The organism is Catellatospora bangladeshensis (assembly GCF_016862575.1).
GTDB classification, from domain to species: domain Bacteria; phylum Actinomycetota; class Actinomycetes; order Mycobacteriales; family Micromonosporaceae; genus Catellatospora; species Catellatospora bangladeshensis.
Genome location: NZ_BONF01000007.1, coordinates 54,899 through 100,518, shown reverse-complemented (window position 1 = coordinate 100,518; position 45,620 = coordinate 54,899). Strand labels below are relative to the sequence as shown.

At 72.8% G+C, this 45,620-nt stretch carries 38 protein-coding genes and 1 pseudogene (1 of these 39 cut by a window edge); 9 read left to right on the top strand and 30 right to left on the bottom strand.

All coding sequences use genetic code 11. The features are described from left to right. Positions 1-286: 286 nt before the first annotated feature. Positions 287-655, top strand: coding sequence for a VOC family protein (locus tag Cba03nite_RS05165; protein ID WP_203742459.1), 369 nt, complete (start codon positions 287-289; stop codon positions 653-655). A gap of 83 nt (positions 656-738) precedes the next feature. Here the strand turns inward: Cba03nite_RS05165 and Cba03nite_RS05160 are convergent, their stop codons facing one another. The 4 genes from Cba03nite_RS05160 to Cba03nite_RS05145 all read right to left on the bottom strand — a co-directional run bounded on the left by Cba03nite_RS05160 (position 739) and on the right by Cba03nite_RS05145 (position 4,583). Beyond that, positions 739-987, bottom strand: coding sequence for an SCO4848 family membrane protein (locus Cba03nite_RS05160; RefSeq protein ID WP_203742457.1), 249 nt, complete (start codon positions 985-987; stop codon positions 739-741). A 76-nt stretch (positions 988-1,063) separates the two neighbouring features. Further along, positions 1,064-1,681 carry a TetR/AcrR family transcriptional regulator gene (locus Cba03nite_RS05155; protein WP_203742455.1) on the bottom strand — a complete coding sequence of 206 codons (618 nt, stop codon included), beginning with the start codon at positions 1,679-1,681 and terminating at the stop codon, positions 1,064-1,066. A gap of 104 nt (positions 1,682-1,785) precedes the next feature. Beyond that, a complete protein-coding gene (locus Cba03nite_RS05150; protein WP_239125482.1) occupies positions 1,786-3,933 on the bottom strand; it encodes a YhgE/Pip domain-containing protein in 2,148 nt (715 codons plus the stop codon). Next, a complete protein-coding gene (locus Cba03nite_RS05145; RefSeq protein WP_203742453.1) occupies positions 3,930-4,583 on the bottom strand; it encodes an ATP-binding cassette domain-containing protein in 654 nt (217 codons plus the stop codon). Before Cba03nite_RS05145 ends, Cba03nite_RS05150 begins: the two co-directional genes overlap by 4 nt. A gap of 126 nt (positions 4,584-4,709) precedes the next feature. Here Cba03nite_RS05145 and Cba03nite_RS05140 point away from each other — a divergent pair, with 126 nt between their 5' ends. Beyond that, the gene (locus Cba03nite_RS05140) at positions 4,710-5,147 is read left to right on the top strand and encodes a GNAT family N-acetyltransferase (protein WP_203742480.1); all 438 of its coding nucleotides are present in this window, start codon (positions 4,710-4,712) and stop codon (positions 5,145-5,147) included. A 24-nt stretch (positions 5,148-5,171) separates the two neighbouring features. On the opposite strand, the gene Cba03nite_RS05135 is transcribed toward Cba03nite_RS05140, so the two are convergent. The 10 genes from Cba03nite_RS05135 to hemE all read right to left on the bottom strand — a co-directional run bounded on the left by Cba03nite_RS05135 (position 5,172) and on the right by hemE (position 20,095). Next, a complete protein-coding gene (locus Cba03nite_RS05135; RefSeq protein WP_203742451.1) occupies positions 5,172-6,167 on the bottom strand; it encodes a LacI family DNA-binding transcriptional regulator in 996 nt (331 codons plus the stop codon). Between the two features lie 192 nt (positions 6,168-6,359). Next, the gene (locus Cba03nite_RS05130; protein ID WP_203742449.1) at positions 6,360-9,806 is read right to left on the bottom strand and encodes a galactose-binding domain-containing protein; all 3,447 of its coding nucleotides are present in this window, start codon (positions 9,804-9,806) and stop codon (positions 6,360-6,362) included. Positions 9,807-9,949: 143 nt separating this feature from the next. After that, a complete protein-coding gene (locus Cba03nite_RS05125; protein WP_239125481.1) occupies positions 9,950-11,599 on the bottom strand; it encodes a glycoside hydrolase family 13 protein in 1,650 nt (549 codons plus the stop codon). Between the two features lie 73 nt (positions 11,600-11,672). Continuing rightward, positions 11,673-12,560: a carbohydrate ABC transporter permease gene (locus Cba03nite_RS05120; protein ID WP_203742447.1), complete on the bottom strand. Its 888-nt coding sequence runs from the start codon at positions 12,558-12,560 to the stop codon at positions 11,673-11,675. Positions 12,561-12,570: 10 nt separating this feature from the next. Then, positions 12,571-13,527 carry a carbohydrate ABC transporter permease gene (locus Cba03nite_RS05115; RefSeq protein ID WP_203742445.1) on the bottom strand — a complete coding sequence of 319 codons (957 nt, stop codon included), beginning with the start codon at positions 13,525-13,527 and terminating at the stop codon, positions 12,571-12,573. An 83-nt stretch (positions 13,528-13,610) separates the two neighbouring features. After that, entirely contained in the window at positions 13,611-14,990 is a 1,380-nt protein-coding gene (locus tag Cba03nite_RS05110; protein WP_203742443.1) for an ABC transporter substrate-binding protein, read from the bottom strand. A gap of 820 nt (positions 14,991-15,810) precedes the next feature. Then, positions 15,811-16,830, bottom strand: coding sequence for a LacI family DNA-binding transcriptional regulator (locus Cba03nite_RS05105; RefSeq protein WP_203742436.1), 1,020 nt, complete (start codon positions 16,828-16,830; stop codon positions 15,811-15,813). A 96-nt stretch (positions 16,831-16,926) separates the two neighbouring features. Next, positions 16,927-17,634, bottom strand: coding sequence for a hydrogen peroxide-dependent heme synthase (hemQ, locus tag Cba03nite_RS05100; protein ID WP_203742434.1), 708 nt, complete (start codon positions 17,632-17,634; stop codon positions 16,927-16,929). After that, positions 17,631-19,028, bottom strand: a complete 1,398-nt coding sequence (hemG, locus tag Cba03nite_RS05095; RefSeq protein WP_203742432.1) for a protoporphyrinogen oxidase — start codon at positions 19,026-19,028, stop codon at positions 17,631-17,633. The genes hemQ and hemG overlap by 4 nt, the downstream gene beginning before the upstream one ends. Continuing rightward, on the bottom strand, positions 19,025-20,095 hold the full coding sequence (hemE, locus tag Cba03nite_RS05090; protein ID WP_203742424.1) for a uroporphyrinogen decarboxylase: 1,071 nt from the start codon (positions 20,093-20,095) through the stop codon (positions 19,025-19,027). Before hemE ends, hemG begins: the two co-directional genes overlap by 4 nt. A gap of 102 nt (positions 20,096-20,197) precedes the next feature. On the opposite strand from hemE, the gene Cba03nite_RS05085 reads away from it, so the two are divergent. Further along, entirely contained in the window at positions 20,198-20,770 is a 573-nt protein-coding gene (locus Cba03nite_RS05085; RefSeq protein ID WP_203742422.1) for a DUF3000 domain-containing protein, read from the top strand. Positions 20,771-20,843: 73 nt separating this feature from the next. Here Cba03nite_RS05085 and Cba03nite_RS05080 read toward each other — a convergent pair whose 3' ends face one another. Together Cba03nite_RS05080 and Cba03nite_RS05075 are read right to left on the bottom strand one after the other, a co-directional pair. Beyond that, the gene (locus Cba03nite_RS05080; RefSeq protein ID WP_203742420.1) at positions 20,844-21,620 is read right to left on the bottom strand and encodes a hypothetical protein; all 777 of its coding nucleotides are present in this window, start codon (positions 21,618-21,620) and stop codon (positions 20,844-20,846) included. Between the two features lie 59 nt (positions 21,621-21,679). Then, positions 21,680-22,831, bottom strand: coding sequence for a S1C family serine protease (locus tag Cba03nite_RS05075; RefSeq protein WP_239125479.1), 1,152 nt, complete (start codon positions 22,829-22,831; stop codon positions 21,680-21,682). A 165-nt stretch (positions 22,832-22,996) separates the two neighbouring features. Here Cba03nite_RS05075 and Cba03nite_RS05070 point away from each other — a divergent pair, with 165 nt between their 5' ends. The 3 genes from Cba03nite_RS05070 (at position 22,997) to Cba03nite_RS05060 (ending at position 27,816) form a co-directional block, all read left to right on the top strand. Beyond that, positions 22,997-24,337 (top strand): ribonuclease D, encoded by a 1,341-nt coding sequence (locus tag Cba03nite_RS05070; RefSeq protein ID WP_203742416.1) that lies wholly within the window; start codon positions 22,997-22,999, stop codon positions 24,335-24,337. 258 nt (positions 24,338-24,595) lie between these two features. Next, positions 24,596-25,792: a thiolase family protein gene (locus tag Cba03nite_RS05065; RefSeq protein WP_203742414.1), complete on the top strand. Its 1,197-nt coding sequence runs from the start codon at positions 24,596-24,598 to the stop codon at positions 25,790-25,792. After that, complete coding sequence (locus Cba03nite_RS05060) at positions 25,789-27,816, top strand: 3-hydroxyacyl-CoA dehydrogenase NAD-binding domain-containing protein (RefSeq protein WP_203742410.1); 2,028 nt, start codon at positions 25,789-25,791, stop codon at positions 27,814-27,816. The genes Cba03nite_RS05065 and Cba03nite_RS05060 overlap by 4 nt, the downstream gene beginning before the upstream one ends. A 102-nt stretch (positions 27,817-27,918) precedes the next feature. On the opposite strand, the gene Cba03nite_RS05055 is transcribed toward Cba03nite_RS05060, so the two are convergent. From Cba03nite_RS05055 to Cba03nite_RS05035, 5 genes are all read right to left on the bottom strand, one after another. Continuing rightward, the gene (locus tag Cba03nite_RS05055; protein WP_203742407.1) at positions 27,919-28,350 is read right to left on the bottom strand and encodes a PIN domain-containing protein; all 432 of its coding nucleotides are present in this window, start codon (positions 28,348-28,350) and stop codon (positions 27,919-27,921) included. Between the two features lie 3 nt (positions 28,351-28,353). After that, the gene (locus tag Cba03nite_RS05050) at positions 28,354-28,554 is read right to left on the bottom strand and encodes a type II toxin-antitoxin system VapB family antitoxin (RefSeq protein WP_203742399.1); all 201 of its coding nucleotides are present in this window, start codon (positions 28,552-28,554) and stop codon (positions 28,354-28,356) included. A gap of 105 nt (positions 28,555-28,659) precedes the next feature. Continuing rightward, the gene (locus Cba03nite_RS05045) at positions 28,660-29,049 is read right to left on the bottom strand and encodes a VOC family protein (protein WP_203742392.1); all 390 of its coding nucleotides are present in this window, start codon (positions 29,047-29,049) and stop codon (positions 28,660-28,662) included. Further along, entirely contained in the window at positions 29,046-30,188 is a 1,143-nt protein-coding gene (locus tag Cba03nite_RS05040) for a sensor histidine kinase (RefSeq protein ID WP_203742476.1), read from the bottom strand. The genes Cba03nite_RS05045 and Cba03nite_RS05040 overlap by 4 nt, the downstream gene beginning before the upstream one ends. A gap of 17 nt (positions 30,189-30,205) precedes the next feature. Continuing rightward, complete coding sequence (locus Cba03nite_RS05035) at positions 30,206-30,883, bottom strand: response regulator transcription factor (RefSeq protein WP_203742390.1); 678 nt, start codon at positions 30,881-30,883, stop codon at positions 30,206-30,208. A 119-nt stretch (positions 30,884-31,002) separates the two neighbouring features. Between Cba03nite_RS05035 and Cba03nite_RS05030 the strand changes: the two genes are divergently transcribed. Continuing rightward, positions 31,003-32,277, top strand: a complete 1,275-nt coding sequence (locus Cba03nite_RS05030) for a C39 family peptidase (protein ID WP_203742388.1) — start codon at positions 31,003-31,005, stop codon at positions 32,275-32,277. A 10-nt stretch (positions 32,278-32,287) separates the two neighbouring features. Here the strand turns inward: Cba03nite_RS05030 and Cba03nite_RS05025 are convergent, their stop codons facing one another. From Cba03nite_RS05025 to Cba03nite_RS05000, 6 genes are all read right to left on the bottom strand, one after another. Continuing rightward, complete coding sequence (locus tag Cba03nite_RS05025; RefSeq protein ID WP_203742386.1) at positions 32,288-33,586, bottom strand: outer membrane protein assembly factor BamB family protein; 1,299 nt, start codon at positions 33,584-33,586, stop codon at positions 32,288-32,290. Positions 33,587-33,800: 214 nt separating this feature from the next. Further along, the gene (locus Cba03nite_RS05020; RefSeq protein WP_203742384.1) at positions 33,801-35,075 is read right to left on the bottom strand and encodes an outer membrane protein assembly factor BamB family protein; all 1,275 of its coding nucleotides are present in this window, start codon (positions 35,073-35,075) and stop codon (positions 33,801-33,803) included. Next, positions 35,072-36,388, bottom strand: a complete 1,317-nt coding sequence (locus tag Cba03nite_RS05015) for a hypothetical protein (RefSeq protein WP_203742382.1) — start codon at positions 36,386-36,388, stop codon at positions 35,072-35,074. The genes Cba03nite_RS05020 and Cba03nite_RS05015 overlap by 4 nt, the downstream gene beginning before the upstream one ends. A gap of 175 nt (positions 36,389-36,563) precedes the next feature. Beyond that, positions 36,564-38,501 (bottom strand): 1-deoxy-D-xylulose-5-phosphate synthase, encoded by a 1,938-nt coding sequence (dxs, locus tag Cba03nite_RS05010; RefSeq protein WP_203742380.1) that lies wholly within the window; start codon positions 38,499-38,501, stop codon positions 36,564-36,566. A gap of 187 nt (positions 38,502-38,688) precedes the next feature. Next, positions 38,689-39,894 carry a class I SAM-dependent RNA methyltransferase gene (locus Cba03nite_RS05005; protein WP_203742378.1) on the bottom strand — a complete coding sequence of 402 codons (1,206 nt, stop codon included), beginning with the start codon at positions 39,892-39,894 and terminating at the stop codon, positions 38,689-38,691. Next, positions 39,895-41,901 carry an APC family permease gene (locus Cba03nite_RS05000; RefSeq protein WP_203742376.1) on the bottom strand — a complete coding sequence of 669 codons (2,007 nt, stop codon included), beginning with the start codon at positions 41,899-41,901 and terminating at the stop codon, positions 39,895-39,897. A 176-nt stretch (positions 41,902-42,077) separates the two neighbouring features. Here Cba03nite_RS05000 and Cba03nite_RS04995 point away from each other — a divergent pair, with 176 nt between their 5' ends. Continuing rightward, the gene (locus Cba03nite_RS04995; protein WP_203742374.1) at positions 42,078-42,740 is read left to right on the top strand and encodes a potassium channel family protein; all 663 of its coding nucleotides are present in this window, start codon (positions 42,078-42,080) and stop codon (positions 42,738-42,740) included. A gap of 16 nt (positions 42,741-42,756) precedes the next feature. After that, positions 42,757-43,449 carry a potassium channel family protein gene (locus tag Cba03nite_RS04990; protein WP_346112925.1) on the top strand — a complete coding sequence of 231 codons (693 nt, stop codon included), beginning with the start codon at positions 42,757-42,759 and terminating at the stop codon, positions 43,447-43,449. 11 nt (positions 43,450-43,460) lie between these two features. Here Cba03nite_RS04990 and Cba03nite_RS04985 read toward each other — a convergent pair whose 3' ends face one another. The 3 genes and pseudogenes from Cba03nite_RS04985 to Cba03nite_RS04975 all read right to left on the bottom strand — a co-directional run. After that, positions 43,461-44,156, bottom strand: a complete 696-nt coding sequence (locus Cba03nite_RS04985; RefSeq protein ID WP_203742372.1) for a DUF3159 domain-containing protein — start codon at positions 44,154-44,156, stop codon at positions 43,461-43,463. Positions 44,157-44,220: 64 nt separating this feature from the next. Next, positions 44,221-44,610, bottom strand: coding sequence for an OB-fold nucleic acid binding domain-containing protein (locus Cba03nite_RS04980; protein ID WP_203742370.1), 390 nt, complete (start codon positions 44,608-44,610; stop codon positions 44,221-44,223). Between the two features lie 415 nt (positions 44,611-45,025). Beyond that, positions 45,026-45,620 (bottom strand): annotated as a pseudogene (locus tag Cba03nite_RS04975) (DUF3710 domain-containing protein) (its annotated part continues 170 nt past the right edge of the window); the annotation flags it as partial.

Genomic DNA, 45,620 nt, shown 5'->3' with positions numbered 1-45,620 from the left:
TCGCCGGCGTCGTGCCTGGCGGGTGGCGGGGTGTTGATCGCCGGTTCGTGTCAGAAGGTGCGGTCTGACACAAGGTTTCGACACGAGATAGCGATCATCGCTTCCAGAGCAGTCCGGCGGGTCCGCTGCCGGAGCAGCCCGGCCGGTCCGCCACCGAAGCAGCCCGGCCGGTCCGCCGCCAAAGCAGCCCGGCGGATCCGCCACCGGACCAACCCGGCCGGTCCGCTGCCGGAGCAGCCCGGCGGGTCCGCGTTCGGCGCAGCCGGGCGGGTCTAGGGTGACGGGCATGCTCGATCACCTGTCGATCCAGGTCGCCGACGTCGCGGCCGCCGCGTACTTCTACGACACCGTGCTCGCCCCGCTCGGCGGGCGGCGTCTGCTGGAGTTCGGCGACGTCATCGGATACGGCACGGACCGGCCGGTGTTCTGGCTCGGTCCGGTCACGACGGAGGGCTTCGCGCGCGAGGCGCACATCGCGTTCGCCGCGCCGGACCGGGCGGCCGTGCAGGCGTTCTTCGACGCCGCCGTGGCCGCCGACGCGGAGGTGCTGCACGCGCCCCGCCTGTGGCCGGAGTATCACGCCGACTACTTCGGCGCCTTCGTCCGCGACCGCGACGGCAACAACGTCGAAGCCGTCTGCCACCTGCCTGGGTAGGCCGCCCGACGAGCCAGGCCGCCCTCCGGACAGGTCCACGGAAGCGGGCCGCCTCCGCAGCGGACGCCGGCGGTGCGGGCGATCTAGCGTGCCGCCCGGCTCGCCCGCCAGCCCTTGATCCCCAGCACGCCGACCGTGGTCCCGAGCGCCAGCGACGCCGCGATGAGCAGCGCGTGCACCCACAGGAAGCTCGTCGGTGCGCCCTCGCCCACGACACCGGCCGACCACGCCCGCGGGTCGTTCCAGATCGCTACGGCGAAGCGGGGCCAGATCACCCAGGTCCACACCCCGACCAGCATCAGGAACACCGACCAGCCCCGCGACAGCACCATGATCGGTGAGTATGCCAGCCACCCGGCTCCGTCACCTGCGAGAGGTTAAGAAGGGCACCTTCTACTACGAATAGCGTTAAGAAGGTGCCCTTCCTTGCGTTGCGGCGCGGCTGCGGACGATGGCCAGGACCGCCGCCTCGACCTGTTCGATGGGGCGTTCGGGGGTGAAGACGAGCCAGTCCAGGGCGACGACGAGGCAGACGCCGAAGAGAGCGGACGCGGACAGGCGTACGTCGAGGTCGGCGGCGAAGTCCCCGCTGTCCACGCCCTGCTGCAGCGTGCCCGCGATCACCGAGATCGCCTCCTCGCGCAGCAGGAGCAGCGTCTGCTGCCAGTCGCGGTGGGTGCGCCACATCTCCGACAGCAGCAGCTGCGCGAACGACCGGTAGCGCTGGATGAAGCCCAGCTCGGCGCGCACCAGCGCGGCGATCGCGTCGGCGGGCGCCCGGTCCGCCACCGCCGCCTGGAAGTCGGCGGTGAGCAGCCCCACCCCATACCGCAGCAGCTCCTCGAACAGCACGGTCTTGGACGCGAAGTTGTAGTACACCGTCCCCTTGGCGACCCCGGCCCGCTCGGCGATCTGATCCACCGTCGTGTCCGAGAACCCCTGCTCGGCGATGAGCGCCATGGTCGCCTCGAACAGCTTCTGCCTGGTCGCGTCCCGCCGCGCCGTCCGCCCATCCACCCGCCCCATCCTGCCCCACCCCCGCCCGATCCCAAATCGATCATGAAGTTGTGCCGCCGACACGCCGCCGAACCGTGCCATAAGTTCATGATCGACGCAGAAAGACGGCCGGGTTACAGGGGGAGCGCGGGGTGGAGTTTGTCGGGGGTGAGGCGGCGGGTGCGGGCGGCGGTGAGGGTGGTGAGGGTGAGGGCCAGCGCCGTGACCCCGAGCAGGACGAGGACGCCGGTCAGGACCGTGTCGGACGAGCCGCCGAGGATGAGGTGGCGCAGGCCGTCGACGACGTAGGTCATCGGCAGGTACGGGTGGATCGCCTGGAAGAAGGCGGGGCTGGTGGCGACGGGGTAGGTGCCGCCGGAGCCGGTGAGCTGGAGCATCAGCAGGATCAGCGCGGCGACCCGGCCGGAGGGGCCCAGCGCCGCGCCGAGCAGTTGCAGCACCGCCGTGAACGCCAGCACGGTGGCGAGCAGGTAGAGGTACATGCCCCACGGGTGCACCGGCGCCAGCCCGAGGGCCAGGCGCAGTACGCCGTACAGCGCCGTGGCCTGGGCGACGCCGACGGCGACGGCGGGCCGCCAGCCGGCCAGCGCCACGCGCCAGGCGGGCGCGCCGGTCATCTGGTGCCGCCGGGTGATCGGCCGCAGCAGCATGAAGGTGAGCATCGCGCCCACCCACAGCGCCAGGGCCAGGAAGTACGGCGCGAACCCGGTGCCGTAGGCGGCGGCCGCGTGGCGTACGTCGCGGTCCAGCGTCACCGGCGCGGCCAGCACCCCGGCACGCTCCGCGCGGCTGTCGGCGTCGTACCCCGGCACCTCGGCCGCGCCGTCGCTCAGGCCGGAGGCCAGCTCGCGGGCGCCGTCGTCGAGCTTGGCCAGGCCCGCGGCCAGCTTGCCCGCGCCGCCGGACAGCGCGGTCAGCCCCCCGTCGAGCTGCCGCGCGCCGGTGGACAGCCGGTAGAGCCCACCGTGCAGCGACTTCGCCCCGGTGGACGCCTCCGCGATGCCGCCGTGCAGCCGGTCGGCGCCGGTGGACAGCGCGGCCAGCCCCGTGGCCAGCTCGTCGACGCTGCGCCGGGCGGCCGCGACGTCGTCGGCCAGGTGCGGTGCGGCCTTCGCCACCTCACGCGCGGTCGCGGCGACGGCCAGCAGCTTCGCCCGCACCTCGGGCAGCCCGGCCTCGTCCAGCCGCCGGTCCAGGTCGCGGGCGGTGTCCGCGGCGGCCTGCGCGGCCCGGCGGGCCGCGGTGAAGGCCGGGTCGTCGCGCAGCTCCGGGTGCGCCGCGGCCAGCGCGTCCAGGGACGAGACGACCTCGCCGGTACGCCGCACCGCCTGCTCGGCCAGCCCCGGCAGCAGGTCGAGGTGCTCGGCGAGCGCCTGCGCGGCGTCGGCGACGGCGGTCGCGCCCCGCTCGATGGTGCCCGCATGCTCACGCAGCACGGGCTCCACCCGGTCGGCCGCGCGGTCCACGGTGGACGCGAGCTGCTGCCCGCCCGCCGCCGCACGGGCCGCCCCGTCGGCGAGCTGCGCCGATCCGGCCTCCAGCGTGGCCAGCCCGGCGGCCAGCGTCCGCGAGCCGGACTCGGCCTGCGCCAGCCCGTCGGCCAGCGTGCCCGCACCGGCCGCAGCGTCGCCCGCCCCGTCGGCCAGCGCTCCCGCACCGTCCCTGGCCTTCCCTGCCCCGTCCGACAGCGCGTCCGCCCCGTCGGCGGCCTCGCCCAGCGCGGACTTGAGGTCGGTGAACCCGATCAGCATGCCGTCGAAGTACTTCCCCGCCGCTGACTCGGCCGCCGCCGCCCGGATCTCGGTGAACGCGCTGCGGGCCAGCATGCCGGAGATGTAGTTGACCGCGTCGTCGCTGACCACGGTGAGCTGCCCGGCCCGCGCGTCCGCCGCCGGGTCGGGCCCGGTGACCAGCGCCGCCGAGAAGTCCGCCGGGATGCGCAGAGCGAGCTGGTACGTGCCGTCGCGCAGCCCGGCCTCGGCGGCGGCCGCGTCGACCCGGTGCCAGCCGAACACCTGCCGCTGCTCCAGCTCCTCGGCCAGATCACGTCCGGCGTGCACGGCCGCGCCGTCCGGGTCGGTCGCCTCCCGGTCCTGCAGCACCAGCGCCACCGGGATGCGGTGCATGTTGCCGTACGGATCCCAGAACGCCCACAGGTACAGCGCCCCGTACAGCAGCGGCACCAGCGTGAGCACGACGAGCGCGGCCCGCGTCATCCGGTGCCGCCGGAACCGCCGCAGCTCCAGCCTCCCGAGGCTCACCGCCCCACCCCCACCAGAGAAAGGAAGGGCACCTTGTTATCGGATTCCGTAGTAGAAGGTGCCCTTCCTAACCGCGTAGCGGTGAGGGTTTCGGGGCCGCGGCAGGTGAAGACGGCGGCGCGGCCGGTGGCGTCGAGTTCGCTGAGGAGGGTCCGCGTCTCGGCGGGGGTCAGGGACACGTCGAGGTCGTCGAGGAGCAGCACGTCGGGGTCCTCCAGCAGGGCGAGCCTGATCATCAGTCGGTGCCGGTCGAGCGGGGCGAGGTCGCGGGCGAGGGTGCCGGGTGCGATGCCCGGGGGCAGGTCGGCCAGCAGCGGGCCGGCGGTGAGGCGGCGCAGGCGGTGCCAGGGGCGGGCGCGGCCGAGCAGGCGCAGCCGTTCGCCGAGGTGCTCGGCGACGGTGAGCGCCGGTTCGGGCTCGTTGACGCCGGGGACCAGGCCGAATGCCGTGCGCCCCGGGCCGGTGACCCGGCCGTGCGTGAAGCGGAAGCGGCCGCCGAGCGCGAGCAGGGCGCTGGTACGGCCGCCGCCCGCGGGCCCGGTGAGCGCGACCAGCTCCCCCGCGCCGACGCGCAGGTCCAGGTCGCGGAAGACCCAGCCCTGGCGGGTACGCACTCCGAGCCCCTCTGCCTCCAGCAGTGCCGCCTCCACGCGTACCCTCCGAAAAGTTTTTGAACTGACCGGTCGGTCTAAATACTGGATCACGAAGGGTCGCGGCCGAAAGTGAGGGTGAGCCGTTTCACCGCATACGATTCAACGGTGATCCCGGCAACGACCATGATCTTCCGCACCGCGAGCTTCCACGACCTGGACGCCGCCACCCTGTACGCCCTGCTCAAGCTGCGCGTGGACGTGTTCGTCGTGGAGCAGGACTGCCCCTACCCCGACCTGGACGGACGCGACACCGAGCCCGGCACCCGGCACCTGTGGTACGAGGTCGACCGCAAGCCGGTCGCCTACCTGCGCCTGCTCACCGACGACACGCCGGACGGCATGGTGTACCGCATCGGCCGTGTGGTGACCGCCCCCGAGGCGCGCGGCGACGGCCTGGCCGGGCAGCTGCTCACCGTGGCGCTCGCCGTGGTCGGCGACGCCCCGGCCGTGCTGGACGCGCAGGCGCACCTGCAGCGGTTCTACGCCAAATACGGCTTCGCGCCCAGCGGCCCGGAGTTCCTCGAGGACGGCATCCCGCACGTCCCCATGCGGCGCGGCTGACCGCCCTTCGGCCAGGCGCGGGGATCAGGAGGGGCGGACGACCGCGGTCGAGGCGCGGACCACCAGCTCGGGGTCGAACAGGTACTCGTCCGGCGCGACCTCGCCGCCGTCGACCTGGGACACCAGCATGGCCACCGCGGCCTGGCCCATCGCACCGATGGGCTGGCGCACCGTGGTCAGCGGCGGGTCGGTGCAGGCCATGAACAGCGAGTCGTCGTAGCCGACCACCGAGATGTCCTCCGGCACGCGCAGCCCCATCCGGCGCACCGCGCGCACCGCGCCGAGGGCGAACACGTCGGAGGCGCAGATCAGGCCGGTCACCCCGTCCTTGATCAGCCGGACCGCGGCGGCCTGCGCGGCCTCCATCGAGTAGATGGTGCGCGCCACCGGCGGCTTGGCCTGCCCGGTGCGCTGCTTGAACGCGGCCAGCTTGCGGGCCGAGGGCACGTGGTCGGCCGGGCCCAGCAGCAGGCCGATCTTGGTGTGGCCGAGCGAGGACAGGTGGCCGTACGCCTGGTCCACCGCGACCGTGTCGTCGGCCGCCACGATCGGGAAGCCCAGGCCGTCGATCGCCGCGTTGACCAGCACCACGGGCAGGCCGCGCTGGCGCAGCCGGTGGTAGTGCTCATGCTCGGCGTCGGCCTGCGCGTACAGGCCGCCCGCGAAGATCACGCCGGAGACCTGCTGCTCCATCATGATGTCGACGTACGCCGACTCGGCCACGCCCTCCTCGGTGCGGGTGCACAGCACCGGGGTGAAGCCGCGCTGCGCCAGCGCCCCCGCCACGATCTCGGCGAACGCCGGGAAGATCGGGTTCTGCAGCTCGGGCAGCACGAGGCCGACCAGGCGCGCCCGCTCCCCGCGCAGCTTGGTGGGCCGCTCGTAGCCGAGCACGTCCAGGGCGGTCAGCACGGCGGTGCGAGTCGATTCGGAGATGCCGGGCTTGCCGTTGAGGACACGGCTCACCGTCGCCTCGCTCACCCCCACGTACTTCGCCACTTCGGCGAGTCTGCGCGTCACGCCGGTTACTGTAACCGGCCGCCGTCGGTGCGTACGCCCGGCGAACCGGTGGACCGGATCACGCAACGGGCCGGGAGCCGTGGGCTGAACCGTTAAGAAGGGCACCTTCCTCTACGCATAGCGTTAAGAAGGTGCCCTTCCTTTCGTAAAGCCGGTGGGGAGGGCCGCTCACCCTCCCCACCGGGGTTCGGGTTACGAGGCGTAGACCTCGTACTCGGAGAGCTGGCCGGCGGGCCAGCCCGTGTTGCCGGTGAAGCTCAGGCGCAGGTAGCGCTGGCTGGTCGCGGCGAAGGTGATGGTGACGGTGTTGGCCGAGGACGGGTTGAAGACGTAGCCCGCGGAGGCCTTGACCGTGGTGTAGGAGGAGTTGTTGGTGCTGCCCAGGACCGAGAGGGTCTGGGTACGGGTGGCCCAGGCGGTCGCGGGCGGGAGCTTCAGCACGATCCGCGAGACCGAGGTCGTCGCGCCGAGGTCCACCGTGATCGTCTGCGGCCAGGCGTTGTTCAGCGACTCCCAGTAGGAGTTGGCGTTGCCGTCGACCGCGTTGCCCGCGCCGTACACGTCGGCGTGGCCGCTCTCGGTCACCGGGCGGTTGAGCGCCAGGTTGGTGTTCGCGACGACGCCGTTGCCGGCCAGGTTGACCGTGTGCGGGCTGCCCGGCGCGTTGCTGGTGAAGCTGACCGTGCCCGAGCGGGTCCCGGCGGCGGTCGGCGTGAACGTCACCGAGATGGTGCAGGACGCGCCCGCCGCCAGCGCGGAGCCGCAGGTGGTGCTGCGGGCGTAGTCGCCGGTCACGTTGACCGCGCCGAGCGTCGCCGACGCCGTGCCGGTGTTGGTCACCGTCACCGTCTGCGCGCCGCTGGTGCTGTTCACGGTCTGGTTGCCGAACGCCAGGCTGGAGGTGGACAGGCCGATCGCCGGGGTCTGCGGGGGCGGGGTGCCGTTGCCGTACACCTCGAACTCGCTGAACTGGCCCGCGGGCCAGCCGGTGTTGCCGGTGACCGTCACCCGGACGTAGCGGCGAGACGCGGCGGTGAAGTTGATCGTCGCGCTGTTGCCGGTGGCCGGGTTGAAGGTGTAGCCGGCCGAACCGGCGAGGCTGCTGAAGTTCGAGCCGTCCGTCGAGCCGAGCACCTGGAGGGTCTCGGTGCGGGTGCCCCACGACGGCGGCAGCTTCAGCACGACCTGGTTGACGTTGACGCTCGCACCCAGGTCCACCGTGATCGACTGCGGGAAGGCGTTGTTGGCGCTCTCCCAGTACGTGTTCACGTCGCCGTCGACCGCGTTGCCGGGGGCGTACGACTGCGTCTGGCTGGTCGCGGTGGCCGGGCGGCCCGCGGCGAGGTTGCCGTTGGGGTTGAAGCCGGAGCCGGTCAGGTTCACCACGTGCGGGTTGCCCTGCGCGTTGCTGCCGACGGACAGCTGCCCGTTGCGGGTGCCCGTGGCGGTCGGCGTGAACGTCACCGAGACCGTGCAATTGGCGCCCGGGTTGAGCGTCGCGCCGCAGGTGGTGGTCCGGGCGAAGTCACCGCTGACGGCGACGCCGCTCAGGCTGACCGCGACCGAGCCCGGGTTGCTCACCGTGACCGTCTGCGCGGCGCTGGTGGTGCCCACGTTCTGGGTGCCGAAGACCAGGTTCGAGGTGCTCAGGCTCAGCTGCGCCGACGGCGGCGGCGGGGAGCTGGGCGGCGGCGGGCTGTTGCTCGGCGGCGTGGTCGGGCCGCCGGTCCACACCGGCGTCGGCCAGATGCCGGTGCAGGCGGGCGGGTTGGCGTACCAGCCGGAGTTGGTGCCGATCTGGGTGATCTGGAACGACGGGCCCACGCAGTTGTGGATCGGGTTGCTCTGCGCGATGCCGGACGCGGTCACGTTCTCGAACGTGGCCTGGCCCTGCGACTGCACCTGGAGTGCGTACGTGCCCGCGCCGATGATCCGCACGTTCTTGAAGTGGATCCCGGTCGCGCCGCCCTCGATCCAGTGCAGCGCCGCGTACGAGCTGTCCAGGATGTCGGTGTCGGTGATGTTGATGGTCGCGCCGTTGATCGGCTCGTTCAGGCCCGAGAACCAGATCGCGCCGACGCCGAAGTTCCAGTTGTAGTCGGAGTTGCCGGTGCGGATCAGGGTGTTGCGGGCGACGGTGAAGGTGCCCGCCACGGCCGTGCCCTGGCCCGAGTTGACGCCCGGGTAGCGGTTGCCGATGTGGATGCCGCCGCCGTTGGTGATGGTGTCCGCGACCACGTTGTCCGTGATCTTGATGTCCCGGCCGCCGTACGACACGATGTTGTTCGCCAGGATCGTGACGCCGACCGTGTTGAACGAGAACGTGTTGTTGACGTTCGGGATCCGCTCGGGCCACATGGCCAGGCCGTCGTCGCCGGTGTTGCGGACGAACGTGTTGGTCACCGTGGAGTTCGTGACGCCGGTGTGGAAGTTCACGCCGTCGGCGGTCTGGTCCAGGATCACGCTGTTCTTGATGGTGAAGTTGTCCATCGGGCCGTCCATCCAGGCGCCGACCTTCGTGTGCTGCATCCACACGCTGTCGACCACCGAGTTGGTCATGGCCCCGCCCATGGCGTTGACCTGGTCGTTGTCCACCCGCTCGCGGATGTCGCCGATGATCGCGAAGTCCTTGAGGGTGACGTTGCGGCTCGGGCCGCCCGCCTCGTGCGACCGGATCTCGCCGCCGTAGCCGCCGCCGGCCACGTACTTGCCGTAGACGCCGACCGCGCGGTTGCGGTTGGTGGGGTGGCGGCCGGTCAGCACGCTGTGCCACATGCCCGCGCCCTGCAGGGTCACCCCGTCGACCACGATGTGGTCCCAGACGGTGTAGGTGCCCGCGGGGATCCAGACGACCCGGCCCTGCGCCTTACCGGCGTCGACGGCGGCCTGGAACTTGGCCGTGTTGTCGGCGGTGCCGCCGTTGGGGTCGGCGCCGAAGTCGGCCACCACGTCGATCGCGTTGGCGGGCTTGCTCTTCGGACCGCCGACGACCTCGAAGTCGGCCAGGTCGATGGTGAAGCTCGGCGACTGCGCCGTCGAGTTCACCTGGAGCCGGATCTTCGTGCCGATCGGGTACGTGCTGCCGAGCAGGCTGCGCTGCTCGTCGTAGAAGTGGTGCGGGTTGGTGTCGCCCGGGTTGTTGTTGAACGGGTAGCCGCCGTAGAACCAGCCGTACTTCGAGGTCACCGGCACGCTCTTGAGGAAGTTGCCGTTGACCCGCAGGTCGATGGTGGCGTCGCGGCCGGTGCCCGCGGCGTTGTCCGGCAGGCTGTACCGGAAGTTGATCGCGTCGGCGGGCTTGGTGAGGGTGAACTCGACGTACTCCCCCACCGCGTCCAGGGTGACCGCCTGGCGGCCCGAGGCCTCCGAGGCGAGCTGGCCGTAGTAGCGGGAGTGCGCCAGGATCGTGCCGTTGGTCGGCTGCTCCTCGGCCTCGAACTCGGTGAACGCCACCGTCGCTCCGCGGCCGGGCACGGCCAGCGGGGACAGCGACGCGGCCTGGGCCGGGGACGGGAGCAGGGCGCCGGCGGTGACCGCCACCAGGCCGGCGGCGGCCAGCACCGAGCCGGCGGCCACGGCTGCCAGCCCGGTGCGGCGCGGGTTTCTCGTTCGGGTACGGGGACTGCTGTGCTCGTTCATTGCCTGTGTTGCCTTCCGGTGTGGGACGGGGGGACCGGAGCGGTTGAGGCGGCGCGGGGTGGGGGTCGCGCCGCCACGGCCTTGGCGATGCTGAGCTTTCGGGCTCCTTTCGGGCCCGCTGGGCGTCGGTTCGGGGTGAGCGGTCAGGCGGGGCGGAGCCAGACCGCGGTGTCGGTGGGCAGGCGGGTGCCGTCCAGCGGGCCGCTGGCGATCAGCACCGCCGCGTGGGCGGGCAGCTCGACCGGCGACTCGGCGAGGTTGACCACGCAGATCACGTCGAGGCCGTCCGGGCCGGGGCGGCGGAACGACAGCACCTGCGGATCGCTGTCCAGCCAGGACATCGGGCCGTCGCCGAGCGCGGGCTCGTTGTGGCGCAGGCCCAGCAGGCGGCGGTACAGCTCCAGCATCGAGCCGTGGTCGCCGGTCTGCGCCTCGGCGGTGTACGCCTTCCACGCGGCCGGCTGCGGCAGCCAGGGCTTCTCGGCCGCGCCCTCGGGGCTGAACCCGAACGGCGCCTCCGCGCCCGACCAGGGCAGCGGCACCCGGCAGCCGTCGCGGCCCGGGTCGGCCCCGGCGGTGCGGTGCCACATCGGGTCCTGCTTCAGCTCGGCCGGGATGTCCTCGACCTCCCAGAGGCCCAGCTCCTCGCCCTGGTAGAGGTATGCCGAGCCGGGCAGCGCGAGCGCCAGCATGATCGCGGCGCGGGCGCGGCGGGTGCCCAGCTCCAGGTCCACCGGGGTGTCGTGGGTGCGCCCCTTGAACGAGAACGAGGTCTCTTCGCGGCCGTACCGGCTGACGTGGCGGGTCACGTCGTGGTTGGACAGCACCCAGGTCGCGGGCGCGTTCACGGGCGCGTGCGAGCCGAGCGTGTCGTCCACGACCTCGCGCAGCTTCGGCGCGTCCCAGGCGCTGCACAGGAAGTTCATGTTGAACGCCGTGTGCATCTCGTCGGGGCGCAGGTAGTTGGTGAAGCGCTCGATGTCGGGCATCCACACCTCGCCGATCAGCGCGCGGCCGCCGTACTCCTCCGCGATGCGCCGCCAGGCCCGGTACACGTCGTGCACCTCGTCGAGGTCCTCGAACGGGTGCCGCTCGGTGGTGCCCACCTCGGGCAGGTTCGGGTCCTTGATGAGCAGGCCGGCCGAGTCGATGCGGATGCCGTCGGCGCCCCGGTCGAACCAGAAGCGCAGCACGTTCTCGTGCTCCTCGCGGACGGCCGGGTGGTCCCAGTTCCAGTCGGGCTGCGCGCCGTCGAACAGGTGCAGGTACCACTCGCCGTCGGCGACCCGGGTCCAGGTGCCGCCGCCGAAGTTCGACGTCCAGTCCGTCGGGGGCAGCTCGCCGTGCTCGCCCCGGCCGGGCCGGAACCAGAACAGGTCGCGCTCGGGCGAGCCGGGCCCGGCCGCCAGCGCCGCCTGGAACCAGGGGTGCTGGTCGGAGCAGTGGTTGGGGACCACGTCGACGATGACGCGGATGCCCAGCGCGTGCGCTTCCCGGATCATCTCCTCGCACTCGGCCAGGTCGCCGAAGATGGGGTCGATGTTGCGGTAGTCGCTGACGTCGTAGCCGCCGTCGGCCTGCGGCGACACGTAGAACGGGTTGAACCAGATGGCGTCGATGCCCAGGTCCCTCAGGTACGGCAGGTGCGCGCGCACGCCGGCCAGGTCGCCCACCCCGTCGCCGTTGCCGTCGGCGAAGCTGCGGACGTAGACCTGGTAGATGACGGCGTCACGCCACCAGGCGTCCGTCGCCGGGCGCACCCCCCTCGGCGCGATGGCTCCGATGTCAACCACGAGAGATACCTGCTTCCTCTTACGGGAACGCGAAACTGGAGATGGAACGGGCGGAGCGGACCGGGCGGCCCGGCTACTCCTTGAGGCCGCCGGCGGTGAGGCCGGACATGATGCTCCGCTGGAAGATCAGGAAGAAGATGATCGTCGGGATCGCGGCGATCACCGCTGCCGCGACGACCACGTTCTGCGGCGTGCCGCCGGAGAAGGCGTAGATGCCGACGCTGATGGTGCGCGTCTCTGGTGAGGGCATGACCAGCGCCGGCCAGAGGAAGTCCTTCCAGACCGCGGTCACCGCGAAGATGGACACCACGCCCAGGATCGGCCGTGAGATCGGCAGGATGATCGACCACAGGATGCGCATCGACCCCGCGCCGTCCATCGTCGCCGCCGACATCAGATCCTCGGGGATCGAGTCGAAGAACCGCTTCAGCAGGAAGATGTTGAACGCGTTGGCGACCGCGGGCAGCCAGATCGCGAACGGCGAGTCGATCAGGCTGATGTCCAGGATCGGCATGTCGATCACGGTCACGTACTGCGGGATGATCAGCACCATCGCGGGGATCATCAGCGTGGCCAGCATCGCGCCCAGCACGATGTTGCCGAACCGGGGCCGCAGCTTGGACAGCGCGTACGCCGCCGCCGTGTCCAGCACCAGCTGGAACGCCAGCGCGCCCAGCGCGTAGTAGACCGTGTTGAACAGCAGCTTGGCCAGGGCCAGCCGCTCCCACGCGTCGGAGTAGTTCGCCGGCTGCGGGTCGCTCGGCCACAGCGTCGGCGGCGTCTGCGCCAGCTCCGGGCTGGACTTCAGCGCGCCGGTGACCATCCAGTACAGCGGGCCGATGAAGACCAGCGTGAAGACGATCAGCACGGTGATGAGCAGGCTCCAGTAGATCGCCTTGCCGCGGCCCCGGGAGACCTGCGCGAAGGAGATCAGTGACCGGGTCTCGGAAATCTGCGCCATGACTCGTCCCCTAGTCCTGTTTCGCGTTCAGCCGGGCGTACACGGCGGAGAAGCCGATCAGCGCCACGAGCATGATCACGCCCAGCGCCGCCGCGCCGTTGAGGTCGTTCTGGAAGAAGCCGTGCTGGTAGATGAGGTACACGACCGAGGTGGCCGAGTCCTGCGTACCGGCGCCGTTGGCCAGGATCAGCGGCTCGATGAACAGCTGCATCGTCGCGACGACCTGGAGCATCGCCATCAGCGACAGGATCAGCCGGGTCTGCGGGATGGTCACGTTGGTGATCCGCCGCCAGATGCCCGCGCCGTCCAGCTCGGCCGCCTCGTACAGCTCGCCGGGGATGTTCTGCAGCGCGGCGAGGTAGATGAGGATCGCGCCGCCCATGTTCATCCAGGTCGAGGCGAGCACCATGGCCGGCATCGTCATGTCGGCCGACTGCATCCACTGCGAGGTGGGCAGGCCCACCGCCTTCAGCATCGCGTTGAACAGGCCCGCGTCGCTCGGGTCGTACGCCAGGTACTTGAACAGGAACAGCGCCGACGCGGGCGGCAGCATCACCGGCAGGTAGACCAGCACGCGCAGGTAACCCTTGGCGTGCCGGAACTCGTTGAGCAGCACCGCCAGGAAGAAGGGGACCGCGTAGCCGAGGATCAGCGCCAGCACCGTGAAGTAGAGGGTGTTCTTCCAGGCGATCCAGAAGCTCGGGTCGTTGATGATGCGGTCGTAGTTGTCCCAGCCCACCCACGTGGTCTCACCACGCCGGGTCCGCTGGAAGCTCATCACGACGCCGCGGATCATCGGGTACCAGGAGAAGAAGGCGAAGCAGATGACCGCGCCGGCCAGGAACCCGTATCCGGTCAGATTGTCCTTGATACGGCGGTTGCGCCGGGCCCGGCGTGGATCCGCGGGCGGCTGGGGCGCTTGGCTGCCGACGTCGATGCCGGTGCCCGGAACGGTGGCGATCGCCATGTCTTCACTCCCGAGGGAAAGGGTGAGGTCAGGTCCGCGCGGAGGGCGGGGGGCCGGCGCCGGGCCGGCCCCCCGCCGTCTGATTACTTGGCGGCCTGCGCGAGGAGCTGGTTGACCTTCTCCTCGGCCTTCTTCAGCTCTGCGTCGACGTTCGCGTTCGGGTTGGTCAGGATCGCCGACATGGCGCTGTCGAGGATCGCGTAGATGCCCTGCGCGTTGGCCGGCTCGAACTTGATCGGGACCGGGTTGTTCTCGAAGGCGGCGAAGTCCTCCGGCGCGATGTTGCCGTTCGCCTTACGCAGGTCGAACTCGGCCTTCTGCGACGCGCTGCCCGGGGTGAACAGCTGCGGCTGCGGGAGACCCACCTGCTCGCCCAGGCCCTTGGCGCGGACGTAGTCGAACTGGCCCTTGCCCGGGGTGAGCTTCTCGAACGCCAGCCACTTCAGACCGGCCTTGATCTGGTCCTCGGAGAGGCCCGCCTTGAAGAAGTAGCCCTCACCGCCGCCCAGCGTGCCCTTGGCCGGGCCGTCCTGGCCGGGCATCGGGCCCATCGCCCAGTCCTCGTACTTGCCCTGGAACTGGGTCACGATCGCGGTGGTCGCGTCCGGCGCGCCCACGAACATGCCGACCTTGCCGGCACCGGCCAGCGTCAGCAGGTCGCCCCAGCCGAGCAGCTGGCGCGAGCCCATGCTGTTGTCGGCGTAGCGCATGTCCTTGAGGTTCTGCAGAACCTTCTTGCCCATGTCGTTGTTGAAGTCGGCCTTCTTGCCGTCGGCCGACACCGGGGTGCCGCCCTGGGAGAACAGCTCGGCGGTGAAGTGCCAGCCGCCGGTGTTGCCCGAGCTGTACTCGCCGTAGCCGGCGACGCCGTCACCGAGCGCCGCGATCTTCTTGGCGGCGTCGCGGACCTCGGCCCACGTCTTCGGCGGGCTCTTCGGGTCCAGGCCGGCCTTGGCGAACAGCGTCTTGTTGTAGACCAGGCCCATCGAGTAGTTCTTGGTCGGGATGCCCCAGACCTTGCCGTCCTTGGTGAACGTGTTCTTGGCGTCCGCCAGGACGTCGTCCCAGGTGGGGATGTTGTCCTTGTTGGCGTAGGCGGTGATGTCCATCGCCTGGCCGGAGTCGATGACCTGCTGCACGTCGGTCATGTAGCCGTAGAACACGTCGGTCATCGAGCCGCCGTTGAGGCGGGCGGTGAAGTCCGGCGGGTTGGCGCACTGGGTGCCGACCGACACGCTCTTGATCTTGATGTCGGGGTTGGCCGCCTCGAACGCCTTGACGTCGTCGTTCCAGGCCTGCAGCAGGTTCTTCTGCGCGCCGACCGGCATGCAGTCCACCGTGATGATGGTCTTGCCGGCGGCGTCAGCCTCGTCATCGCCCTTGGTGGAGCAGGCCGCGAGGCCCAGTCCCAGGCCGGCCGCGAGCGCGATCGCGGCGACCCTCCGGAAGTGCGGTACGGACATCTGTCCATCCCTTCGGGAACAGGAATCTTGATCTACGTGAACCGCGGCGAGAGGTGTCCGCGGCGGCGTCGTTTTGTTGCGCTGGCTTCCGTGTGACCTGCCTCGCATTTTCCAAGGTCAGGCTTACGTGAAGTCACTGTAGCGATGGCGACTCATTGCCGCAAGGTATCAAGATAGTTACGCAAAATTTCGACGGGACGTTGTCGTGTGGCGGGGTGGTGTCTGTGCTGCAAGGGATGTGTGTGGCGGGGCTCACGGGGGATGTGTCGAGATGGTTTCGCAATCATCTCGGCATGCTGTCGTGTCTTTGCGGTTGGTTGTTGCGGAGTGGGTGCACGGAAGTCATGAACGTGCAGGTCAGTGGTGGGAAGGTGGCGTTCTGCCGTCAGTTGCGGTGGCGTGGGGGGTGAAGGGCGGCGCCGAGGACGGTGGGGGTGGGGTTCGCGGGTGCGTTTACGCAACGTTTCAGCGCGGCTGGGGCGCTGGTGGTGGGGCGGTGCTGTCTTGATCGCGAGTTCGTGTCGGGAAGTGGGGTCTGGCCTTAGGGTTGGACACGAAGTGGCGATCATCGTCCGCTGAAACGGACAAACCGGGCCTCGTGAAGGCGCGGGCCCGGGGAATGGGACAGGCCCCGTCGCTGGCGGCGACAGGGCCTGTGTTGGTACGCGGTGCGTGTAGCTGGTCGGCGGTGCGTCGGGGGTCCGGCGCGGCCGCATGATCGTCTGACTTGCCTGGCACTTGGGGGTATCTTGCGCGCGCTTTTGCCCACTTGCCTGGCAAGTTGGACGATCAAGGGGGCGGGGCGGGCGGAGGGGTGGGGTCAGTCGGCGGTGCGGGCCTGGGCGGGGACGCGGGGGGCCGTGGGGGTTACGGCGGCGGTGGAGCCGCGGACTACGAGTTCGGTTTCGAAGAGGAGTTCGTCGGCGGGGACTACGTTGCCGGCGATTTCGCTGACCAGGAGGGCTACGGCGGCCTGGCCCATGGCTTCGATGGGCTGGCGGACGGTGGTGAGGGGTGGGTCGGTGCAGGTCATCACCGCTGAGTCGTCGTAGCCGACGAGGGAGATGTCGCCGGGGACGGTGAGGCCGAGGCGGCGGGCGCCGCGGACGGCGCCTAGGGCGAGGACGTCGCTGGCGCAGATGATGCCGGTCACGCCTCGGCCGATGAGCCTTGCCGCCGCGGCGTGGCCGCCCTCCATGGAGAAGATGGTGCGCTCGACGAGGTCGTCGGGGCCGGGGAAGGCCTGGCGCTTGCGCTGGGAGGGCATGTGGTCGGGGGGGCCGAGGATGAGGCCGACGCGGTCGTGGCCGAGGGAGGCCAGGTGGTTGTAGGCCTGTTCGGTGGCTACGGCGTCGTCGGCGGAGACGCGGGGGAAGCCGAGGTCCTCGATGCCGGCGTTGACCAGTATGGCGGGCAGGCCGCGGTCGAGGAGGCGGCGGTAGTGCTCGTGCTCGGCGTCGGCCTGGGCGTAGTTGCCGCCGGCGAAGATGACGCCGGAGACCTGCTGCTCCAGGAGCATGTCGACGTAGTCGGACTCGGCCACGCCGTCGGCGGTGCGGGTGCACAGGACGGGGGTGAAGCCGCGCTTGGCCAGTGCGCCCGCGACGACCTCGGCGAAGGCGGGGAAGATCGGGTTCTGCAGCTCGGGCAGCACGAGGCCGACCAGACGTGCACGTTCGCCGCGCAGCTTCGTCGGGCGCTCGTAGCCGAGCACGTCCAGGGCGGTGAGCACGGCCGTGCGGGTGGCCTCGGAGATGCCGGGCCGGCCGTTGAGCACGCGGCTCACGGTGGCCGTGCTCACTCCCACGTACTTCGCCACTTCGGCGAGTCTGCGCGTCATGGTACGCAAGTGTAGGGCACGATCGTGCAAATCAGTTGCACGGGATGCCCTACAGTTTGCGTTCGATTTCTCGCGGCCCTTGCCGTGGGAGCGTTCCTACGGGAGGGAGGAGACGATCTCCTCGACCGAGCGGCGGCGGCCGGTGTAGAACGGCACCTCCTCGCGCACGTGGCGGCGGGCCGTCGAGGCGCGCAGGTCGCGCATCAGGTCGACGATGCGGTGCAGCTCGTCGGCCTCGAAGGCGAGCATCCACTCGTAGTCGCCCAGGGCGAACGAGGCGACCGTGTTGGCGCGGACGTCGGGGTAGCCGCGGGCCATCTTGCCGTGCTCGGCGAGCATCTCGCGGCGCTCGGCGTCGGGCAGCAGGTACCACTCGTACGAGCGCACGAACGGGTAGACGCAGACGTAGCGGCGGGCCTCCTCGCCGGCCAGGAACGCCGGGATGTGGCTCTTGTTGAACTCGGCGGGGCGGTGCAGGGCCGCCTGCGACCAGACCGGCGTCAGGCACTTGCCGAACGCGGTGCGCCGGAACAGGCCGTACGCGTCCTGCAGCGCGTCGGCCGAGGACGAGTGCCACCAGATCATCACGTCGGCGTCGGCGCGCAGGCCGGCCACGTCGTACACGCCGCGGATCGTCACGTCCTTCTCGGCGAGCTGCTGGAACAGCCCTTCGACCTCGCTCGCCGCCTCGGACCGGATCGACGGCATCGGGGCCTTGGCGCGGAACACCGACCACATCGTGTACCGGATGGTGTCGTTCAGCTCGCGCAGCCGGGCGGCGTTGCTCTGTTCCTGCTCGCTCATTGCTCTGATCCTTCCAGAATCCGGACGGCGGCCTGCTCGGCCGAGTTGACGCAGGCGGGGATGCCGACGCCGTCGAACGCCGCGCCGGCCAGGGCGAGAGGGAGCCCGCTCAGCAGGTCACGCGCGGCGGCGACCCGGTCGACGTGACCGGGGGCGTACTGGGGCAGTCCCCCGCCCCAGCGGGTGACGGAGGCGGCCGTGGGCGCGGGCAGCGTCGTGCCCAGCACGGTGCCGAGGTCGGCGAGCGCGGCCTGCACCAGCTCCGCGTCCGGGCGCTGGAGCGCGGCCTGCTCGCCGTGGCGGCCGACGCTGGCGCGCAGCAGCACGCCGCCGGGGCGGGCGTGGTGGGCCCACTTGGTACTGAAGAAGGTGGCGGCTTTGATGGTCAGGCCCTGGTCGGCGGGCACCAGGAAGCCGCTCAGCGTGGGCAGCTCGACGCCGGTCAGCTCCAGGGTGACCAGGCCGATGCTGGCGTAGTCGAGCGTGCCGACGAGCTCGGCGGCGTCGGGTGCGACCGGCTGCAGCAGCCGGGAGGCGGGGCGGGCGGGGACGGCCAGCACGACGTCGTCGCAGGTCAGGCGGGGGCCGCGGGCGCTCGTGGGGGCGTCGGGGGCGGCCGCGCCGACGTACACGGCCCAGCCGGCGCCGTCGCGTTCGAGGCGGCGGACGGGCAGGCCGGTGCGGATCTCGGCGCCGCGGGCGCGCAGTTCGGCGGCGGCGGCGTCGATCAGCGTGCTCAGGCCGCCGCGCAGGGTGCCGAAGACGGGGGCGCCGGAGCCGTGGGCGCGGCTGGCGGCCGTGGTGCGGGCCACCGCCTCACGCAGGGTGTGCTGCTCGCCGAGCGCCCGGTGCAGGGCGGGCATGGTCGCGGCCAGGGAGAGGCCGTCGGCGCTGCCCGCGTACACGCCGCCGAGCAGCGGGTCGACGAGGTGGTCGACGACCTCGTCGCCGAGGCGCTCTCGGACCACCGCGCCGACCGCCCGGTCCTCGCCCGGGGCCAGCACAGGGGCGCCCCGGTCGGTGTCCCGGTCGGCCGTCGCCGCCACGCCGTCGAGCGTGGTCTGCGGGCCGGGCACGCCCATCACGTGGCCGGTGGGCATCGGGCGCAGCGCGCCGCGTACCCACAAACCGGCGCCACCCGCCACGGGGTGCACCAGGCGCTCGGCCAGGCCCAGCGACTCGACCAGGCGCATCGCGCCGCTGGGGCCGCCCGCCGGGTCGCGCATCAGGAACTGCTCGGCCCCGGTGTCGACCCCGTCCGGCCGGGTGCTGATCTTGCCGCCGAGGCGGTCGTACTGCTCCACCACGGTCACCCGGTGGCCCGCCGCCGACAGGCGCAGCGCCGCAGCCAGGCCCGCGATCCCGCCCCCGACGACGACGGTGTGCGCGGTCATCGGGCGCTGAGCTCGTGGACCAGCTCGACGACGCGCGTGAGCACGGTGGGGTCGGTCTCCGGGAGCACGCCGTGGCCGAGGTTGAACACGTGGCCGGGCGCGGTGCGGCCCTCGGCCAGGATGCGGCGCACCTCGCGCTCGACGACCTCCCACGGCGCGAACAGCACCGCGGGGTCGAGGTTGCCCTGCACCGGGTGGCCGGGCACCAGCTTGGCGGCCTGGTCAAGCGGGGTGCGCCAGTCGACGCCGACCACGTCCGCGCCCGCCTGGGCCATGGCCGGCAGCAGCAGCGCGGTGCCCACCCCGAAGTGGATGCGCGGCACGCCCGCATCCGTCAGGCCCTCCAGCACGGCGCGCGAGTGGGGCAGCACGTACTCGCGGTAGTCGGCCTCGGAGAGCGCGCCGACCCAGGAGTCGAACAGCTGCACCGCGCTCACCCCGGCGGCGATCTGCACCTTGAGGAAGGTCAGCGTGATGTCGGCCAGGCGGGCCAGCAGCGCGTGCCACAGCTCCGGGTCGCCGTACATCAGCGCCTTGGTCTGGGTGTGGTTGCGCGACGGGCCGCCCTCGACCAGGTAGCTGGCCAGCGTGAACGGCGCGCCCGCGAAGCCGATCAGCGGGGTCTCCCCCAGCTCGGCGGTCAGCAGCCGCACCGCCTCGTCCACGTAGGACACGGCGGCCGGGTCGAGCGGGCGGACCCGGTCGAGGTCGGCCATGGTACGGACCGGCTCGGCGACGACGGGGCCGGTGCCGGCCACGATGTCCAGGTCGACCCCGGCGGCGTCGAGCGGCACCATGATGTCGCTGAAGAAGATCGCCGCGTCCACGCCGTGGCGGCGCACCGGCTGCAGGGTGATCTCGGTGACCAGGTCGGGGCGGCGGCACGACTCCAGCATGCGTACGCCCGCACGCAGCTCGCGGTACTCCGGCAGGGAGCGCCCCGCCTGCCGCATGAACCACACCGGCGTGTGCGTGACCGGCTCGCCGCGGCACGCTCGGACGAAGGTGGAGCCCGCCGTCGGGCGGCTCCCGGGACTGGTCTGCTCTGCGCTGCTCATCCAGGCCATCGTGCCACCGGGCGGAAAACGCTCGCCGAACGGGTCGCACGGATGTGAGCTGTCGGCGCGCCGTAGCGGGACAACGGTCCCGGCGCCCCCTAGGGTACGGCTATGGCGCTGACGACCGTACTCCCCGAGACGTTCACGCGCGCCGTCGCCGCGCTGCGTGCCGCCCAGGCCCGGGACGAGATCGCGCTGGAGGAGGTGCCCGCGCCGAGCCGGCTCGCCCCGTACGCGTTCGCCCTCGGCGCGACCGTGCTCCGCCGGGGCGAGGAGGTCACCACCGGGCGGCTCATCCTGCTGCACGACCCGGCGGGCCACGAGGCGTGGGAGGGCGACACCCGGCTCGTCACGTACGTCACCGCGGAGCTGGAGCCCGAGCTGGCGACCGACCCGCTGCTGCCCCAGGTGGGCTGGAGCTGGCTGGTGGACGCGCTCGACGCGCACAGCTCCGGCTACGCCGCGATCGGCGGCACGGTGACCCAGACCATCTCCAGCCGCTTCGGCGCGCTGGCCGCCGACGGGCCGCCCACCACCGACCTGGAGCTGCGCGCCTCCTGGACGCCGCTGGACCTGCACCTGGAGGGCCACGTCGCGGCCTGGTGCGCCCTGCTGGCCTCCACCGCGGGCCTGCCGCCGGTCGGCGTCTCGGCCCTCCCCCTGCGGCGCGGCGACCACCGCTGACCGTCTCCGCATGACCGAAGCTCCCGCCTGGCCGCGCTGACGGCCTGACGGGAGCTTCAGTGATGTGGGGAGATCAGAGATAGGCCTTGCAGGCCTTGTCCATGGCCTTGAGCTTGGACTCGCTCGGGGAGGCGAAGAACGCGTCGAGCTTGTCGAGGCAGCCGGTCATGGCCTTGTTCTCGTTCTGCACGCCCTCGAGGTCCTGCTTGGACTTCTCCAGGTCGTCCCTGGTGCTGTCGAGCACGTTCTTCTGCGTGGAGAGCTCGCTCTCCTTGTTCGCGATGGTCTTGTCGCGGTCGGCGACCTGCTGGGTCAGCGTGGCCTTGGTGTCGCTCAGCTCACCGGACTTCAGCACGAACAGCGTGGTCATCACGCCGGTGGCGAGCACCAGCAGGCCGGTGGCGATCGCCAGCAGCAGGGTCGCCTTCGACTTCTTCGGCGGCGCGGCCACCGCGGCCGGGTAACCCGGGTAGCCGGGGTAGCCCGAGGTCGGGTACGCCGACACCGGCACCGCCGACACCGGGTAGCCCTCCGGCTGCGCCGGGACCGGGGCGTAGCCGGCCGGGTAGGCCGCGGGCTGGGCCGCCGCCGGGTACGCCTGCTGCGGCGCGGCGGGGTACGCCTGCTGCGGCGCGACCGGGTACGCCGCGGTGGGTGCCGCCTGCGCGGGCACGGCCTGCGCCGGAACGGGCTGGGCGGCGACGGGCTGGGCAGCCGGAGCGGCGGCCTGGGGCGCGGTCACGGCCGGGGCCGCGACGGGCAGTGCTGCGGTCTCCGCGGCGGCGGGCTGCGGCGCGGCGGCGGGCACCGGCGCGGTCGCCTCGTCGGGCGGGGACGCGGGGTGGGTCATGTCTCTCTTCCTCCGTGATGGTGGTGCGTGGTGCTTGCCGAGCCGGAAAGGGGTTCCGGTCAGCAGATGTCGATGCTCTTGCAGGCGTCGGCGATCGGGATGGCGAGCCCGAGGCCCTCGGCTTCGAGGTATCCGGCGACGGCGATCCCGACGACCTCCTGCTGGCCGTTGATGACCGGGCCGCCCGAGTTGCCGGGGTTGATGGCGGCGTCGAACTGCACCATCGGGCCCTCCTCGTAGCCGGTCTCCCGGATGGCGCTGATGACGCCGCTGGTCACGGTGTCGGTCAGGCCCAGCGGCGCGCCGACGGCGATGACCTGCTGGCCGGGCTTGGCCGCGACCGCGGCCACGGTCAGCCCCTTGAACTTCGCCGTGGTGTGCAGGTGGGCCACGTCGCGGACCTTGTCGACGCGGACGATCTTGACGTTGAAGCGCTGCCCGGCGCGGGTGATCTCGGCGGTCCGGCCGCCCTTCTTCCAGACCTCCTCGACCACGTGGTAGTTGGTGAAGAGGTTGGTGCCGCCGTCGGCGGCCTGCGGCCCGACCGCGAACGCGGTGCCGATGGAGCGGCCCGCCTCGACCCGGAACACGCTGGGCAGCACGGCCGCGGCGACCTTCTCCACATTGAACGCGCCGCCGACCTCCTTCTCCAGCTCGCCGAGCCGCGACTCGGCCGCGTCGAGGCGGCCCTTGTCCTCCTGCTGCAGCCTGCTCAGCCGGTCGTCCGCCCGCTCCAGCGCCCCGCCGAGCTGCTCGATGCGCACGGTCTGCCAGGCGACCAGCCCGACCAGGACGGCCAGCAGGGCGGCGATCAGCGCGCCGGGCCGCACCAGGCGGCGCAGCAGCCCGGGACGCGCGGCCGGCGGCTGGCCCGGCGGGAGGTGACCGGCGGGCAGCATGGCGTGCGGCGGCACCGGGTACGGCGGCGCGGCGTGCGCCGCCAGGTGTGGCGGGAGGGCCTGCGGGTGCGCTGGGGCCGCCTGCGGGTGCGGCGGGACCGCGTGCGGCGGGACCGCCTGCGGGTGCGGCCAGGGCTGCGGGGCGGCGGGCGGGAACGGGCCCGCCATCGGGCCGGGCGCGGGCGGGAAGGGTCCGGGCACCGCCTGCTGCGGGATCACCGCGGCGGCCGGTGGAGCCTGCGGCACCGCGGGCACGGCGGCGGGCACGGCCGGTCCGGCGGCGGGCATGGCGGGTTCGGGACCCGTGGTCATGGCGTTTCCTCCCCGTGGCACCGCCCAGGTCCGAGCGGCTGGCACAACATACTCGGTGACGGCGAATCCCAACATCCCTGTTTGCGGGCCTGTATGAAACCTCCACCGACGCGCCATACCGGGGTGCTGCCGCCAACCCCGGGTGCCTGGCCGTACGGTGTGACCATGACCGACGAGGACGCACCCCTGCGCCGTCGGACCCGCCACCGCACGCCGACGGGCGAGGTGGCGCCGGACGGGACGACGAACGGCGCGGGACCGAGGCTGCTGACCGAGCCGGCCGACGGCACCCCTGCCCCGGTCGACACACCTGCCGGGCTCGCCGAGGTGGTGGCCCGTTTCGCCGCGGGCACCGGCCCGGTCGCGGTGGACGCCGAACGGGCCTCCGGCTTCCGCTACAGCCAGCGCGCATACCTGGTCCAGCTGCGCCGCAAGGGGGCCGGCACGGCCCTGATCGACCCCGTGCCGCTGCCCGACCTGTCGGCTTTGGACGATGCACTGGCCGACACCGAGTGGGTGCTCCACGCGGCCAGCCAGGACCTGCCGTGCCTGGCCGAGGTGGGGCTGAGACCACGCCGTCTCTTCGATACGGAATTGGCCGCCCGGCTGGCCGACTTCGAGCGGGTCGGGCTCGCCGCGCTGACCGAACAGCTACTCGGCCGCACCCTGGAGAAGCATCATTCGGCAGCCGACTGGTCGACCCGGCCGCTGCCGCACGACTGGCTGACCTACGCCGCGCTCGACGTGGAGCTGCTCGTGGAGCTGCGCGACGCGCTCGACGTGGAGCTGGCCCGGCAGGGCAAGTCCGAGTGGGCCGCCGAGGAGTTCGCCGCGCTGGTCTCCGGGGGCGCCCGGCCGCCCCGGCAGCGCACCGACCCGTGGCGGCGCACCTCCGGCATGCACCGGGTGCGCGGCGCGCGCGCCCAGGCCCGGGTGCGGTCGCTGTGGTACGCCCGGGACGCCATCGCGGTGCGCCGGGACACGGCGCCCGGCCGGGTGCTGCCCGACGCGGCGATCGTCGCGGCGGCCGAGATGAACCCGAAGACCGAGCGCGAGCTGCTGCTGCTGCCCGGCTTCGGCGGGCGCTCGGTGCGCCGGCTCGCGGCGACCTGGCTGGAGGCGCTGGAGGACGCGCGCGGCCTGCCCGACGACGCGCTGCCGACGACGCCGCAGTTCGACGGCCCGCCCCCGCCGCACCGCTGGGCGGACAAGGACCCGGAGGCGGCCGCGCGCCTGGCCCGCTGCAAGGAGGTGGTGACCAGGACCGCCGAGGAGCACCACCTGCCCCCGGAGAACCTGATCACCCCCGACTTCGTACGCCGACTGGCCTGGGAGCCGCCGGTGGAGCCGGACGCCGACACGGTCACCGAGGTGCTCCGCGGCTTCGGCGCCCGACCCTGGCAGTGCGGGCTGCTCGCGGCCGAGCTGGCTCAGGCGCTGATCGCCCCGCCCCCGGCGGAGGAGACGGACGAGGAGGCTGAGCAGACGCCCGGCGACGGCTCCTGAGCCGGACCCCTGCCGGGTCGAAGTCGATCGCTGCGCTGGTCTGTGCCTCCGCGCCGACGAGCGGCAGCCGGATCGACGCGGTCACGGTGCGCCGTGGTCGAGCCGTTGCGCTGCGACCGCCGGATGGGGATCACGTGTGTCGGTCTTCTACACAGGGGCAACACGGGCTTGTGAGTCAAGCCACAGCCGGTCTCTTCACTGATCTAGTTACTCACGAGTAGCATCCGGATCAGCTCCCTAACTGCAAGGAGGCAGACCGTGCCCCGTCAAGTACGCGACGTCGTCTTCGTCGACGGCGTGCGCACCCCGTTCGGCAAGGCGAACGGAGGCATCTACGCGAACACCCGCGCCGACGATCTCGTCGTCCGCTGCATCCGCGAGCTGCTGCGCCGCAACCCGCAGCTGCCGCCGGAGCGCGTCGACGAGGTGGCCATCGCGGCCACCACCCAGATCGGCGACCAGGGCCTGACCATCGGCCGCACCGCCGCGCTGCTGGCGGGCCTGCCCAAGACGGTGCCCGGCTACGCGATCGACCGGATGTGCGCGGGCGCGATGACGGCGGTCACCACGGTCGCCTCCGGCATCGCCGTCGGGGCGTACGACGTCGCGATCGCGGGCGGCGTCGAGCACATGGGCCGCCACCCGATGGGCGAGGGCGTCGACCCCAACCCGCGCTTCCTCGCCGAGAAGATCGTCGACCCGTCGGCGCTGGTCATGGGCGCCACCGCGGAGAACCTGCACGACCGGCTCCCGCAGCTGACCAAGGAGCGGGCCGACGCGTTCGGCCTGGCCAGCCAGCGCAAGACCGCCGCCGCGTACGCCGCCGGCAAGCTGCAGGGCGACCTGGTCACCGTCGCCACCCGCGACCCGGAGACCGGCTGGGGCCTGGCCACCACCGACGAGGCGCCGCGCGAGACCAGCATGGAGAAGCTCGCCAGCCTGAAGACCCCGTTCCGCCCGCACGGCAAGGTCACCGCGGGCAACGCGGCCGGCCTGAACGACGGCGCCACGAGCTGCCTGCTCGCCGCCGAGGACGTGGCCCGCGAGCTGGGCCTGCCCATCGGCATGCGCCTGGTGTCGTACGGCTTCGTCGGCGTCGAGCCCGAGGTGATGGGCGTCGGCCCGATCCCGTCCACCGAGCGCGCGCTGCGCCTGGCCGGGCTGACCATCGACGACATCGGCCTGTTCGAGCTGAACGAGGCGTTCGCGGTGCAGGTGCTGGCGTTCCTGGACCACTTCGGCATCGCCGACGACGACCCGCGGGTCAACCCGTGGGGCGGCGCGATCGCCGTGGGCCACCCGCTGGCCTCCTCCGGCGTACGGCTGATGACGCAGCTGTCGCGCCACTTCGCCGAGCACCCCGAGGTGCGCTACGGCCTGACCGCCATGTGCATCGGCATCGGCATGGGCGGGACCGTCATCTGGGAGAACCCGAACTGGGAGGGCGACAAGTGAGCGAGATCGTCACTCACGCCAAGCTGCGGCTGATCGCCGTACCGGGGCTGGACAGGCCGGCCGCGCTGATCACGCTGGACAACGGCCTGGACCACACCAAGCCGAACACCTTCGGCCGGGAGGGCCTGACCTCGCTCTCGCAGGCGATCGACGAGGCGCAGGCCGCGTCGCCGTCGTTCATCGCGGTCACCGGCAAGCCGTACATCTTCTGCGTCGGCGCGGACCTGACCGGCTTCGCCGCGATGACCTCGCGCGAGCAGGTCGTCCAGATCGGACGGCTGGGCCACGCCACCTTCGCGAAGCTGCGCGAGAGCAGCGTGCCGACGTTCGCGTTCGTCAACGGCGCGGCCATGGGCGGTGGCCTGGAGGTGGCGCTGCACTGCCACTACCGCACCCTGTCGCAGGGCGCGGCGGCGCTGGCGCTGCCCGAGGTGTCGCTGGGCCTGATCCCCGGCTGGGGCGGCTCGCAGCTGCTGCCGAACATCGTCGGCATCGTGCCCGCGGCCCAGGTCGTGGTGCAGAACCCGCTGATGATGAACAAGATGCTCAAGCCCAAGCAGGCCTTCGAGATGGGCATCGCGGACGCGCTGCTGGAGCCCGCCGACTTCCTGGAGCGCTCGCTGGAGTGGGCCGCGGGCGTCGTCAACGGCACCGTCACCGTGAACCGGCCCGAGGTGGACCGCTCGGAGATGTGGGACGCCGTGGTCGGCTTCGCCCGCACCGAGCTGGACAAGCGCCTGCACGGCGCGGTCCCGGCCGCCTCGAAGGCGCTCGACCTGCTGACCCTGGCCAAGAACGGGGTCACCGCCGAGGGCATCGAGACCGAGATCCAGGCCCTGGCCGACCTCGCGGTCACCCCGGAACTGCACAGCGGCCTCTACGCCTTCGACCTGGTGCAGCGGCGGGCCAAGCGCCCGGCCGGCGCGCCGGACAAGAGCCTGGCCCGCAAGGTCACCAAGGTCGGCATCGTCGGCGCGGGCCTGATGGCCTCGCAGCTCGCGCTGCTGTTCGCCAAGCGCCTGGAGGTCCCGGTCGTGCTGACCGACCTCGACCAGGCCCGGGTGGACAAGGGCGTCGGGTACGTGCACGCCGAGATCGACAAGGCGGTCGCGAAGGGCCGCATGTCCACGGGCACCGCGGCCAAGCTGCGCGGCCTGGTCAGCGGCTCGGTCGACAAGTCCGTCTTCGCCGACGCCGACTTCGTCATCGAGGCCGTGTTCGAGGAGCTGTCGGTCAAGAAGAAGGTCTGGGCCGAGCTGGAGCAGATCGTCAAGCCGGAGGCGGTGCTGGCCACCAACACCTCCTCGCTGTCGGTCACCGCGATGGCCGCCGACCTGGCGCACCCGGAGCGGGTGGTGGGCTTCCACTTCTTCAACCCGGTCGCCATGATGCCGCTGCTGGAGATCGTGCGCGGCGCCGCCACCGACGACGCCACGCTGGCCACCGCGTTCGCGGTCGGCAGGCAGCTGAAGAAGAGCTGCGTGCTGGTCAAGGACGCGCCGGCGTTCGTGGTCAACCGGATCCTCACGCGCTTCCTGGGCGAGATCTGGAGCGCCGTGGACGCGGGCACCCCGATCAAGACCGCCGACCGCGCACTGGACCCGCTGGGCCTGCCGATGCGGCCGATGGCGCTGCTCTCCCTGGTCGGCCCGGCCGTCGCCGCGCACGTCGGCGGCACGCTGCACGAGGCGTTCCCGGACCGCTTCTCGGCCAGCCCGAACCTGGCAGCGATCGCCAAGTCGGGCCTGCCGCTGCTGGTCGACGAGCGGCTCAACCCCGAGGTCGAGGCGCTGCTCGTGCAGGGCGACGCCCCGCTGACCGCGGAGGAGGTGCGCGGGAAGGCGCTCGCCGCGCTGGCGCAGGAGATCCGGCTCATGCTGGACGAGGGCGTGGTGGCCGAGGCCGCCGACATCGACCTGTGCATGATCCTGGGCGCGGGCTGGCCGTTCCACCTGGGCGGCATCACCCCGTACCTGGACCGCGCCGGAGTCTCCAGCGCCGTGACGGGCCGCACCTTCCGCTGAGCGCGGCCTCGCGAGGCGCGCGCGAAGATCGCCGTTTCGTGTCACAACCTCGGGTGAGAGCCCAGGTTTCGACACGAAACGGCGATCTTCGCAGGCGGCGGCTCAGGCGACCGAGCCGCGGGGCACCACCCAGCGGGCGCGGGCGCCCACCGCGTCGCAGATGCGTTCGTAGTCGCTGTCGTAGTGCAGGACCACCGCGTCGTGGGCGGCCGCCACAGCGGCCACGAACAGGTCCACCACGGAGGTGCGGTGCTGCCCGGACGACGCCAGCGCGGCCTGCGCGGCCAGCGCCTTCTCCTCGACCACGTCGTCGCCGTTGAGCATGATCGTCGCGTCGAGCAGCTCGCGCAGGCGCCGGTACTCGTCGGCGTTGCGTGCGCTGTAGCAGACCTCGGCCACGAGCAGCGCACACGTGCCCAGCTCGCCGGAGCGGGTCAGCTCGGCCAGGGAATCGGCCACCGGCGGCAGGGTGCGCCGCGCCCAGACCGAGGTGTCCACCAGGTAGATCGGGAACGGGTATCGGATCGCCGCCACCGGTCACCGGCCTGCGGCGCGATAGTGCTCCTCAGGATCGGCGATGACGGGTATGTCCGCGGTCTCCGCCAGCAGCGTCTGCAACCGCCGCCGGCGCAGCACGTCGCGCAGCGCGGCGTTGACCGCATCGGTCTTGGTCCGCACGCCGAGCAGCTCCATCACCTCGACGCAGGCGTCGTCGTCAAGATTGATCACGGTTCGCACGACGGCCTCCTAAACAATCTTGATATCACCTCAGGCTTTAAACGATACCAGCTTGCGCGTACGGAGGCACTCCGGCGGCGGCCGTCCCCGCCGGAGTGCTGCCCGTCAGACGTCGGCGGTGGCGCGTTCGGCGGCGGAGCGCTCGACGCAGAACTCGTTGCCCTCCGGGTCGGCCAGCACCGCCCAGCCGGTGCCGTCAGGGTTGCGCAGGTCGGCGACGAGGGTCGCGCCGATGCCCAGCAGCCGCTCGATCTCCTCGTCCCGGCTGCGGTCGGTCGGCTGCAGGTCGAGGTGCAGGCGGTTCTTCACGCTCTTGGCGTCCGGCACGGCGATGAACAGCAGGTCGGGTGCGTCGTCGGGCGACATCAGCAGCGCCGCGGTGTCCTCGGGCTTGTCGTCGGGATGGCGCGGGTGCCCGGTCACCTCGCTCCAGAAACCCGCCAGGGCGTATGGATCGGAGCAGTCCACGGTGATATGCCGGATCGAAGACGTCATTGCTCCGATGCTAGGGGGAGGGCGATGGTGACCTCCATGCCACCACCGGGCAGCGCCACCGCGCCGACCGTGCCGCCGTGCGCGGTACACACGGCCTTCACGATGGACAGCCCGAGGCCGGAGCCCCTGGCGCCGGTGCGTTCCCGGCCGCCCCGCCGGAACGGCTCGAACAGGCCGGACACGTCCACCTGGTCCACGGTGAACCCGGTGTTGCCCACCATCAGCCGGGCATACTCACCGTCGTGCCGGCTCTCCACCCAGATGCGGCCGCCGAGATGGTTGTAGCGGACCGCGTTCTCGATCAGGTTGCCCGCGAGCCGGTCGAGCAGGCTCGGGTCGCCGATGACCGGCGCCGGGCGCAGCTCGGTGCTGACCGACAGCTTGGTGCGGCGGACCTCGTGGTCCATCGCGGACAGCGCGCTCACCACGCCGGTGCCCAGGTCCACCGGCTCGCGGCGCAGGCCGGTGCGGCCCTCGCTGCGGGCCAGCATGAGCAGCGCGTCGACCAGCGCGTTGGCGCGCTCGGAGGCGTCACGCACGACGGTGGCCATCCGGCGCAGCTCGGCGACGTTCGCCTCGGGGTCGGACAGGGTCACGTCGATCTCGGTACGCATGACCGCGAGCGGCGTGCGCAGCTCGTGCGAGGCGTTGGCGACGAAGCGGTGCTGGGCGGTGAACGCGGCGCCGAGCCGGTCCAGCATCGCGTCGAAGGTGTCGGCCAGTTCGGCGACCTCGTCGTCGGCGCCGGTGTAGCGGATGCGCTGGTCGAGCGTCTCCCCGCCGAGGCGGCGGGCGGTGGCGGTGACGTGGTGCAGCGGCCGCAGCGCGCGGCCCACGACGGCGTACGCGCCGATGACGCCCACGATGCTGATCGCCACCACGGCGACCAGGCCCTTCGCGGTCAGCTCGGTCTGCGCGGCGGCGAGCAGCGCCTCCTGCCAGGCGCGCACGTCCAGCTGGCGGCCGTCGGCCAGCCGCACGACGGTGCCCGCGGCCAGCTCGTCGGCGGGGTGCAGGGCTGCGCTGACGACGAGCCAGGCGACCAGCATCAGCAGGGCGCCCGCGCCGAGCAGGAGCACCCCGTTGAGCAGGGTGAGCCGCAGGCGGAGGGTGGGGCGCAGGCCGCGGCGGGCGGGCACCCGGACCGGACGGGAGATCACGCGTGATCCTCCCCCGCGGCCGGGATGCGGTAGCCGGCGCCGACCAGGGTCTCGATGAGGCCCGGCTGCCCGATCTTCATGCGCAGCGTACGCATGGTCACCCGCACTATCGTGGTGAACGGGTCGGTGTTGGCGTCCCAGACCCGCTCCAGCAGCTCCTCGGTGGAGACGACGCCGCCGCGCGCCCGCAGCAGCTCCTCCAGCACCCCGAACTCCTTGTTGGTCAGGTCGATCAGGGTGCCGGCCCGGGTCACGGACCGTTTGGCGGGGTCCAGCTCCAGGTCGGCGGCCTTGAGCACGGGCGGGGTGACCGGGGTGGCGCGCCGCCCGAGCGCCTGCACCCGAGCCACCAGCTCGTCGAACGCGAAGGGCTTGGGCAGGTAGTCGTCGGCACCCAGCCGCAGGCCCTCGACCCGCTCGGCGACGCTGCCGCTGGCGGTCAGCATCAGCACCCGCGTCAGCGCACCGGAGCCGACCAGCTCGGCGCAGAGCTGGTCGCCGTGCATGCCGGGCAGGTCCCGGTCCAGCACCACCACGTCGTACCGGGTGACGAACGCCATCTCGTGCCCGGTGCTGCCGTCGTAGGCGACGTCCACCGCCAGACCGTGCCGCCGCAGACCGCGGGCGATCGCGTCGGCCAGATGCCGCTCGTCCTCCACCACCAGCACCCGCACGTCTCCACCCTCTCTCGCGGCCTGTCTCCGCCCACGAAGATAGAGCCCCCAGGCCATTGCAAAAAATCTTCGGCTATATGACGCTCAATGCAGAGAATCGCCAAGATACGGAGGCACTGATGGATCGACGTGACGCACTGCGTTCGGCGGCCGGCGCGGTCGCCGAGGGCGCGTCCGTCACGGCGCCGGGCGGCGGCGCATCAGGCGGCACCACCCCGGCCGGGCGGGACGTCGCGTTCCACCGCTGGGACACGCCGCAGCGCTGGGCCGAGGGCAGCGGCAGCGGGGTCTTCGCGGGCACCGGGGGGCTGGCGTTCGCCGCCCCCACCGGCACGCTGACGCACACCGACCCCCGCTCCGGCACCACCGCCGAGTACGAGACCGCGACCTGGACCGGCCCGCGCAGCAGCGGCGGCTTCCCCGCCACCGAGCTGATCCCCTCCTGGACCGCGGCCACACCCGGCGGCAGCTTCCTGCGCGTCGAGCTGTCCGGCGAGACCGCGGCGGGCACCACCACCAAGTGGTACCGGATGGGCGACTGGGCCGCCGACGACACGGCCTTCCGGCGCACCTCGCTGCGCGGCCAGGGCGACGCCGACGGCGACGTGAACGCCGACCTGTTCCGGGCGGCCCCGGGCCGCGCGCTGACGTCCTGGCGGCTGCGGGTGACCCTGCTGCGCCCGGCGGGCAGCACGGACGTCCCGGTGCTGCACAGCCTCGGCGCGGCGGCCTCGGCCCTGCCCGCGCCCGGTGAACTCGCCCCGAGCCTCCCGCTCGCGGCGCAGGGGCTGGTGCTCGACGTGCCGGCGTACTCGCAGGAGATCCACGCCGGGGAGTACCCGCAGTGGAACGGCGGCGGCGAGGCCTGGTGCTCGCCCACCTCGACCGCGATGGTGCTGGCCTACTGGGGCACCGGCCCCGGCCCGGCGGACTACTCCTGGGTCGACCCCGGCTACGCCGACCCGTGGGTGGACTACGCCGCCTCGCACACCTACGACCACGACTTCGACGGCTGCGGCAACTGGCCGTTCAACACGGCGTACGCGGGCCGGTTCGGGCTGCGCGGGTTCGTCACCCGGCTGCGCTCGCTGAACGAGGCCGAACGGTTCATCGCGGCGGGCATCCCGCTCATCGCCTCGGCGTCCTACCGCAAGGGCGAGGTCCCCGGCCTGGATTACGGCACCAAAGGCCACCTGATGGTGCTCGCCGGCTTCACCTCCAGCGGCGACCCGGTGCTCAACGACCCGAACTCGCCCAGCAACGACCAGGTGCGCAAGCCCGTCGGCCGGGCCGAGTGGGAGGCCGCCTGGCTGAACAGCAGCCGGGGCGTCGTCTACGTGATCCACCCGGCGTCGGTGCCGCTGCCGGCGCCGCCGGTGCAGGCCAACTGGTGACCCGGCCCGGTCACCGGGTGTAGCGGTACACGTCCAGGCCGCCGAGCAGCGCCTGGCACACCACCAGGCCCGCGTCGGCGGTCCCGCGCGTGTCCGCCCAGCAGCGGTCCAGGGTGGGCCCGCCGACGCCGAGCACCCGCGGCCGCCCGGACCCGGCCGGCTCGGCCGCGCCGAACCAGGTACGGTCGTCGCCGACGTACGCCAGCAGCACCGACCGGCCGTCGTGCTCGATCACGCTCCAGTCGGCCAGCCGCAGCAGCACGCGGCCGGTCACGGTGTCCCGCAGCACGCCGTACCGGGGACGCTCGTTGACGTTGGACACCAGCACCCCCGGCGCCAGCGCGTAGGAGCCGCCCACCTGCCCCTGCCAGCGCGCCGCGCCGTCGGCGGGATCGAGCACCCAGACCCGGTCCGAGTCGGTCACGCACACCATCGGCGCGCAGTCCTCCACGTAGTACGGGTAGCCGCCGACCGGGTGGGCCACGTCCCACACCGGCTCCAGCGCGGGCAGCCGCAGCGCGGCGATCCGGCGCGCGCCGTCCCGCTCGTACGCCGCCACCACCAGGTTCGCGGCCACCTGCATACCCTCGGTGCCGGTGGGCAGCGGTCGCGGCTCGCCCAGGACGCCGTCCGGGGTCAGCAGCCTGGCCTGCGGCCGTCCAGCCGTCTCGAACAGCACCAGGCCGGCCAGGTCGGGCCCGACCCGGTAGGGGGTCCACCCCTGCGGCGCCGACATCGCACGCCGCCACAGCTCGCGGCCGCTGGCCACGTCCCGGCCCCCGAGCCACTCCCGCTCCGCGCCGCCGCCCAGCACCGCCGTCCACTCCGCCGCGCGCGGGGCGACGCCCAGCAGCATCGCCCGGGCCTGCCACAGCGCCGTCCCGGTGTCCGGCTCGACCGCGTACGTGGTCCACATCTCCGCCGGCGCCGCGCTGTCGATCAGTGTCACCAGCAGCGTCCGTCCCGCCCGGACCGCGCTGAACACCTCGGTGGACAGCCCCTCCAGCGGCAGCCGCCAGCGCACCGCGCCGCCGTCGATCGCCAGCAGGGCCCGGCCGCCGTCCCGCCGCTCCAGCGCCAGCGCCAGGTCCCCGCTGAGCACCACCGGCCCGGTCACCGGCGGGTCGAAGTGGGCGACCAGCACCAGCGGCGGCGGGGGCACGACCGCCGACCCGCCGAGGCCGAGCAGCCCGGCCAGCACCACGGCGACCAGCGCCGCGCCCCGCCGCGCGGCACGCGACACGAGCGGCCCCGCCTCGGGCTCGTCGTCGAGCCCGCGCGGATCGCCGAGATCGATGAGCACAGCCATCGCAACCCTCCGCCCCGTCACCGGGTCAGGCGTCCCACCGCCACAGGGTCAGCCCGTCCCCCACCGAACAGGCCGGCGCCCGCTGCGCGAAGGCACACCGTCCCACGCGGGCGGCCGACTCCGCCACCACCGGACGGCCTGGGCGCGATCGCGGTGCACCGCTCCGGCGGCGGGCCGCGCACCAGCACCTGCACCGGCCAGGCCCGGCTGGTGGCTACGCCTCCGCCACGCGCCAGAGCACCACGTCGTCGCCGACCGTGGTGCAGGCCAGCAGGCCGGGCAGGACATCGCAGCGCAGCACCACGCCGGGCACCCGGCCGAGCCGCCGCAGGCCGTCCGGCGTCAGCTCGGCCAGGTACGTGCTCCGCGTCGGCGAGTCGGTCCGCGCGGCGAAGCGGACGTGCACGTTCCGGGTCGCCAGCGGCTCCCAGCCCGCCACGTCGGCCACCCGCGCCCCGGTCGCCGGGTCGAGCCGGGCGGTGAGCACGGCGTTCGCGCGGTCGACCACCACCGGGCCGCCGGGGCTGGTCAGGAACATGTCGCCGGGCAGCGCGCGGACCGGCTCCCCGGTCGCCGCGTCGATGAGGAAGGCGGCGCCCTCCTCCGCGGGCAGGGCGCACAGCAGGCCGCCGCCGCAGTCGGTCTCCCGGGCCCACCGGTTCTCGCCCGCCACGGGAGCCAGGCGCTGCCGGTCGTACCAGCTGCGCACCGCCACCGGCCCGGCCCGCCCGTCCCACCGCTGCCCGGTCAGCCCGACGGCGTGCCGGGTGGGCAGGATCGCCGCCCCCTCGTCCGGCGTGCCGGGCAGCCGTACGCTGCGGCGCACCGCACCCGAGACCAGGTCGTGCTCGACCAGGTCACCGTGCACGGTGAGCCGCCACAACGCCCCGGCCCACGGGTCTGCCTCGGCGGCGAGCGCCGCCGGGGCCCGCCAGCGCACCGCGAACGTGACCGGGTCGTGCACCGTCACCTCCGGCAGCCCGAGGTCGCCGGTGCGGCTCACCAGCACCCCGCCCACCGGCTCCAGCGCGGCCGTGTTCCGCCAGCGGACCACTCCGGAGCGCCGGTCCACCGCGAGCACGTCGTCGTAGCCGATCAGGGGCGGATCGGTCACCGTCTCGGGCAGGGTGAAGGCGATCAGCTGGACGTCCCCGGCGACCGCGGCGGTCCAGTCGAAGGCGCCGCCGGGGGCGCGCCACAGCCGGTGCCCGTCCGTGGCGTCGTACGCGGAGATCTCGCCGGAGGCGGCGACCAGGAAGGTATCCGGGCCCGCGGCGGCCACCACGGCGCCCGGCTCGTGCCACCGGGCGAGCTCGACCAGGCGCGGTCCGGGCGGCAGGGTGTCCGCGGCCGCCGTCCCGAGCAGCGCCGCCAGGGCCAGGCCCACGGCCAGGCGGGTGCCCCACCGGCGGGGCTCGGCCGGGGCCGGGTCCGCCGGGGCGGCCCAGTCCGCGCCCAGGTCGATCACGGCGCCGGGCGCGGCGGTCATGGCCGTTCCCGCCCGATCCCCCAGACCGCGATGTCGCCGGACATGGTGGTGCAGACGAGCGCCGCGCCCGCCAGACCGCAGGAGCGCAGCAGGTACGGCACCTCGCCGAGCCGGTGCGGCCCGTCCTCGGCCAGCTCCGTCAGGTAGGTCGTGCCCTGGCGCGCACCGGTGCGGCCGAGCACCCGCACCGGGGTGCCGTCGTCGCTGAGCGCGTGCCAGCCCGCCAGGTCGGTCAGCCGCCGCCCGGTGGCGGGTTCGAGCCGGGCCAGCACCCGCCGGGTGATGAAGCCCAGGTCCGGCGAGCCCACCAGGAGCAGCCCGGCCGGGCTGGGCACGAACTCCTCCTCGGGCAGGCTGCGCACCGGCTCGCCGGTGACCGGGTCGATGAGGAAGGCCCGGCCGTCCCCGGCCGTGTACGCGCAGGACAGGCCGCCGCCGCAGTCGCTCTCCCAGACCCACTGGCGCGCGCCGGTGACCTGCGCGAAGGTCTTCGCGTCGTACCAGAGCACGCCGCGCTGCTCCGGCCTGCCGTTGTCCTCGTAGCCCTCGAAGCCCACCGCCTCGCGGCTGAGCACGATGTTGACGTACTTCGCGGCGGGCAGGCGGGGGCGCAGCGTGCGGCGTACCGCGCCGGTGTGCAGGTCGTGCTCGACGACCGCGCCGTCGGCGGCCAGCCGCCACACCGCGTCGCGCCGCACGTCGTACACCCACACCCGGCTCGCGGGCAGCCGCCAGCGCAGGTCGTAGCGGCGCGGGTCGCGGATCTCCACGTCGGGCTGACTGCCCTCGGGAGAGTAGCTGACCAGCAGGTCGCCCGCCGGTTCCACATAGCGCTGGGTGCGCCAGAGCGTCTGCCCCGTGGTCCGGTCCACCGCCGTGGTCTGTCCGGCGGGCCAGCCGAGCCAGCCGCCGTTCTCGGAGCCGCCCGAGCGCAGCAGCACGACGTCGCCGAACGCGGCGGCGTGCACCAGATCCGTGGCGGCCACCTGCCACCGCTGCCGCCAGCCCGCCGTCTCGTACGCCGTGGCGCCGTCCGGGCCGAGCACCACCACCAGCTCGTCGTCCAGGACCTGCACCTGCGTGCCCTTGCCGTCCAGCACCGCCAGCGCGGACAGCCGGGGACGGGGGTCGGGCACCGCCGCGGTCACGCCGCCCAGCACGGCGGCGACGGCGAGCGCGACGGCGATCCGGCGGCTCCACCGGAACGGCCCGTGCGGCAGGGCCGGGCCGCCGTCCTCGGCCGGCTCCTCGCCGGGCAGCACGCCGAGGTCGATGAACAGCTCCGGAGCGTCCTCCGGCGCACGACGTGCCACGCCCGCACCACCTCACGCGACATACCGGCGCGCGGGGCCGTACAGCGGCGGCACCGTCGCGGCCGGTGGCTTCGCGTGGTGGACGCGCCGGAACACCCGCCCGGTTGTCAGCGCCCGGCCCGGAAACGATCAGGGCTCCCGCCGGAGTGGCGGGAGCCCTGATCGTGCGAAGTGATCAGCTACGGACGGAGCTGACCAGCGGAGCCTCGGCCGGGGCGGTGACCGCCGCGGCCCACTTGGTGACCCGCTCGGTGATCTCCGGTGCGGTGAGGCCGATCTCGGCCAGGATCTCGGCGCGGGTGCCGTGGTCCAGCCACTGCGACGGCACGCCGAGGTCGCGCAGCGGCACGTCCACCTCGTTGTCGCGCAGCAGCTTGGAGACCGCGTCGCCGACGCCGCCGGCGCGCACGCCGTCCTCCAGCGTCACCACCAGCTTGTGCTCGCGAGCCAGGGCCACCACGTCGACCGGGACCGGGCGCACCCAGCGCGGGTCGACCACGGTCACCCCGAAGCCGCGCTCGGCCAGCTTCGCGGCCACCTGGACGGACAGGTGCGCGAACGCGCCCACCGAGACCAGCAGCACGTCCTTGCGCTCGGCCTCGGCCAGCACGTCCATGCCGCCCAGCCCGTCCTGGCCGCCGACCCGGCGCAGCGCGGGCAGCGCCGCCGGGACCGAGCCGGTCGGGAAGCGCACGATGGTCGGGCCGTCGGTGATGCCGATCGCCTCGCGCAGCTCCTCGCGCAGCGTCTCCGCGTCGCGCGGGGCGGCCACCCGCAGGCCCGGCACCACGCCGAACACGGACATGTCCCAGATGCCGTAGTGGCTGGGCCCGTCGGGGCCGGTGATGCCGGCCCGGTCCAGCACGAACGTCACCGGCAGCTTGTGCAGCGCCACGTCGAGCAGCACCTGGTCGAAGGCGCGGTTGAGGAAGGTGGCGTAGACCGCGACCACCGGGTGCAGGCCGGCCAGCGCCAGGCCCGCCGCCGAGGTGGTGGCGTGCTGCTCGGCGATGCCGACGTCGTACGCCCGGTCCGGGAACGCCGCGGCGAGCTTGTCGATGCCGGTGGACTCGGGCATGGCCGCGGTGATGCCCACCACGTCCGGCCGCTCGCCCGCGATCGCGACCAGCTCGTCGGCGAACACGTTGGTCCACTTCAGGCTGGGCGCGGCCAGCAGCCGGCCGGTCTCCGGGTCGAACGCGCTCGGCGCGTGCAGCCGGTCGGCCTCGTCGTCGAGGGCCGGCTGGTAGCCGTAGCCCTTCGCGGTGACCGCGTGCACGATGACCGGGCCGCCGAAGCGCTTGGCACGCAGCAGCGCCGACTCCAGCGCCTCCTGGTCGTGTCCGTCCACCGGCCCGATGTACTTCAGGCCGAGGTCCTCGAACAGCGCCTGCGGGGCGACCGCGTCCTTGATGCCCTTCTTGACCGCGTGCAGCGCGTCGAACAGCGGCTTGCCGACCAGCGGAGTCTTCTCCAGCGCGTCCTTGACCAGGTCGAGAACCTTCTCGTAGCCCGGGTTGAGGCGCAGCGTGGCCAGGTGGTCGGCGAGGCCGCCGATGGTGGGCGCGTACGAGCGCCCGTTGTCGTTGACGATGATCACCAGCGGGTTGTCGGTGGCGGCGATGTTGTTCAGCGCCTCCCAGCACATGCCGCCGGTCAGCGCGCCGTCGCCGACGACCGCGACGGTGTGCCGCTTCTCACCGCGCACCGCGTAGCCCTTGGCGATGCCGTCGGCGTAGGAGAGCGCGGTCGACGCGTGGCAGTTCTCGACCAGGTCGTGCTCGCTCTCGGCCTGGTTCGGGTAGCCGGTGAGGCCGCCGCGCTGGCGCAGGCCGTCGAAGCCGTCGAGGCGGCCGGTGACCATCTTGTGCACGTACGCCTGGTGGCCGGTGTCGAAGACGAAGCGGTCGACCGGGGAGTCGAAGACCCGGTGCATGGCGAGCGTGAGCTCCACCACACCGAGGTTCGGGCCGAGGTGGCCGCCGGTGCGGGCGACCTTCGCGACCAGGAAGTCCCGGATCTCCGCCGCCAGCGCGGTCAGCTGCTCCGGGCTCAGGGTCTTGAGGTCCTGCGGCCCTCGTACGGTGCTCAGCAGGTTCCCGCCCTCGATCATGCCTTCGCCTCGCTCTCGCCGTCCCGAACGGCACTCCCGGGGTGCGTGTGCCGCACGTTCCGCTTACCCATGCTGGGGAAGTCTATCGGCCGCCCGCATCGCGGATCACCGCCGCGCCACCCCCTTCACGGGACCTTCACTCCCGCACCGCCCGCGACGGGTCCCGGGCGGTGACCCGGACGGCTGGTCAGCGGCCGCCGTCCGCGGGCGCCAGCAGGGCCACGCACTCGACGTGGTGGGTCTGCGGGAACAGGTCGAAGGCGCGCAGCGCCCGCAGCTCCCAGCCCTGGTCGCGGAACGTGCGCACGTCCCGGGCCAGCGCCGCCGGGTCGCAGGCGACGTACGCCACCGCGCGCGGACCGGCCGCCGCGATCGCGCGCACCACGGCCGCCCCCGCGCCGGTGCGCGGCGGGTCCAGCACGACCACGTCCGGCCGGGGCAGCCGCTCCTTCGGCCGCCGGTCGCGGTGCAGCGCCTTCTCGACGGTCGCCTCGACCACCCGCACCGGCAGCCCGGCCAGGTTGCCCCGGGCCGCGGCGACGCCGTCACGCGCGGACTCGACCATGGTCACCGCGCCGGTCACCCCGACCGCGTCGGCCAGGGAGGCGGCGAACAGCCCGGCGCCGCCGTACAGGTCCCAGGCGTGCTCGCCCGGCCGGGGCGCCAGCAGCTCGCGCACCGCACCGGTGAGCGCGTCCGCGGCGGCGGGGTGCACCTGCCAGAACCCGCCCGCCGAGATGGCGAACGCGTGCCCGGCGGCCCGCTCCTCGATCTGCTGCGGCGGTTCCTGCACCAGTTGAGCCGGGCCGGCGGACGGCTTGACCACGTCGATCACGTCGCGGTCCGGCCACCGGCGCTCCAGCACGTCCAGCGCCTGGATCTCCGGGTGCGCGATGGCGCACCGGCTGATCGCCACCACCTCGTTCGAGCGGTGTTTGAGCAGGCCGGGGCGGCCGAGCGCGTCCGCGCGGTAGCGCACCCGGGTGCGCCAGCCCTCGTCGCCGCCCGGCAGCGCCTCGACGGTCACCCCGAGCGCGTCCACCGCCGCCGCGTCCAGGCCGCCCAGCCGGGTCAGCTGCTCGCGCACCACCGCCGTCTTCCACCCCCGCTGCGCCGCGGGGGCGACGTGCTGCAGGTCGCAGCCCCCGCAGCCGTTGGCGTGGGCGTACGGGCAGCGCGGGGTGATCCGGTCCGGGGAGGCGTCCAGCACCTCGACGCAGTCGCCGCGCAGATACGCCTTGTGAATCTCCGTGATCTCGGTCACCACCCGCTCGCCGGGCAGCGCGTGCCGCACGAAGATCACGCGGCCCTCGTGCCGGGCCACGCAGTGCCCGCCGTGCGCGACCGCACCGACGGTGACCTCGACCTTGTCGCCCTCGTAAAGCTCGGCCACCTACGTCTCCTCCCCCGCGCGCGGGCCGCGGGCGGGGCTGCGCACCAGCTCCCGGTCCAGCCGGTCCAGGTCGGTGGCGCTGGTCGAGGCGAGCTGCCACGGCACGCTGGTCACCATCACGCCCGGCTCGTACAGCAGGCGGCCCTTGATCCGCAGCGCGGACTGGTTGTGCAGCAGGTGCTCCCACCAGCGGCCGACCACGTACTCGGGGATGTAGACCGTCACCACGTCCCGCGGCGAGGCCCGGCGCAGCGACTTCACATAGTCGATGATGGGGCGGCTGATCTCCCGGTACGGCGAGTCGACCACGGTCAGCGGGACGCTGATGCCGCGCCGCTCCCATTCGGCCTGGATGGCCCGGGTGTCGGCGATGTCGACGTTGACGGTGAGCGCGGTGAGCGTGTCGGGCCGCGTCGCCTTCGCGTACGCCAGCGCCCGCATGGTGGGCAGGTGCAGCTTGCTGACCAGGACGATCGCGTGGTTGCGGGCCGGCAGCACCGGCCGCTCCTCCGACGGCACCAGCTCGCGGGCCACCGTGTCGTAGTGGCGCCGGATGCCCACCATGATCACGTAGATCACCGCCATCGCCACGATCGAGATCCAGGCACCGTGGGTGAACTTGGTCAGCAGCACCAGGACCAGCACGAATCCGGTCAGCACCGCGCCGAATCCGTTGATCGCGCGAGCGCGCTTCATCCGGCGGCGCGCGGCCTGGTCGCGCTCGGTGCGCAGCAGCCGGTTCCAGTGCCGCAGCATGCCGATCTGGGACAGCGTGAACGACACGAACACGCCCACGATGTAGAGCTGGATCAGCCGGGTCGTCTGCGCCTGGAACGCGATGACCAGCACCGCGGCGAACGCGGCCAGCATGATGATGCCGTTGGAGAAGGCCAGCCGGTCCCCGCGGGTGTGCAGCTGCCGCGGCAGGTAGCGGTCCTGCGCCAGGATCGAGCCGAGCACCGGGAAGCCGTTGAACGCCGTGTTCGCCGCGAGCACCAGGATCAGCGCCGTCACCGCGATGACCAGGTAGAACCCGGGCGGGAAGTGGTCGAAGATGGTCTCGGCCAGCTGCGCGGTCACGGTGGGCTGCACGTAGCCCGGCCCCGCCCCGACGATCTGCTCCTGCGGGTCCTCGACGTATTGCAGCCCGGTCTTCAGGCTCAGCGCCACGATGGAGACCATCATGATGATCGACAGCACGCCCAGCAGCAGCAGCGTGGTCGCGGCGTTCTTCGACTTCGGCGGCTTGAACGCGGGCACGCCGTTGGAGATCGCCTCGACGCCGGTCAGCGCCGCGCAGCCGGAGGAGAACGCGCGCACCAGCAGGAAGCCGAACGCGAACGTGGCGCCGACCTGCAGCCCGTGCTCGGGCAGGATGGTCAGGTCCGCGCTCGGCGCCTTCAGGTCCTCGCCGAGCAGGAAGATCCGCACGATGCCCCAGCCGATCAGCCCGAGCATGGCGAACATGAACAGGTAGGTCGGGACGGCGAACATGAGGCCCGACTCGCGCAGACCGCGCAGGTTCAGCGCGGCCAGCAGGGCGATCAGGCCCACCGCCCAGAACACCTTGTGCTCGCCGATGAACGGGACGGCCGCGCCCAGGTTCTCCACGCCGGAGGAGATGGACACCGCCACCGTGAGCACGTAGTCGACCAGCAGGGCGCTGGCCACGCCGATGCCCGCCTTGGAGCCGAGGTTGACCGTGGCGACCTCGTAGTCGCCGCCGCCCGAGGGGTAGGCGTGCACGTTCTGCCGGTAACTGGCGACCACGGTCAGCATGACCACGACGACCGCCAGCGCCACCCAGGGCGAGTACGCGTACGCCGCCGCACCCGCGATCGACAGCGTCAGCAGGATCTCGCCGGGCGCGTACGCGACGCTGGAGAGCGCGTCCGAGGCGAAGATCGGGAGGGCGATGCGCTTGGGCAGCAGGGTGTGCTGCAGCCGGTCGGAACGGAACGGCCTGCCGAGCAGCAACCGCTTCAGCAGGGAGGTAGGACTCGCCACATGTGGGAGCCTACGACGAGCGGTCGGCCCACCCCTGCCCGGTCGGACGAGTGGCGGCGCGGCGCCCGAGCCGCCGCCGCGCGGTCCGGTGCCACGTGGCAGGCTGATGTCGCGCGCCGCCCGCGCGCATGGCAGGCTGAGATGGCCGGTACGACGGCATTGTCGGGAGGCGTGACGTGCACGTTGTGATCATGGGGTGTGGCCGGGTCGGCTCGACGCTCGCACACAGCCTGGAGGCGCGCGGGCACTCCGTTTCGATCATCGACCAGGACGCCGACGCGTTCCGGCGGCTCTCCCCCGACTTCGCGGGCACCACGGTGACCGGGGTGGGCTTCGACCGCGAGGTCCTCATGCAGGCCGGCATCGAGCGCGCCGACGCCTTCGCGGCCGTGTCCAGCGGCGACAACTCCAACATCATCTCGGCCCGGCTGGCCCGGGAGACGTTCGGCGTGCAGCGCGTCGTGGCCCGCATCTACGACCAGCGCCGCGCCGAGGTGTACGAGCGCCTGGGCATCCCCACCGTGGCCACCGTGCGCTGGACCGCCGACCGCATCGTGCGCCACCTGGTGCCCGAGGGCCACACCGAGCTGTACCGCGACCCCACCAGCACCGTCGCCATCATCGAGACCCCGGTCAACCCGGCCTGGATCGGCCACCCGCTGCACGCCCTGGAGGAGGCCACCGGCACCCGGGCGGCGTTCGTCATGCGCTTCGGCATCGGCACGCTGACCACCGCCTCGACCGTGCTGCAGGACGGCGACCAGGTCTTCATGCTGGTCACCGACGAGATCGCCGACGCCGTCACCAAGATCGCAGCCGCGCCGCCGGCCGCCGTCTGAGAAGGAGACCCTGTTCATGCGCGTCGCCATCGCCGGGGCCGGCAACGTCGGGCGCTCCATCGCCCAGGAGCTGATCGAGAACGGCCACCAGGTCATGCTGCTCGAACGGCAGCCGCGGATGCTGCGCCCGGAGCGGGTGCCCGCCGCCGACTGGGTGCTCGCCGACGCCTGCGAGCTGTCCAGCCTCCAGGAGATCAACCTCGCCGCGTGCGACGTGGTCGTCGCCGCCACCGGCGACGACAAGGTCAACCTGGTGGTGTCGCTGCTGGCCAAGACCGAGTTCGCGGTGCCGCGGGTGGTCGCCCGGGTCAACCGCGCCGAGAACGAGTGGCTGTTCACCGAGCAGTGGGGCGTGGACGTCTCCGTCTCCAAGCCGCGCCTGATGGCCGCCCTGGTCGAGGAGGCGGTCACCGTCGGCGACCTGGTCCGGCTGATGACGTTCCGGCAGGGCGAGGCCAACCTGGTCGAGATCACCCTGCCCGAGGACGCGCCGCACGTCGGCCAGCCGATCCGCGACATCCCGCTGCCGCCCGACAGCGCGCTGGTCGCCATCGTGCGCGGCCGCCGGGTGCTCACGCCGACCCCCGACGACCCGGTCGAGTCCGGCGACGAGCTGGTCTTCGTCTGCACCGTCGAGGTCGAAGAGCAGGTCCGCTCGGTCATCCTGGGCGCCGACAGCGTCGAGAAGACCCGCTCCCGCCGCCGCTGACCTCCGCCGGATCAGGCGGGGCTGGCCTCCTGGTCGCGGCGGACGCGGCGGACCACGCCGAACGTGATCACCAGGAGCAGGGCGAACAGCGGGGTGCCCATCACGATGCGGGCGATGCCCAGCGCGGTGCCCTGCTCGGCCATCCACAGGCTGCCCTGCACCACCACCTTGACCGCGAACACCGCCGCCCACAGCGCCGTGAGCTGCGTGAACACCCGGACCAGCCGGGCGTTGTCGCGCCAGTCGTTGCGCCCGCCGTTGGCCACCACGGACCAGAACCAGCCCACGGCCGGATGCCCGATGAGGATCGACCCGACCAGCACCACGATCTGGCCGATGATGATCCAGATGCCGGGCAGGTAGAAGTCGACCTCCTTGCCGGAGTCCCAGGCCATCCAGGCGCCCAGCGCGATGCCGAACAGGCCGTTGATCGCGAACCGGACGGGCTTGCGCTGGGCCAGCCGCATGATCGCGACCCCCACCGCCACGGTCGCGGACGCGATGATCGCCCACTGCAGCGCGATGCGGGACTCCTCGGCCGGGAACCGCAGCCCCAGCAGGAGGTTGGTGAGCACGAACACGACCACCGGCACCGCGGCCTCGGTCATCCCGCGCAGGCCGCCCAGCTGCTGCGCCATCTGCTCGGCGAAGGGGGGAAGCTCCTCTTCCTCCGCGGTGTCGACGCCGCGCTCGGTGCGCTCGGTCATGCCTGCTCCTCGCCGTGCTTGTCAGCGGCGCACGCCGAAGCTGCGCCTGTCGTCGGCCCGCTCGTCACGCGGCCGCTTCCAGCTCGTAGTACGGGTTGTAGATGACCTTGCGGCCGTCGCGCACGGCGACGCGGCCGCGGACGGACAGACCCCGTCCGGGCTCGATGCCGTTGATGTGCCGCCGCCCCAGGAAGACCAGCGTGATCAGATCCGTGCCGTCGTAGAGGTCGGCTTCCAGCGTGGGCAGGTTCGTGCGCGGGGTGTAGACCACCGTGCGGAGCCGGCCGCTGACGTTGACGAGTTCCCCACGGTGCACCGTGTCGGCGCAGACGCATCCGGCGAGCTCGGTGTCACGGCGCAGCTCCTCCGACTCCAGCTCCTGATCGCTGGCGGTGAGGCGGTGGAGCATCCCACGCAGCCCCTTGGCCCGTGGTCGCGCTTGGTCGGTCGACATGACCTGGCTCTCATCCTTCCCCGCCGGGGCGAGGTCCCCGGTCGGCGCGTAACTGCCAGCCTACTTCGGGGCGCCCGGCCGCGGGACACCCCCGGGGCAGGAACGTGGTACGCCGCCCGGCGGTCCGCCCCCGCGGGCCGCACCCCGGTCCCGCCTTTGCTCTGCACACAAATACGCAACGGTTGCGTATTTGTGTGCAGAGCAAAGGCCGGTCGGGAGCACGCTCCCGGGCAGGTCAGTCCCGGCGCGGGCGCGGGGAGGGCTTACGGCGCGGCGCGTCGCCCGGGGCGGGCGCGCCGGAGCCGCCGGTGCCGGTGGGCGCCATCGTGCCGAACGGCGTCGGCGCGGGCGTCGGCGGCACCCGGCCGGGCACCAGCTGGTTGTGGCCGTACTGCTCGCCGCCGTGGGGCTGCGACGCGGGCGGCTGCTCGGCGGGCTCTTGGGACGCCGCCTCGACCGCGGCCCGCTCGGCCGCGGCGCGCTGCGCCATGTCCGGCGGCAGGCGCAGCGGCAGCGCCTCCCGCACCGGGCGGGCGCTCTCGTCCCGGCGTACGGCCAGGCCGGTCAGGATCTGCTCCAGCGGGCCGGCCTCGGTCAGGTCGACCGCGGCGGGACCCTGGAACACGGCGCGCACCATCCAGCGCGGGCCGTCGACGCCGATGAAGCGCAGGTCGTTGAAGCCCTCGGGGGTGCGCAGCCGGGCCCGCAGCTCGGTGCCCCAGCGCCCGGGAACCTCCTGGGCGCCCACGCCGTCGGCGAACAGCGACTTGCGGATCTCCTCGCGCACCTCGTCCCAGATGCCCTCGGAGCGCGGCGCGGCGAAGGCACCGAGCTGGAGCGCGTTGTGGCCGTGCACGAGCGCGATCTGCTGGATCGTGCCCTGCTCACCGGCCTGCACCCGGATCTCCACGCCCTCGACCGCGGGCAGCAGCAGGCTGCCCAGATCCAGGCGGGGCGCGTCGGGCGCCTCCTCGAAGTCGTACGGGCCGTCGTCGCCGAAGATCGAGCCG

Coding starts and splice junctions, on each gene's coding strand:
- Cba03nite_RS05165 (WP_203742459.1), top strand. CDS start 287: ATGCTCGATCACCTGTCGATCCAGGTCGCCGACGTCGCGGCCGCCGCG.
- Cba03nite_RS05160 (WP_203742457.1), bottom strand. CDS start 987: ATGGTGCTGTCGCGGGGCTGGTCGGTGTTCCTGATGCTGGTCGGGGTG.
- Cba03nite_RS05155 (WP_203742455.1), bottom strand. CDS start 1,681: ATGGGGCGGGTGGATGGGCGGACGGCGCGGCGGGACGCGACCAGGCAG.
- Cba03nite_RS05140 (WP_203742480.1), top strand. CDS start 4,710: ATGATCTTCCGCACCGCGAGCTTCCACGACCTGGACGCCGCCACCCTG.
- Cba03nite_RS05130 (WP_203742449.1), bottom strand. CDS start 9,806: ATGAACGAGCACAGCAGTCCCCGTACCCGAACGAGAAACCCGCGCCGC.
- Cba03nite_RS05120 (WP_203742447.1), bottom strand. CDS start 12,560: ATGGCGCAGATTTCCGAGACCCGGTCACTGATCTCCTTCGCGCAGGTC.
- Cba03nite_RS05115 (WP_203742445.1), bottom strand. CDS start 13,527: ATGGCGATCGCCACCGTTCCGGGCACCGGCATCGACGTCGGCAGCCAA.
- Cba03nite_RS05110 (WP_203742443.1), bottom strand. CDS start 14,990: ATGTCCGTACCGCACTTCCGGAGGGTCGCCGCGATCGCGCTCGCGGCC.
- Cba03nite_RS05105 (WP_203742436.1), bottom strand. CDS start 16,830: ATGACGCGCAGACTCGCCGAAGTGGCGAAGTACGTGGGAGTGAGCACG.
- hemQ (WP_203742434.1), bottom strand. CDS start 17,634: ATGAGCGAGCAGGAACAGAGCAACGCCGCCCGGCTGCGCGAGCTGAAC.
- hemG (WP_203742432.1), bottom strand. CDS start 19,028: ATGACCGCGCACACCGTCGTCGTCGGGGGCGGGATCGCGGGCCTGGCT.
- hemE (WP_203742424.1), bottom strand. CDS start 20,095: ATGGCCTGGATGAGCAGCGCAGAGCAGACCAGTCCCGGGAGCCGCCCG.
- Cba03nite_RS05085 (WP_203742422.1), top strand. CDS start 20,198: ATGGCGCTGACGACCGTACTCCCCGAGACGTTCACGCGCGCCGTCGCC.
- Cba03nite_RS05080 (WP_203742420.1), bottom strand. CDS start 21,620: ATGACCCACCCCGCGTCCCCGCCCGACGAGGCGACCGCGCCGGTGCCC.
- Cba03nite_RS05075 (WP_239125479.1), bottom strand. CDS start 22,831: ATGACCACGGGTCCCGAACCCGCCATGCCCGCCGCCGGACCGGCCGTG.
- Cba03nite_RS05070 (WP_203742416.1), top strand. CDS start 22,997: ATGACCGACGAGGACGCACCCCTGCGCCGTCGGACCCGCCACCGCACG.
- Cba03nite_RS05045 (WP_203742392.1), bottom strand. CDS start 29,049: ATGACGTCTTCGATCCGGCATATCACCGTGGACTGCTCCGATCCATAC.
- Cba03nite_RS05030 (WP_203742388.1), top strand. CDS start 31,003: ATGGATCGACGTGACGCACTGCGTTCGGCGGCCGGCGCGGTCGCCGAG.
- Cba03nite_RS05025 (WP_203742386.1), bottom strand. CDS start 33,586: ATGGCTGTGCTCATCGATCTCGGCGATCCGCGCGGGCTCGACGACGAG.
- Cba03nite_RS05020 (WP_203742384.1), bottom strand. CDS start 35,075: ATGACCGCCGCGCCCGGCGCCGTGATCGACCTGGGCGCGGACTGGGCC.
- dxs (WP_203742380.1), bottom strand. CDS start 38,501: ATGATCGAGGGCGGGAACCTGCTGAGCACCGTACGAGGGCCGCAGGAC.
- Cba03nite_RS04990 (WP_346112925.1), top strand. CDS start 42,757: ATGCGCGTCGCCATCGCCGGGGCCGGCAACGTCGGGCGCTCCATCGCC.
- Cba03nite_RS04985 (WP_203742372.1), bottom strand. CDS start 44,156: ATGACCGAGCGCACCGAGCGCGGCGTCGACACCGCGGAGGAAGAGGAG.
- Cba03nite_RS04980 (WP_203742370.1), bottom strand. CDS start 44,610: ATGTCGACCGACCAAGCGCGACCACGGGCCAAGGGGCTGCGTGGGATG.